General features: G+C 67.8%; 50 protein-coding genes, 3 tRNA genes and 2 pseudogenes (2 of these 55 only partly in view). 18 read left to right on the plus strand and 37 right to left on the minus strand.

What is annotated here, in order from left to right:
- A protein-coding gene (locus ABZ195_RS11280; RefSeq protein WP_355217611.1) for a glutamine synthetase III crosses the window boundary here: on the minus strand, positions 1-155 show its start. The gene continues 2,020 nt to the left of window position 1, outside the view; only the first 155 of its 2,175 coding nucleotides appear in the window; its start codon is at positions 153-155; its stop codon lies beyond the left edge, outside the window.
- Positions 156-346: 191 nt separating this feature from the next.
- Between ABZ195_RS11280 and ABZ195_RS11285 the strand changes: the two genes are divergently transcribed.
- The 4 genes from ABZ195_RS11285 to cynS are packed head-to-tail and all read left to right on the plus strand — an operon-like array spanning position 347 to position 5,103.
- Positions 347-1,429, plus strand: coding sequence for a YncE family protein (locus ABZ195_RS11285; protein ID WP_355217613.1), 1,083 nt, complete (start codon positions 347-349; stop codon positions 1,427-1,429).
- A gap of 9 nt (positions 1,430-1,438) precedes the next feature.
- Complete coding sequence (locus ABZ195_RS11290; protein WP_355217614.1) at positions 1,439-3,793, plus strand: FdhF/YdeP family oxidoreductase; 2,355 nt, start codon at positions 1,439-1,441, stop codon at positions 3,791-3,793.
- Positions 3,786-4,610, plus strand: a complete 825-nt coding sequence (fdhD, locus tag ABZ195_RS11295) for a formate dehydrogenase accessory sulfurtransferase FdhD (RefSeq protein ID WP_355217616.1) — start codon at positions 3,786-3,788, stop codon at positions 4,608-4,610. Before ABZ195_RS11290 ends, fdhD begins: the two co-directional genes overlap by 8 nt.
- A gap of 37 nt (positions 4,611-4,647) precedes the next feature.
- Entirely contained in the window at positions 4,648-5,103 is a 456-nt protein-coding gene (gene cynS, locus ABZ195_RS11300; RefSeq protein ID WP_355217618.1) for a cyanase, read from the plus strand.
- A gap of 64 nt (positions 5,104-5,167) precedes the next feature.
- Here the strand turns inward: cynS and clpX are convergent, their stop codons facing one another.
- The 5 genes from clpX to ABZ195_RS11325 form a co-directional block, all read right to left on the minus strand.
- Positions 5,168-6,448: an ATP-dependent Clp protease ATP-binding subunit ClpX gene (clpX, locus tag ABZ195_RS11305; protein WP_149483153.1), complete on the minus strand. Its 1,281-nt coding sequence runs from the start codon at positions 6,446-6,448 to the stop codon at positions 5,168-5,170.
- A 281-nt stretch (positions 6,449-6,729) separates the two neighbouring features.
- A complete protein-coding gene (clpP2, locus tag ABZ195_RS11310; RefSeq protein ID WP_263999150.1) occupies positions 6,730-7,380 on the minus strand; it encodes an ATP-dependent CLP protease proteolytic subunit ClpP2 in 651 nt (216 codons plus the stop codon).
- A complete protein-coding gene (locus tag ABZ195_RS11315; protein WP_355217880.1) occupies positions 7,377-7,979 on the minus strand; it encodes an ATP-dependent Clp protease proteolytic subunit in 603 nt (200 codons plus the stop codon). The genes clpP2 and ABZ195_RS11315 overlap by 4 nt, the downstream gene beginning before the upstream one ends.
- A 103-nt stretch (positions 7,980-8,082) precedes the next feature.
- On the minus strand, positions 8,083-9,486 hold the full coding sequence (gene tig, locus ABZ195_RS11320; protein ID WP_355217621.1) for a trigger factor: 1,404 nt from the start codon (positions 9,484-9,486) through the stop codon (positions 8,083-8,085).
- A 52-nt stretch (positions 9,487-9,538) separates the two neighbouring features.
- A tRNA-Pro gene (locus ABZ195_RS11325) sits at positions 9,539-9,612 on the minus strand.
- Between the two features lie 98 nt (positions 9,613-9,710).
- Between ABZ195_RS11325 and ABZ195_RS11330 the strand changes: the two genes are divergently transcribed.
- Both ABZ195_RS11330 and ABZ195_RS11335 read left to right on the plus strand, forming a co-directional pair.
- Positions 9,711-9,784 (plus strand) — tRNA-Gly (locus tag ABZ195_RS11330).
- Between the two features lie 290 nt (positions 9,785-10,074).
- Positions 10,075-10,740 (plus strand): SGNH/GDSL hydrolase family protein, encoded by a 666-nt coding sequence (locus ABZ195_RS11335; RefSeq protein ID WP_355217623.1) that lies wholly within the window; start codon positions 10,075-10,077, stop codon positions 10,738-10,740.
- Positions 10,741-12,715: 1,975 nt separating this feature from the next.
- Here ABZ195_RS11335 and ABZ195_RS11340 read toward each other — a convergent pair.
- Positions 12,716-13,909: an acyltransferase gene (locus tag ABZ195_RS11340; protein WP_355217625.1), complete on the minus strand. Its 1,194-nt coding sequence runs from the start codon at positions 13,907-13,909 to the stop codon at positions 12,716-12,718.
- Between the two features lie 467 nt (positions 13,910-14,376).
- Between ABZ195_RS11340 and ABZ195_RS11345 the strand changes: the two are divergent.
- Positions 14,377-15,175: pseudogene (locus ABZ195_RS11345) on the plus strand (IS481 family transposase).
- A 65-nt stretch (positions 15,176-15,240) separates the two neighbouring features.
- On the opposite strand, the gene ABZ195_RS11350 reads toward ABZ195_RS11345, so the two are convergent.
- Together ABZ195_RS11350 and ABZ195_RS11355 are read right to left on the minus strand one after the other, a co-directional pair.
- The gene (locus tag ABZ195_RS11350; RefSeq protein WP_355217627.1) at positions 15,241-15,876 is read right to left on the minus strand and encodes a rhomboid family intramembrane serine protease; all 636 of its coding nucleotides are present in this window, start codon (positions 15,874-15,876) and stop codon (positions 15,241-15,243) included.
- A gap of 77 nt (positions 15,877-15,953) precedes the next feature.
- The gene (locus ABZ195_RS11355; protein ID WP_355217629.1) at positions 15,954-16,832 is read right to left on the minus strand and encodes a glycoside hydrolase family 16 protein; all 879 of its coding nucleotides are present in this window, start codon (positions 16,830-16,832) and stop codon (positions 15,954-15,956) included.
- 891 nt (positions 16,833-17,723) lie between these two features.
- Here ABZ195_RS11355 and ABZ195_RS11360 point away from each other — a divergent pair.
- From ABZ195_RS11360 to ABZ195_RS11370, 3 genes and pseudogenes are all read left to right on the plus strand, one after another.
- Entirely contained in the window at positions 17,724-18,122 is a 399-nt protein-coding gene (locus tag ABZ195_RS11360; protein ID WP_355217631.1) for a heme-binding protein, read from the plus strand.
- 55 nt (positions 18,123-18,177) lie between these two features.
- On the plus strand, positions 18,178-19,029 hold the full coding sequence (locus ABZ195_RS11365) for a DUF1542 domain-containing protein (protein WP_355217633.1): 852 nt from the start codon (positions 18,178-18,180) through the stop codon (positions 19,027-19,029).
- Positions 19,030-19,072: 43 nt separating this feature from the next.
- Positions 19,073-20,288: pseudogene (locus tag ABZ195_RS11370) on the plus strand (HNH endonuclease signature motif containing protein).
- Positions 20,289-20,341: 53 nt separating this feature from the next.
- Here the strand turns inward: ABZ195_RS11370 and ABZ195_RS11375 are convergent.
- From ABZ195_RS11375 to ABZ195_RS11390, 4 genes are read right to left on the minus strand one after another with little or no spacing between them, the layout of a single operon-like run.
- Positions 20,342-22,024, minus strand: coding sequence for a sodium:proton antiporter (locus ABZ195_RS11375; protein ID WP_355217635.1), 1,683 nt, complete (start codon positions 22,022-22,024; stop codon positions 20,342-20,344).
- A 46-nt stretch (positions 22,025-22,070) separates the two neighbouring features.
- Positions 22,071-22,862 carry a zinc finger domain-containing protein gene (locus ABZ195_RS11380; protein ID WP_355217637.1) on the minus strand — a complete coding sequence of 264 codons (792 nt, stop codon included), beginning with the start codon at positions 22,860-22,862 and terminating at the stop codon, positions 22,071-22,073.
- Between the two features lie 3 nt (positions 22,863-22,865).
- Positions 22,866-23,339, minus strand: coding sequence for a ribose-5-phosphate isomerase (locus tag ABZ195_RS11385; protein ID WP_355217639.1), 474 nt, complete (start codon positions 23,337-23,339; stop codon positions 22,866-22,868).
- A 43-nt stretch (positions 23,340-23,382) separates the two neighbouring features.
- A complete protein-coding gene (locus ABZ195_RS11390; RefSeq protein ID WP_355217640.1) occupies positions 23,383-23,922 on the minus strand; it encodes a helix-turn-helix domain-containing protein in 540 nt (179 codons plus the stop codon).
- A 76-nt stretch (positions 23,923-23,998) separates the two neighbouring features.
- Here ABZ195_RS11390 and ABZ195_RS11395 point away from each other — a divergent pair, with 76 nt between their 5' ends.
- On the plus strand, positions 23,999-24,739 hold the full coding sequence (locus ABZ195_RS11395; protein WP_355217642.1) for an SDR family oxidoreductase: 741 nt from the start codon (positions 23,999-24,001) through the stop codon (positions 24,737-24,739).
- On the opposite strand, the gene ABZ195_RS11400 is transcribed toward ABZ195_RS11395, so the two are convergent.
- The 3 genes from ABZ195_RS11400 to ABZ195_RS11410 are packed head-to-tail and all read right to left on the minus strand — an operon-like array spanning position 24,740 to position 27,550.
- A complete protein-coding gene (locus ABZ195_RS11400) occupies positions 24,740-25,699 on the minus strand; it encodes a 2-oxoglutarate and iron-dependent oxygenase domain-containing protein (protein ID WP_355217644.1) in 960 nt (319 codons plus the stop codon). It lies immediately after the preceding gene.
- 19 nt (positions 25,700-25,718) lie between these two features.
- Complete coding sequence (locus tag ABZ195_RS11405) at positions 25,719-26,159, minus strand: nucleoside deaminase (protein WP_355217645.1); 441 nt, start codon at positions 26,157-26,159, stop codon at positions 25,719-25,721.
- Complete coding sequence (locus ABZ195_RS11410) at positions 26,156-27,550, minus strand: cytosine permease (RefSeq protein WP_355217647.1); 1,395 nt, start codon at positions 27,548-27,550, stop codon at positions 26,156-26,158. The genes ABZ195_RS11405 and ABZ195_RS11410 overlap by 4 nt, the downstream gene beginning before the upstream one ends.
- A gap of 95 nt (positions 27,551-27,645) precedes the next feature.
- Between ABZ195_RS11410 and ABZ195_RS11415 the strand changes: the two genes are divergently transcribed.
- Entirely contained in the window at positions 27,646-29,223 is a 1,578-nt protein-coding gene (locus tag ABZ195_RS11415; RefSeq protein ID WP_355217649.1) for a molybdopterin-dependent oxidoreductase, read from the plus strand.
- Positions 29,224-29,235: 12 nt separating this feature from the next.
- On the opposite strand, the gene ABZ195_RS11420 is transcribed toward ABZ195_RS11415, so the two are convergent.
- Complete coding sequence (locus ABZ195_RS11420) at positions 29,236-29,856, minus strand: DsbA family protein (protein WP_355217651.1); 621 nt, start codon at positions 29,854-29,856, stop codon at positions 29,236-29,238.
- Positions 29,857-29,962: 106 nt separating this feature from the next.
- On the opposite strand from ABZ195_RS11420, the gene pepN reads away from it, so the two are divergent.
- The 3 genes from pepN (at position 29,963) to ABZ195_RS11435 (ending at position 33,280) form a co-directional block, all read left to right on the plus strand.
- Entirely contained in the window at positions 29,963-32,521 is a 2,559-nt protein-coding gene (gene pepN, locus ABZ195_RS11425) for an aminopeptidase N (RefSeq protein WP_355217653.1), read from the plus strand.
- A 49-nt stretch (positions 32,522-32,570) separates the two neighbouring features.
- On the plus strand, positions 32,571-32,951 hold the full coding sequence (locus ABZ195_RS11430; protein WP_355217655.1) for an HNH endonuclease signature motif containing protein: 381 nt from the start codon (positions 32,571-32,573) through the stop codon (positions 32,949-32,951).
- A 188-nt stretch (positions 32,952-33,139) separates the two neighbouring features.
- Entirely contained in the window at positions 33,140-33,280 is a 141-nt protein-coding gene (locus tag ABZ195_RS11435) for a hypothetical protein (RefSeq protein ID WP_173008506.1), read from the plus strand.
- A gap of 62 nt (positions 33,281-33,342) precedes the next feature.
- Here the strand turns inward: ABZ195_RS11435 and ABZ195_RS11440 are convergent, their stop codons facing one another.
- From ABZ195_RS11440 to ABZ195_RS11450, 3 genes are read right to left on the minus strand one after another with little or no spacing between them, the layout of a single operon-like run.
- Positions 33,343-33,795, minus strand: coding sequence for a DUF5130 domain-containing protein (locus tag ABZ195_RS11440; protein WP_355217881.1), 453 nt, complete (start codon positions 33,793-33,795; stop codon positions 33,343-33,345).
- Positions 33,796-33,811: 16 nt separating this feature from the next.
- Positions 33,812-34,033 (minus strand): hypothetical protein, encoded by a 222-nt coding sequence (locus ABZ195_RS11445; protein WP_355217657.1) that lies wholly within the window; start codon positions 34,031-34,033, stop codon positions 33,812-33,814.
- Positions 34,034-34,072: 39 nt separating this feature from the next.
- The gene (locus tag ABZ195_RS11450) at positions 34,073-34,717 is read right to left on the minus strand and encodes an HNH endonuclease (protein ID WP_355217659.1); all 645 of its coding nucleotides are present in this window, start codon (positions 34,715-34,717) and stop codon (positions 34,073-34,075) included.
- 143 nt (positions 34,718-34,860) lie between these two features.
- Here ABZ195_RS11450 and ABZ195_RS11455 point away from each other — a divergent pair, with 143 nt between their 5' ends.
- Positions 34,861-35,265, plus strand: a complete 405-nt coding sequence (locus ABZ195_RS11455) for a globin (RefSeq protein WP_355217660.1) — start codon at positions 34,861-34,863, stop codon at positions 35,263-35,265.
- Here ABZ195_RS11455 and ABZ195_RS11460 read toward each other — a convergent pair.
- The 10 genes from ABZ195_RS11460 to ABZ195_RS11505 all read right to left on the minus strand — a co-directional run bounded on the left by ABZ195_RS11460 (position 35,262) and on the right by ABZ195_RS11505 (position 51,838).
- Positions 35,262-35,942 (minus strand): hypothetical protein, encoded by a 681-nt coding sequence (locus ABZ195_RS11460; protein WP_355217661.1) that lies wholly within the window; start codon positions 35,940-35,942, stop codon positions 35,262-35,264. The genes ABZ195_RS11455 and ABZ195_RS11460 overlap by 4 nt on opposite strands.
- A complete protein-coding gene (locus tag ABZ195_RS11465; RefSeq protein ID WP_355217663.1) occupies positions 35,939-36,370 on the minus strand; it encodes a thioesterase family protein in 432 nt (143 codons plus the stop codon). The genes ABZ195_RS11460 and ABZ195_RS11465 overlap by 4 nt, the downstream gene beginning before the upstream one ends.
- Positions 36,367-41,196, minus strand: a complete 4,830-nt coding sequence (locus ABZ195_RS11470; protein ID WP_355217883.1) for an NAD-glutamate dehydrogenase — start codon at positions 41,194-41,196, stop codon at positions 36,367-36,369. Before ABZ195_RS11470 ends, ABZ195_RS11465 begins: the two co-directional genes overlap by 4 nt.
- Before the next feature lie 178 nt (positions 41,197-41,374).
- Positions 41,375-43,084 carry an energy-dependent translational throttle protein EttA gene (gene ettA / locus ABZ195_RS11475; RefSeq protein WP_355217664.1) on the minus strand — a complete coding sequence of 570 codons (1,710 nt, stop codon included), beginning with the start codon at positions 43,082-43,084 and terminating at the stop codon, positions 41,375-41,377.
- A gap of 69 nt (positions 43,085-43,153) precedes the next feature.
- Positions 43,154-43,615 carry a single-stranded DNA-binding protein gene (gene ssb, locus ABZ195_RS11480; protein WP_355217666.1) on the minus strand — a complete coding sequence of 154 codons (462 nt, stop codon included), beginning with the start codon at positions 43,613-43,615 and terminating at the stop codon, positions 43,154-43,156.
- Between the two features lie 144 nt (positions 43,616-43,759).
- Positions 43,760-45,766, minus strand: coding sequence for a cytochrome c oxidase assembly protein (locus tag ABZ195_RS11485; RefSeq protein WP_355217668.1), 2,007 nt, complete (start codon positions 45,764-45,766; stop codon positions 43,760-43,762).
- A gap of 46 nt (positions 45,767-45,812) precedes the next feature.
- Positions 45,813-48,152 carry a glycerol-3-phosphate 1-O-acyltransferase gene (locus ABZ195_RS11490; protein ID WP_355217670.1) on the minus strand — a complete coding sequence of 780 codons (2,340 nt, stop codon included), beginning with the start codon at positions 48,150-48,152 and terminating at the stop codon, positions 45,813-45,815.
- On the minus strand, positions 48,149-49,804 hold the full coding sequence (locus ABZ195_RS11495; RefSeq protein WP_355217672.1) for an HAD-IB family hydrolase/lysophospholipid acyltransferase family protein: 1,656 nt from the start codon (positions 49,802-49,804) through the stop codon (positions 48,149-48,151). The genes ABZ195_RS11490 and ABZ195_RS11495 overlap by 4 nt, the downstream gene beginning before the upstream one ends.
- The gene (locus ABZ195_RS11500; protein WP_355217674.1) at positions 49,801-51,291 is read right to left on the minus strand and encodes a wax ester/triacylglycerol synthase family O-acyltransferase; all 1,491 of its coding nucleotides are present in this window, start codon (positions 51,289-51,291) and stop codon (positions 49,801-49,803) included. The genes ABZ195_RS11495 and ABZ195_RS11500 overlap by 4 nt, the downstream gene beginning before the upstream one ends.
- Positions 51,292-51,403: 112 nt before the next feature.
- Positions 51,404-51,838 (minus strand): group I intron-associated PD-(D/E)XK endonuclease, encoded by a 435-nt coding sequence (locus ABZ195_RS11505; RefSeq protein ID WP_355217675.1) that lies wholly within the window; start codon positions 51,836-51,838, stop codon positions 51,404-51,406.
- Between the two features lie 64 nt (positions 51,839-51,902).
- Between ABZ195_RS11505 and ABZ195_RS11510 the strand changes: the two genes are divergently transcribed.
- Positions 51,903-51,975, plus strand: a tRNA-Arg gene (locus ABZ195_RS11510).
- Between the two features lie 47 nt (positions 51,976-52,022).
- On the opposite strand, the gene ABZ195_RS11515 is transcribed toward ABZ195_RS11510, so the two are convergent.
- From ABZ195_RS11515 to ABZ195_RS11530, 4 genes are all read right to left on the minus strand, one after another.
- Positions 52,023-52,280, minus strand: coding sequence for a DUF3297 family protein (locus tag ABZ195_RS11515; RefSeq protein WP_355217677.1), 258 nt, complete (start codon positions 52,278-52,280; stop codon positions 52,023-52,025).
- Between the two features lie 47 nt (positions 52,281-52,327).
- Positions 52,328-52,741 (minus strand): MerR family transcriptional regulator, encoded by a 414-nt coding sequence (locus tag ABZ195_RS11520; RefSeq protein WP_355217679.1) that lies wholly within the window; start codon positions 52,739-52,741, stop codon positions 52,328-52,330.
- 8 nt (positions 52,742-52,749) lie between these two features.
- Positions 52,750-54,222, minus strand: coding sequence for a SulP family inorganic anion transporter (locus ABZ195_RS11525; RefSeq protein ID WP_355217885.1), 1,473 nt, complete (start codon positions 54,220-54,222; stop codon positions 52,750-52,752).
- Positions 54,223-54,376: 154 nt separating this feature from the next.
- Positions 54,377-54,508 carry a hypothetical protein gene (locus ABZ195_RS11530; RefSeq protein ID WP_355217680.1) on the minus strand — a complete coding sequence of 44 codons (132 nt, stop codon included), beginning with the start codon at positions 54,506-54,508 and terminating at the stop codon, positions 54,377-54,379.
- A 147-nt stretch (positions 54,509-54,655) separates the two neighbouring features.
- Here ABZ195_RS11530 and ABZ195_RS11535 point away from each other — a divergent pair, with 147 nt between their 5' ends.
- Positions 54,656-55,219 (plus strand): hypothetical protein, encoded by a 564-nt coding sequence (locus ABZ195_RS11535; protein ID WP_355217682.1) that lies wholly within the window; start codon positions 54,656-54,658, stop codon positions 55,217-55,219.
- A 7-nt stretch (positions 55,220-55,226) separates the two neighbouring features.
- Here ABZ195_RS11535 and ABZ195_RS11540 read toward each other — a convergent pair whose 3' ends face one another.
- The 3 genes in view from ABZ195_RS11540 to ABZ195_RS11550 are tightly spaced (each overlapping or abutting the next) and all read right to left on the minus strand, a layout consistent with a single transcriptional unit that may run on beyond the window.
- The gene (locus tag ABZ195_RS11540; protein WP_355217683.1) at positions 55,227-56,594 is read right to left on the minus strand and encodes a glycosyltransferase; all 1,368 of its coding nucleotides are present in this window, start codon (positions 56,592-56,594) and stop codon (positions 55,227-55,229) included.
- A complete protein-coding gene (locus ABZ195_RS11545) occupies positions 56,587-57,603 on the minus strand; it encodes a hypothetical protein (protein WP_355217685.1) in 1,017 nt (338 codons plus the stop codon). The genes ABZ195_RS11540 and ABZ195_RS11545 overlap by 8 nt, the downstream gene beginning before the upstream one ends.
- Positions 57,600-57,671: the 3' end of a WcbI family polysaccharide biosynthesis putative acetyltransferase gene (locus ABZ195_RS11550; RefSeq protein ID WP_355217687.1), read on the minus strand. Its footprint extends 879 nt past the window's final position; the window shows 72 of its 951 coding nt (coding positions 880-951); its start codon lies off the right edge, out of view — the gene reads right to left on this strand; it ends in the stop codon at positions 57,600-57,602. Before ABZ195_RS11550 ends, ABZ195_RS11545 begins: the two co-directional genes overlap by 4 nt.

Below are 57,671 nucleotides of genomic sequence, written 5' to 3' on the forward strand. Positions count from 1 at the left end.
GCCGCCTTCGGCAACCGCAACCGCATCTCGGCCAACGTGAAGACGTTGGCGCCCCAGATCTCACCGGGTGCCTCGGTGGGGTCGAAGCTGAACGCAGGAGGCACGTAGGCCTCGACGTTGTTGATCGCCTGCAGACGGACCGCGTTTCCGCTCAATGGAGTTCCTCTTCCCCGCGCACGTCCGCAACCGTTTGCGAACTGACGGCCCACGATAGGAACGCCGTGTTCCGGGATCGTTACGCCGGCGTCACCGACAGAAGACGGCGCCGAGCGTGGGTCTCGTGGCGAAATTCTTACCGATGGCCGCCAGGACGCTCACACTCGGCAACGGAGGGTAGGTGATCGGAATGAAGATGCTCCTCGCGTTGGTCTCGGTGGTCGCGTTGCTTGCCGGCTGCGCGGGCAACCCGCCCCCGCCGCCGGTCGCCGAGACCACCCCGTCGACCACCCCGACCACCACAGGGCTGCTGCCCACCGGCGTGCCGACCGAGGGCACCCGACCGCCAGCCGACGCGCTGCCACCACCCGCTGAGCCCGGTCGCGCGCCCGCCCCCGCCGGCACCCCGCCCGGTCGCGTCGTCCCCGTCGGCGACGCACCCGAGGGAGTCGTCGTCGATGCCGTCACCCGCACGGTCGCCGTCGCCAAGCGCAACCCCTACGAACTCGTGCTGATGAACGCCGACACCGGCGACATCACCAAGCGGGTGCCACTGCCCGGTGCCGTGCGACACCTGCAGCTGGCCAAACCGGGCGGCCCCGTCCTGGTCCCCGTCGAGAGCGCCAACGCCCTGGTCCGCGTCGACCTGCCCGGCGGCAACGCCGAGCCGCAGATCATCACCGGCACCGTGCCGCACGACGCCTCCGAGGCGCCCAACGGGTCGGTGTTCGTCGCCAACGAGCACGGCGGCACGACGACGGTCATCCGTGGTGACGACATCGTCAAGGTCTTCACCGACAGCGTGCAGCCCGCGGGCATGGCACCGGTCGGCAATCTGATGGGCATGCTCGACGTCCGCAAGAACGACCTCACCGTCTACGACGCGGACGCGCTCACGATCGTCGGGTCGACCCCGGCCGGCGCCGGGCCGACGCACCTGGTGGCCGACAAGCACGGCCGCTACGTCGCCGCCGATACGCGGGGCGACGCGGTGCGGGTCTTCAGCACCGAACCAAGGGAGGTGGCCAGCGTGCCGCAGCCCGGGGCGCCGTACGGCATCGCCTATGACCCCACGCGGGATCGGCTGTGGGTCGCGTCCTCGGCCACCAACGAGGTCGTCGGCTACGACATGGCCGCCGACACTCCGCGCGAGGTGGCCCGGCTGGCCACGATTCAAGATCCATACACCCTCGGCGTGGATTCGACGACCGGCCGGCTGTTCATCGCGGGCGTTTCGGGCGGCCTGGTTCAGATCGTCGAACCACCGGCCTAGATTGGAGAGATGGGCATTCGGCGACACATGACGGGTCGTGACGTCAGTCGCGACATCGCGGTCGACTACGACGAGCACGCGGTGGCCACCACCGGGCGGGAGCACGAGGCGGCCGGGGTGAAGGCCGTGATGGTCTCGCTGCAGCGTGGGGTGACGTCGATGGGTCCGCTGCGCACGGCGGCAGCACTGGTTCGGCTCAACCAGCGCAAGGGTTTCGACTGCCCGGGTTGTGCGTGGCCGGAGGAGCACGGCGGCCGCAAGTTCGCCGAGTTCTGCGAGAACGGCGCGAAGGCCGTCGCCGAGGAGGCGACCAAACGCGTCGTCACCCCCGACTTCTTCGCCCGGCACTCGATCGCCGACCTGGCCTCCAAGCCCGAGTACTGGCTCAGCCAGCAGGGCCGATTGACGCATCCGGTGATCTTGCGGGAGGGGGACGACCACTACCGACCGATCAGCTGGGAGCACGCCAATCATGTGATCGCCCAACACCTCAACGCGCTCGACAGCCCCGACGAGGCCGTCTTCTACACCTCCGGGCGAACCAGCAACGAAGCCGCGTTCCTGTACCAACTGCTGGTCCGCAGTTTCGGCACCAACAACCTGCCCGACTGCTCGAACATGTGCCACGAGTCCTCGGGCACGTCGTTGACCGACTCCATCGGCATCGGCAAGGGCTCGGTGACCGTCGAGGACCTCGAGAAGGCCGACGTCATCCTCATCGCCGGGCAGAATCCCGGCACCAACCATCCGCGGATGCTCTCGGTGCTGGAGAAGGCCAAGGAGAACGGCGCCAAGATCATCGCGATCAACCCGCTGCCCGAAGCGGGCCTGATGCGGTTCAAGGATCCGCAGAAGGTGCACGGGGTGGTCGGCCACGGCATCGGCATCGCCGACGAATTCGTGCAGATTCGCCTCGGCGGCGACATGGCGTTGTTCGCCGGGCTGGGCCGTCTGCTGCTGGAGGCCGACACCGCGGCGCCCGGAACGGTGGTCGACCGCGACTTCGTCGCCGAGCACTGCGCGAACTTCGAGGCCTACGAGGCGCAGACCCGCGCGGTGGACCTCGACACCGTGCTGGAGGCGACGGGCGTCGACCGCGCCCAGCTCGAACGCGTGGCCCGGATGCTGATCGACTCCGAGCGGACCGTCGCCTGCTGGGCGATGGGCCTGACCCAGCACCGGCACGCCGTGCCGATGATCTCCGAGCTGACGAACCTGCTGCTGATGCGCGGCATGATGGGCAAGCCCGGCGCCGGGGTCTGCCCCGTCCGCGGGCACTCCAACGTCCAAGGCGACCGCACGATGGGCATTTGGGAGCAGATGCCCGAGACATTCCTCGCCGCGCTCGACGCCCGATTCGACATCGTCAGCCCGCGCACGCACGGCATGGACACCGTCGACGCCATCCGCGCCATGCGCGACGGCCGCGCATCGGTGTTCATGGGCATGGGCGGGAACTTCGCCATGGCCACCCCCGACACCGAGGTGACCGAGGCGGCGCTGCGGAATTGCTCCCTGACGGTGCAGGTCTCGACGAAGCTCAACCGCAGCCACCTGACCACCGGCCGCACGGCACTGATCCTGCCGTCGCTGGGCCGCACCGACAAGGATCTCCAGTCGGGCGCCAAACAACAAGTGTCCGTCGAGGATTCGATGTCGATGGTCCATCTGTCGCGAGGCAGCCTGCAACCGCCGAGCGAGCACGTCCACAGCGAGGTGGCGATCATCTGCCAGTTGGCCCGCGCGGTGTTGGGCGCCGACCACCCGGTGCCGTGGGAGGCGTTGCAGGCCGACTACGACCGCATCCGCGACGCCATCGCCGCCGTCGTCCCCGGCTGCGAGGACTACAACCGCAGGGTCCGTCAGCCCGACGGCTTCCAATTGCCGCATCCGCCACGGGACTCGCGCGAATTTCCCACCACGACCGGCAAGGCCAACTTTGCGGTCAACCCGCTGGAGTGGGTCCCCGTTCCGGAGGGCCGGCTGATTTTGCAGACGCTACGCAGTCACGATCAGTACAACACCACGATCTACGGGCTCGACGACCGTTACCGGGGCGTCAAGGGCGGCCGCCGGGTGGTCTTCGTCAACCCCGCCGACATCACCTCGCTCGGGTTCGCCGACGGCGACCGCGTCGACCTGGTCTCCGAGTTCGTCGGTGCCACCGGGGAAGTCGAGGAGCGACGGGCCGAGGACTTCCTGATCGTCGGATACTCCACGCCGAGCGGCAACGCCGCCGCCTACTACCCCGAGACCAATGCGCTGGTCGCGCTGGACCACGTGGCCGCCCGCTCGAACACGCCGGTGTCCAAGGCCGTCACCATCCGGCTCGAAGCACGAGTTCCGGTCGCCGCCAATGGGTAGGGTCACCGCCCGCCGCCGGGCCAACCACCTGACCGCCGACGGTGCGAGCGCCAGACCCGAGACGCTCGCCGTCGAGGAACCGATGGAGATTCGCGTCAACGGCGCCGCGATCAGCGTGACCATGCGCACGCCGGGGTCCGACGTCGAACTGGCACAAGGTTTCCTGCTGACCGAGGGTGTGATCGGTGGGCGCGCCGACATCCTCGCCGTCCAGTACTGCCGGGGAGCCGGCGAGGACGGCATGAACACCTACAACGTGCTCGACGTGACCTTGGCGCCCGGCGTCGCGACGCCCAGTCTCGACGTGACCCGCAACTTCTACACCACCTCCTCATGCGGGGTATGCGGCAAGGGCTCGATCGACGCCATCCGGCTCATCAGCCGCCACTCCCCCGGCGACGACCCGACCGTGGTGGCGTCGGAGACGTTGGCGGACATGCCGACTCAGCTACGTCACGCCCAGAAGATCTTCGCCACCACCGGCGGACTACACGGCGCCGCCCTGTTCGACGCCGACGGCACCATGCTCGTCGTCCGCGAGGACGTGGGCCGGCACAACGCCGTCGACAAGGTCATCGGGTGGGCCGTGGAGAACGACCGAATCCCGTTGACGGGCACGGTCCTGCTGGTCAGCGGACGCGCGTCGTTCGAGTTGACCCAAAAGGCCGTGATGGCGGGCATTCCCGTCCTCGCCGCGGTGTCGGCGCCGTCCTCGCTCGCCGTCGACCTGGCCGCCCAGGCCGGCCTGACCCTGGTGGCGTTCCTGCGCGGGAGTTCCATGAACGTCTACACCCGCCAGGATCGCGTCAAGCACTGACGAGCGCACCCGTCGCATCTGTGATCCCCTGGCAGTCATGACCAGAGACGAGATCACCCAGCAGATCATCGCAGCGCGCCTCGCCAAGGGGTTGACGTGGCAGCAGCTCGCCGACGCCGTCGACCGCCCATTGATGTGGACGACCGCGGCGCTGCTCGGCCAGCATCCGATTCCTCGCGAGGTCGGCACCGTCCTGGCCGCGCTGCTCGGGCTCGACGACGCGGCGGTACCCGTGCTCGCAGCCGTGCCGATGCGCGGCGGCTTCGAAGCCGCGGTGCCCACCGACCCGACCGTGTACCGGTTCTACGAAGCGCTCTCGGTCTACGGCGGAGCGATCAAGGAGATCATCCACGAGCAGTTCGGCGACGGCATCATGAGCGCCATCAACTTCAGCGTCGAGGTCGAGAAGAAGCCGCATCCCGGCGGAGACCGCGTGGTGGTGACGCTGGACGGGAAGTTCTTGGCCTACGAGTGGAACCAAGCCGTCGAGTAGCCCCCAGACAGCAGTCAGGGTCGTGAATCACGTGGACTCACGACTCTGACTGCTGTCTGGAAGGCTAGGCGCTCTTCTCGCGGCGTTCCGCGCGGGGAGGCTTGCGGGGCACGATCGTCGGTAGGACGTTGTCCTCGACGGTCTCCTTGGTGACGACCACCTTGGCGACGTCGTCGCGGCTGGGAATGTCGTACATCACCGGGAGCAGGACTTCCTCCATGATGGCGCGCAGTCCGCGGGCGCCGGTGCCACGGTGGATCGCCTGGTCGGCGATGGCGTCGAGGGCGTCCGGGGTGAACTCCAACTCCACGCCGTCCATCTCGAACAGCCGGCTGTACTGCTTGACCAGCGCGTTCTTGGGCTGCGAGAGGATGGTGACCAAGGATTCCTTGTCCAGGTTGGTCACCGATGCCACGACCGGCAGCCGGCCGATGAACTCCGGAATCAGGCCGAACTTGATGAGGTCCTCGGGCATGACCTCGGCGAAGTGGTCCTGAGTGTCGATCTCGGCCTTGCTGCGGACCTCGGCACCGAAGCCCAGACCGCGCTTGCCGACGCGGTCGGAGACGATGCGCTCCAGGCCGGCGAACGCACCGGCGACGATGAACAGCACGTTGGTGGTGTCGATCTGGATGAATTCCTGGTGCGGGTGCTTGCGGCCGCCCTGCGGGGGCACCGACGCCTGCGTGCCCTCGAGGATCTTCAGCAACGCCTGCTGCACACCCTCACCGGACACGTCGCGCGTGATGGAGGGGTTCTCGCTCTTGCGGGCGATCTTGTCGACCTCGTCGATGTAGATGATGCCGGTCTCGGCGCGCTTGACGTCGTAGTCGGCGGCCTGGATCAGCTTGAGGAGGATGTTCTCGACGTCCTCACCGACGTAACCGGCCTCGGTCAGGGCGGTGGCGTCTGCGATGGCGAACGGGACGTTGAGCATCTTGGCCAGCGTCTGCGCCAGGTAGGTCTTGCCGCAGCCGGTGGGTCCGAGCATCAGGATGTTGGACTTGGCCAGTTCGACGGGCTCGGCACGCGAATCGCGCGACTTCTCCTGGGCCTGGATGCGCTTGTAGTGGTTGTAGACCGCGACCGCGAGGGTGCGCTTGGCCGTGTCCTGACCGATGACGTAACCCTCGAGGAACTCGCGGATCTCGGCAGGCTTGGGCAGCTCGTCTAGCTTGACGTCGTCGGCGTCGGCGAGTTCTTCTTCGATGATCTCGTTGCACAGATCGATGCACTCGTCGCAGATGTACACCCCTGGGCCCGCGATGAGCTTCTTGACCTGCTTTTGGCTCTTTCCACAGAACGAGCACTTCAGCAAGTCGCCGCCGTCTCCGATGCGCGCCATTGTCCCTGCGGCCCTACTTTCCTGATCGCCGTCGGTATGTCTCGGTGTGCAAGCTCACCTCGGGGTTTCTCCCGACGCTACCCGTATCCTCTGGCGCCGTGCGACCGATAAAGCCGAATAGCGCCATTGGTATTCATCTGTGTCGTGGGAGAACATATCCCCTGCCGTGTCCGAAGGTCGTCCGGAACGCGACTCGTGCTGCTGGCGTGTCGTCACGACCACCGTACGCGCGCCGGCACGGTGCGATCCGGCGAACATCCCAGACCGCACCGCGGCGAGCGTCAGGCTGGCTGCGCGGAGAGCTTGCGGTACTCCAGGACCGTGTCGATGATCCCGTAGTCCTTGGCGTCGGCGGCGGTCAGGATCTTGTCGCGGTCGGTGTCCTTGCGGATGACCGCGGCGTCCTTGCCGGTGTGACGCGCCAGCGTCGTGTCCATCAGAGTGCGCATGCGCTCGATCTCGGCGGCCTGGATCTCCAGGTCGGAGACCTGACCCTGGATCGCTCCACCCACGGCAGGCTGGTGGATCAGGATGCGCGCGTTGGGCAGCGCCATGCGCTTGCCGGGCGTGCCCGCCGCCAGCAGGACCGCCGCGGCCGACGCCGCCTGGCCCAGGCACACCGTCTGGATGTCGGCGCGCACGTACTGCATGGTGTCGTAGATCGCCATCAGCGAGGTGAACGAACCACCGGGCGAATTGATGTACATGGTGATGTCGCGGTCGGGGTCGAGCGACTCCAGCACCAGGAGCTGCGCCATGATGTCGTTCGCCGACGCGTCGTCGACCTGCACCCCGAGGAAGATGATGCGCTCCTCGAAGAGCTTGTTGTACGGGTTGGACTCCTTGACGCCGAAGCTGGAGTGCTCGATGAACGACGGAAGGATGTAGCGCGCCTGAATCGGATTCACGGCACCGCCGTGGGGCTGCGTCATGAGGCACTCCCGTTGAAGTTGGCGTGGGTGATGATGTGGTCGACGAAGCCGTATTCGAGCGCCTCGGGTGCGGTGAACCAGCGGTCGCGGTCGGCGTCGGTCTCGATCCGCTCGAGCGTCTGACCGGTGAACTCGGAGTTGAGCCGGTTCATCTCCTTCTTCGTCAGCGCGAACTGCTCGGCCTGGATGGCGATGTCGGCCGCGCTGCCGCCGATGCCCGCGCTCGGCTGGTGCATCATGATCCGTGCGTGCGGCAGGGCGTAGCGCTTGCCCTTGGTGCCAGCGGCGAGCAGGAACTCGCCCATCGAGGCCGCCAGACCCATGGCATAGGTGGCCACGTCGCACGGTGCGAGGACCATCGTGTCGTAGATCGCCATGCCCGCGGTCACCGATCCGCCGGGCGAATTGATGTAGAGGTTGATGTCCTTGCTGGGGTCCTCAGCGGCGAGCAGCAGAATCTGCGCGCACAGCCGGTTGGCGATGTCGTCGTCGACCTGGGTGCCCAGGAAGATGATTCGCTCGGCCAGCAACCGCTCATAGACGGAGTCGGTGAGGGTGAGCCCCGACGCGCCCGAACGCATGTCAGTCACGGCTGGAATACCTGCTTTCTCGAGTTTGCGTACTCGTTCACTGACACTAACCAAAGGTGCGCCGCGAGGACTCCCCGAAAGGGGGTCGTTCGCTCACAGCGTCACCTCGGGGTCACTTGGACTCGTCGGCCTCGTCGGACTCGACGGCGTCCTCGGCCTCGTCGGCGTCAGCCGCGGCATCGGCCTCCGGCAGCGTCGTCGGCCCGAAGTACTCGGTCGTGTCGACCTCGTTGCCCTCGGAATCGGTGACGGTGGCGCCGTGCACGACGGCGGCGATGGTCAGCCCACGACGCACGTCGGCGAACATGGTGGGCAGCTGGTTGTTCTGCTGCAACACCTGCAGCAGCTGCTGCGGTTCGATTCCGTACTGACGCGACATGAGCACGAGGCGCTCGGTGAGGTCGTTCTGGCCGACCTGGATGTCGAGTTCGTCGGCGATGGCGTCCATCAACAGCTGGGTCTTGACGGCCTTCTCCGCATTGGACCGGTTGTCGGCGTCGAACTCCTCACGGCTGCTGCCCTCGGCCTCGAGCGCCTCGGCGAACTTGGCCTCGTCGTGGTCGAGACCGTGGATCGCGTTGTGCACGGTGTCGTCGACCTGGGCCTGCACGATGGCCTCCGGCAGGGGCACCTCGACCTGCTCGAGCAGGGTCTCGAGCGCCTTGTCGCGAATCTGCTCGGCCTGGCCGATGCGCTTGGCCTGCTTGACCTGGTCGACGAGGCTCTCCTTGAGCTCGTCGATCGTGTCGAATTCGCTTGCCAGCTGGGCGAACTCGTCATCGGGCTCGGGGAGCTCGCGCTCCTTGATGGAGACGACCTTGACGGTGACCTCGGCATCCTCGCCGGCATGGGTGCCCGCGACCAGCTTGGTGGTGAACACCTTGCTCTCCCCGGCCGAGAGACCCTTGATCGCGTCGTCGAGACCCTCGATCAGGTTGCCCGACCCGATCTCGTGGGACAGGCCCTCGGTCTTGGCCTCCTCGACGTCCTCACCGTCGACGGTGGCCGACAGGTCGATGGAGACGAAGTCGCCGTCCTGGGCGGGGCGGTCCACGCCGGTGAGCGTGCCGAAGCGGGCGCGCAGGTTCTGCAGCTCGGTGTCGACCTCGTCGTCGGAGACCTCGATGGCATCGACGGTGAACGCGAGCGCGGACAGGTCCGGCAGCGTGATCTCCGGGCGTACGTCCACCTCGGCGGTGAACGTCAGGTCGCCGCCGTACTCCTTGCTGGTGACCTCGATCTCGGGCTGCCCGAGGGGCTGCACCTCGGCGCTGGTGACGGCCTCGCTGTAGCGGGCCGGCACGGCCTCGCCGACGACCTGGTCCAGCATCGCCTGCTTGTCGATCTTCGACTCCAGCAGCTTCACGGGAACCTTGCCGGGGCGGAACCCGGGCATCCGGATCGTGCGGGCCAGTTCCTTGAACGCCTGGTCGAAGTCGGGCTGCAGTTCCGCGAACGGCACCTCCACGTTGATGCGAACCCTGGTCGGGCTCAACTTCTCGACGGTGCTCTTCACGGCGTTGCTCCTTGCATGTCTGTGTCTTGTTCGACGGGTGTCGACGGTCCGGTCGGGGTGACAGGATTTGAACCTGCGGCCTTCCGCTCCCAAAGCGGATGCGCTACCAAGCTGCGCTACACCCCGTGCTTCCCTGCCGTCGGAATACTACGGGCTGGCCCTGCGACGACATCAATTGGTTTGAATACGTCGACCCCGGTACAGTCTCGAAGCGCAGTGCTCACGCGGGCGTAGCTCAATGGTAGAGCCCTAGTCTTCCAAACTAGCTACGCGGGTTCGATTCCCGTCGCCCGCTCCACACAACCGCGCCGTTAGGGCGGTCTTAGCAGCTCGAGCGCCTTTCGGATCAACGCCGCGCTATCGCGACCCGACCTCGCGCTCGTCCAAGGGGTCTCCGTTGATCCACTTTCAAAATTCGTGGGAGAAACACGTGCGGCGGGGCCCAGGTGGTTCGCCTATCGTCTTGCCTGAGATGGCGACCAAGAAGCGAACGTCGGGTACGGCAACGTCCGAGTGCGAGCGGTCGGACGAACGATGGCCTTGACTCCGTGGCAGATCCGCGGTGAGAGAAGGCGGTGCGCGGTCTGGGTGGCGTTGGCCCTCCTGGCCTTGGCGCCCGCGCCATTCACGGCGTGCTCCTCCGAGTCGGCAGCACCGCCCCCACGGACTGCCGTCTTCATCGGGGACTCCTACACCGCAGGAGACGGAGGCGGTGGACTTCGATGGACGCAACTGGTCGCCGACCGTGAAGGTTGGCAGGAAGTCAACCTCGCGCGTGGTGGGACCGCATTCGAGGCCACGAGCGACGCAAAGGGCTGTGGGCTTGCGTTCTGTCCGAACTACGGCGAGATGATTCCGGAGGCCGTCAAGAGCAATCCCGACGTCGTCGTGATCAGTGGGGGACGGAACGACGCGTCCCAGTACGAAGATGCGCTTTCCGCCCGACGCGAGTTCGCAGCCATCGAGGCGACGTTCGATTCCCTGCGAGGGGCCCTACCAAATGCCGAGATCTACGCCGTATCACCTGTCTGGGACGATGACCCCGCCCCGAACTCCATCGCCTTGATGGGCAGGGATGTGCAGGCGGCCGTGACCAAGGTGGGCGGGACTTACCTGGACATAGGTGAGCCGCTGGCCGGCAGGCCCGATTTGATGTCGAGCGACGGCGTGCACCCCAACGATCAGGGTTATCGGGTGATAGCCATTGCCGTTGGGGCGAAACTAAACCAAACGGGAAAGGACACCGCAGGCTGACGGAGTCTTCTGGGGTAGGGCGTTTCCCTCGCTTCTGCGAGCACCCGAGCCGAGATCGGCGGGGCTTCCGGCAGATCTCGGTCGGTTCCCGGGCTACCGCTGCACAAGTCGTTCGCGACCCGCGCCCACGGGGACCGGCTTTCGGCACCGGGCGCGGCCGTCTGCACGGAGATCACCACCGATTCGCACACCCCGTCGCCCAGCTTGGCGATGCGAACCGACGAGGACGTTCGCGATCGTCATCGATCATTCGCGACGCGCGCGACTCATGGACCGCAGATACTGTGCACATCCAAGTTTTCGCACCTATCTGGACCGGGCGAGCGTGAGTCGCGATGACCGGCGGCACGTCTTTACGCCGACCACCGAATCACTCTTGCTAACCGAGGAACCTCATCGGCTCCTCCAGGAACATCGCAGCGCGTTGCACGGCACAACGGTCAAAGACGTTGTCATGGTACGAGATCGAGATGTTCCGCGTATTTCCGATCCGTGTGTTGTATACCGTGATCCCGTCGGGACCCCCAGGGTCGAGCAGCGCGGTGTGGTCTCGAGCGCCTTGGCCGCGCCAGGGCAGGTCCTCGAACGGGGTTATGCGCCCCATGTCGCTATAGACGAGTCGCGCACGCGGACCCACCGGGCAAACACTCGGCGGTGGCGGATGAGCAGCCCGACCTGGCAGTAGGGTTCCGACCGTCAGCACAGCCATTGATGCCAGGTGAACGGCGGACGAGGTGCATCCCCGCAGACGTGAGACTGCCGATGACAGGGAGTCGGTGACGGAGAGGCAAAGATCAGTCCCTGAGCCGAAGTTTCCGTTTGCGCTTGCGTTCGGTGGCAGGTAGCGGCGACAGTCGAAGGCGACCATCACGTCGTCCCTCATCGGTAGTCCCGCAGCGTGGAGCGCTTGTCGGACGATGTAGAGCCAGACCGCCGCGCTCCCGGCCTTCCCCGTATTCGTACGGCGCCACTGATCTACCGCAGATCGGGCATTGGCGTCCAGGTGCGCGATTGCCACCGCGAACGAGGGCGACCACGCGACCGATTCCGACGATTCTCGGCTTACGCCGTCGCCTACTTCTAGGGCGTGCGCGGCGCGGAGCGCGGTCGCATGCTTACAGGCCCTGCGCGCGCGGGAGGGATGAAGCAAGAAGGTCCTCATCAGGGCGCGAGGTAGCGCAAGCCGGGTGTCGTCGTCGACCACCCATGAGGGTGTCTGGTCTCCGCGGGCGACAGCCAGAATGGCTGATATCAGGTCGACGACGAAGCGGCCGTCTCCCAGCCCGTGGTCCGCGTCGAACGTGAGCTGTCGCGGTGAGATGTGGAACTCCACCGGAGCCCGAGGTCCAGGTCGGCGACGGACGTACTGCAAGATTGCGGCGTACCCGCTGCTTGCGATTTCATTGGGCAACAGTCCCACGGGCGGCATAGTCGCCGGGTCGTACGCCCACATGGGTTTCCCGGCTTGCGGGTTACGCCCCACCCGCGTCTGCGCCCCTGCGGCGACGATCGTCGACAACGCGGACATGAACTCCGCGCGGCTAGGCATGTCTAGGTCGGAGACGATTCCGACGTACCTGTGGCCGGCGATGACCTGATCCGGTCCGGTGGCCCAATGCCTTCGGGACACACTCATTCGCCGACGACCCAACTCGCCCTCGAACAACACAGACTGAACGCTCACGTCACACCCCGTTGGGTCGCCACACCTGCCACCCCGCGCGTTCGCGCGAATTCCTGACCGACGGATCTAGCAATTTCCCCTAGACGAACACTAGTGCCCGGGCGCGGCTTTTGACGGTGTTGCACAAACTGCCCACCAGCAATCTCGCGGCGAGCGTCGAAGCACCACCCGTGCAGGGGCGTTACCCTTGGATACGGCAGCTACCAGCTTGCGGCCTGCGACCTGGGAATGTTTTGCGGCCCGCGGTTCTTGATGGGAAGCCGCCTCGCGCTGACGCTGACGCGAGCACTTTCATCCGGCGCTGGATGGCCGCACGGGTATGTGCTGCTCCTGGCCACGCGCCCAACGTACGACGGGGGCCTCCAAGCGGTAGTGCGACACCGTCGCTAAGACCCCAGTCACCACCACCACACCGGCGGTCGTCCAGCCCCATCGCCATAGCGACGTCATCCCCGCGATCGAGTAGTCATGCACCCAGAGCCTCAGCACCACGTCCATCACGAGGAAGTGCCACAGGTAAATACCAAACGAAATGCGTGCGACGAAGACTACGGGGCGGCGTTCCGTCAGACGCCCTGCCCACACGGACCGCGGCATCCCGATCAACGTCAACGCTATTCCCAGCGGAAATAACGGAAACCCATACGGGATATTTGCGACTCCATAGCCCTCCGCCGACGGAAAGCGAGAGACCATTCCGTACCCGGCGAGCACCAGACCGATCACCACCAAACCGTCGAAGATGATAGATCGACGCTCTGCCAGGAGGGTGTGCACGCCTCCTCCCAGAACTCCAACGGCGAAGATGGCGAAGAGCGCGACCGGGTTGAAGTAGGGCATCCATTCCTTGGCCCCGCCGACATAGCCGAACTCCCACCCGCGTTCCTCGTCGTCTGGCTGCATCTGCGCGACGATTAGCAGTTGCGCAACGACGAGCAGCCCGATCAAGGCTCCCCACAGGCTCAGCCCGAGCCATCCGCGAACTCTCAGGGCGAAGAGCACGGCGAAGCACAGCGGCATCAGGAGATAACACGTCACCTCGAAGCTGATCGCCCAGAGTGGACCGTTGTGCTCGACCGGAAAGAACGTGTACCAATGCCAATCCGATACCAACGCGAGCCCGCTGATGTATCGCAGCCCGAGAAGATCGTAAAACGGGAGACCAAACATCGTGATGCTCAACGCGAAACTCACCGTCAGAGCTAGCCAGTAGGCTGGCAAGATCCGCGCCACGCGACGCCAGGCGAAGACCCCCAGCGAAGGCATGCGCTCCGCCCGCTCGAGCGCACGCCAGAAGGGGCGGGCAAGCAGGAAACCAGACAGGACGAAGAATGCGGCCACTCTGAACCCACCCATCAAGAGCCAGCTGGCCATGTTGTGGGGCAGCACCTCGGGGTCAATCCGTTGGATCGCGTGGTGCGCCAGAACTGTTAGGCAGGCAGCAGCCCTTACGAAGTTCGGCCCCGCGAGGCGGATGTCAGCCATCGGCCCAGCTGCTAGAGCGGGCCCTGCGGAAACGAGCCCGTTCTCGGCGTGATTGCGTGAGTAAGAGACCATCAACGTACGACTCGGATGGGCCAGCTCCCTGGCTTGCGCGGATCTGAACAGCAGCCTCGCAGGATTTGCGCCGGTAATCCTCGACTTCGTCACTGCTCATCGCATCGTCTCCGCAGACATGGCCGGTAGCAACTGCCCTCAACCCCCGAGAACCCCGCCGGCCCTCGGCCGCTAGCGTCCTTCCCGTCCGGACCACCGAGCGCTGGTCGGCACTGGTCGCTCTACGCCAGCGGAACGAAGCTCAGCATCCATGGACCATGGTCAACGCTCCTAGGCTTTCAGACTAGCTGTATTGACCACGGACTTTGGTGACGGCGTGGTGAGGTGACAAGACGAAGACCTCCGAGTGAAGTGCGAGCTGTCTAGGAACGCACCAACTCATCTCGGAGGTCTTCGTGGTTCACCGTAATGCCCCGTTGTCCGAAACCGGTCGTCTGCGGCTGGCGCGCTGCGTCGTCGATGATGGATGGCCGCCTCGCCGCGCGGGTGAACCCTTCCAGGTGTCGGTGACCACCGCCTCACGGTGGGCGTACCGCTATCGCGACGAGGGTGAAGCCGCAATGGCCGATCGCAGCTCACGGCCGCATCACAGCCCCAACCGCACGCCCAGACGCACCGAGCGACGCATCATCGGGGTGCGAGTGACCCGTCGATGGGGACCGGCCAGGATCGCCTACCTGCTGCGGCTCAACGTGTCCACAGTGCACAACGTGCTGCGCCGTTATGGCGTCGCCAAGCTGCGCTGGCTCGACCGTGCCACCGGCCGCGTCGTCCGCCGCATGGAATCGGCTGCCTGCGGCGATCTGGTGCACGTCGACGTCAGGAAGCTCGGCAAGATCGCCGCGTTCTGGTTGCGCGCCAACGCGTGGTTCACCGAATGCGGCTTCACGGTGCGAAAGGTGTTGACTGACAACGGATCCTGCCACCGTTCTCACGCCTTCCTCGACGCACTCGGTGACGTCCAACACCGCCGCACGAGGCCGGACCGGCCGCAGAACCAACGGCAAGGTGGAGCGCTTTCACCGCACCCTGGCCGAGGAATGGGCCTACGCCCGGCTCTACACCCGCGACGCCGAACGCTGCCAGGAATACACCCCCTGGCTGCACACCTACAATCATCACCGCGGCCACACCGCACTCGGCGGTCAACCACCCGGCACCTGCGTACCTAACCTCTCAGGTCAGTACAGCTAGCTCGCGGGTTCGATTTCAGTCGCTAGCTCCATGGACACGCCCCTTGGGGCGGTGGTTCGCAAAACTCAGCTGATTCCGATCTGAAGATCGGACGTGCGCCACAAGGCCAGGGTCGCGAATAGCAACAGCACGCCGAGCGACACGCCTGCGGCGACCAAGATGCGGTTGTTTCCGGGAGTGTGTGCGTATGCCCAGCACAAGGTCGCTCCGGTGACCAAGCCTGCGACGTTCTCGCGCCAAGTCACGAATTGCGAACCAATAAGCGGCGCGATGAAAGTGAAGGCAAGGTTCACTGTAATGAGCCCCAGTACCCATCGGATGTCGACGTCGAGCCTGCGGACCAGCACGAACACTGCCCCGAAAAGCCCGAATATGGCGCCTGAGCCCCCCGCCGTCGCTGTGTCGAGCGGCGCCAGAAGGTAGGCAAGGGTCGATCCACCAAGGGCGCTCAGAACATAGAGCCCGATGAAGCGGACGCGTCCAAGGCACCGTTCCACCTGGGGTCCGACGACGTACAGCGCGCACGAATTGAACACCAAGTATGTGAAGCCGTAATGCAGGAACGCGGACGTCACGAGTCGAGACGGTTCACCGTGGTAGGCGATCGCCGGGATCCACAAGACGAGTTGGCGCTGCAGGTCCGCTGACGTGGATTGCAAAACGAACACCACCAGAGTGACGCCGATGAGCACGTAAGTCACCAGGGGAAAACTCCCGGACCGGATCCTTGTGTCGGTTCGCGCACCCGTCATCTTGGCGCCCTCGCGCCTATGGCTGCTTACCAAATTCGTATCCAGTCGACAAGCATGTCTGCCGGAAAAATTGAACCGCTGGGATCCCCGCCGCCGGCCCCGGCGACGGCGAGGTTCAGCATTGGCGACAGCCTAAACCCAGGGTCATTGAACGGCCAATCATCGAGCGAGTCGGCGGACACCGCAAAATAAGGTTCAGCGCCATCGGCGTAGTCGCGCCAAAAGAACACGCCGTCTTCGTTCCACGTCACGCGCCAGATATGCCACTCGCTGTCGACTTCGAACGGCTGAGTCGCGAATGACGTCCCGTCCAATCGAGCGTGGACGGTGCTTCCCGAAGGCCAAATCCCGTTGCCGTACCACTCGACCAGGTCGACTTCGCCCCCTTGGACGGGATCGTCGTTCAATAACCACCACGCTGGCCAACACCCCGGCATTAGGCACTCGAACTTCACCCTTGCCTCCCAGGTGAGACCGATGCCACCAGCCCATTTGCCGGCCAGTTTCCCGCCGAAGTAATGACCGTTCTCCGCGGTCGCACGGATGACGAGGTTTGAATTCCCGTCGAGAAAGATGTTCCTGCGGTCGTCGCGGTATTGACCCATATTCTCGGGCCGGTCCCAAAACTTCGGCTCCTTGATGACTTCGCGAGCGGTCGCGATGACCCATTTTGCGGGATCGGGTCCCGATCCCGCGGCGCCATCGAACTCGTCGTGAAACAGGAACGGCGAGTCGACGTCGACCGGCGCAGTCGAGGGCACCGCGACCGGTCCGGCGGGAAGCGGCCTCGTCGACGTGCGGAAGTAACTTGCGAACTTCGGCCACTCCACGGGCAACGGGACTGTAGCGGCAAGCGCGCCGAGCCCAGACACCAGCAAAAGGTTCCGGCGGCTTAGGTCAGCCATGCGCGGCCTGCGCAATCACACGCTCAGCAACCAATGACGAACGAGCACAAATCCCCCTGTTATGGCCGTTCACTGGACTCTCCCCCAGTCTAGCGAAATAGTAGAGTCGGGCTGACGCGACCGCAACCGTTTCGGGCAAACGCCAGTAGGCGTACGCGCCGGGCATGGCTGACCGACACCCTTCGTTGCCGGGAGATTGGATGACGTGAACAAAATGGACGCCGTTGCATCGAAACGGATCGCGACGGAGCCAGATCCGTGTTGTTCCACATCGACACTGTTTACAGACCCGTTAGCAATCACGGCCGCGGGCGGACCCTGAACGAGTACGCGAAATCTCTTTCCCGACTTTGTTACCCTGAAGGGGTCGAAACTGAGGATCCGGGAGCTTCTCGTTCGCTTCCGCTCGGCCCAATGGGACCGTGAAGAAGTACAAGATCAAGACTCAGGTGACACTGCATTACAAGACCTCCAAAGCTAATAATCAAGCGCGGTCGATCGTCCCTCCCAGACACGCTGACGCGTGCCGATCAGCGGTGGGGCCATGATCGCGACGCCGCTGCACGAGAGTTTCCACCGGTCACCCTGGACAGGGCCGTCGAAGCGCCCTACACCGCGACGGTTGCGGAGGAGACGGCGAACGCTCTCTAGCAGAGAAACCCCGCGCCCGACCCAGCGCCTCGCGAAAAGGAGACGGCCACCATCCCGTCGATCGCGCGACACATGCCACCGCAACGACGTGCGGCCGTCATCGAGCCGAAGACACCTTCAGGGCCAATGCCGTGAGGGCCAGCAATAAGGTGCAGCCGGCGTCCGCCGCCGATGCACCCGCCGGTAACCCAAAGTTAGCGGCGAACCCACCGGCGCCGACGAGTAGGTCAGACTGTCGCAGTGATCCTCGACTTGGCTGCCAGCCACCGCATCGTCGATGCGGCGCACGCCGAGGCGGCGCGACGGTCGATCCTGGTGTCGGCCGCGGTCGTGGACGCGGGTGGCCACCTCGTCGCGTTCGGCCGCATGGACGGCGCCGAGATCGCCGGCCCGTTGTTGGCGGTCGACAAGGCCTACACCGCCGTCGCCAACAGCATTTCCACTGCCGAACTCGCGGTGCTCGCCGCGCCGGGTGGTGAATTGTTCGGCCTGCACGCCAACGGCGGCGGGCGCTTCGTCATCTTCGGGGGCGGCGTCCCGATCGTCGTCGACGGCCGCGTCGTCGGAGGCGTAGGCGTCAGCGGAGCCAGCGCGGAGGACGACGCCGCCTGCGCCGAGGCCGGGCTGCGCGCATTCTGAGAACGCCCTCATCCGACCCGGTCCGGCAGCCCTTCCTGTCGGTAGGCTGAACGCCATGAACAGCTTCTTGTTGCTGCTGGTTGTGGTTCTCGTCGCCGTCATCGCCTTCGGGGTCATCGCTTCGTCCAAGGCGTCCGGCAAGCGCAATGCCGCGTCCCTCGACGATGCGAAGGCCGATGCGCGGCGCGCCATAGATCGCCTCGGCGGCCAGGTGCTCAACCTCTCCGGAACCGACGACGCCTCCAAGCAGGCGCTGGCCGACGCGTCCGAACGCTTCACCGCGGCGGGCTCGCAGATCGACCAGGCCACCACCGCCAAGCAGGCGCAGCTGGCAAAGCAGACTGCGATGGAGGGGCTGTACTACGTCCGAGCGGCCCGCGTGGCCATGAACATGGATCCCGGTCCCGAACTCGAGACTCTGGCCGGGCAGAACTCTGCGGGCACCGTGACGGAGGCGCGCCGCATCGAATACGACGGCCGCGACATCGAGGCGTCGCCCACGCCCACCGAGCGCACCCCGAACTACTACCCCGGTGGTCGCGTCGCCGGTCGACCCGTGCCCGCCGGTTGGTATTCCGAACCGTGGTGGAAGCCGGCCCTGGTGGCCGGCGCCTGGGGTGTCGGATCGGCCCTGTTGTTCAGCTCGCTGTTCTCCGGCATGGGCGGTGTCGGCTATGACGCTCAGGGCTTCGAGAACGGATACGGCGACGGCTACCAGGACGGCCTGGACCAGGGCCAGCTCGACGGCGGAGGCGATCAGTCGGGGCAGGACTTCGGCGGCGGCGACTCCGGCGGCGGCTGGGGCGGCGACTCTGGCGGTGGCTGGGGCGGCGACTCCGGCGGCGGCTGGGGCGGCGACTTCGGCGGCGGGGACTTCGGCGGCGGCGGGGACTTCGGAGGGTTCTAGCTCGACACCCTGACGTGTCGGACCCCTGTACTGTGATGGGTTCATGTCCACGACCGCAACGCCTTTGGTGACTGAGCTCAGTCCCCAGGACCGGTTGGAGGTGTTGTTCGAGGAGTTGGCGGAGCTGACCGGACAGCGCAACGCCATCGACGGGCGCATCGTGGACATCGTCGCCGACATCGACGGCAACAGACTGTGGGGCAACACCGGCTGCACGTCGATCTCCGCACTGGTGGCCTGGCGCACCGGCATGTCCCCGCACAACGCGCAGACCATCACCACCATCGCCGAACGCGCACCGGACTTCCCGTCGTGCGTCGAGGCCCTGCGCGAAGGCCGACTCTCCCTCGATCAGGTCGGGGTGATCGCCGAACGCGCCGGCGACGGATCCGACGCGCACTACGCCCACTTGGCATCGGTCGCGACGGTCACCCAGTTGCGGACCGCCATCGCACTGGAACCCCGTCCCGACCCGAAGGCGAAATACCAACCGGACCGCTCGATCACCCGGACCGAGACCGCCACCCACACCACCTGGCGGATCCGCCTACCCAAGGTGGAGGCCGCCAAGCTCGACGCCGGGCATCGCCTCACACCGCGACGCGTTGATCAACGACTGGAAGGCCGCCCGCGAGGACGGCGGCGACGACGACACCGGGTCGGAGCTCGCAGCGCCGTTCCCGACCACCGTGGACGCGTTCATGAGCGTGGTGGAGGCCAGGTGGGACGCTGAAGCGACCCGTCGCCCGCACGGGCAGCACACCACAGTGGTGATACACCTCGACCTCGAGAACCACTCAGCCGAACTGCATCTTGGGCCTGTCCTCTCCGACGCCGACCGCCGCTACCTGCTCTGCGACGCCACCTGCGAAGTGTGGCTGGAACGCCAGGGGACGCCGATCGGGGCGGGACGGGCCACCCGCACCATCAGCCGCCGACTCCGCCGGGTGCTCGAGCACCGCGACCGCTGCTGCGTGGTCCCCGGATGCGGGGCCACCCGCGGACTGCACGCCCACCACATCACCCATTGGGAGGACGGTGGCCCCACCGATCCGGACAACCTGGTGCTGCTGTGCCCCTTTCACCACCGGCTGCATCACCGCGGGGGCATCACCATCGCCGGCACCGCCACCCACCTCGTCGTCACCGACGCCGACGGGGCAGTCCTGACCGCGGCGTCCCTGGCCCGACCACCCACCCAGCCACCACCGGACGTGCCACCGTGCACCGGCCCACTCGGCGAACGCGCCAACTGGTGATGGTACGACCCCTACGACCCCAACGACCCCCGCCGGTCACCCTCGAGCACGAACTAGAAGCGGCTCTCCAGGCGCGCCGACACCCCGGCCTCCTGAAGGTCGAGCCGTTCGAGCATCGCGCGCGCCGCTTCGTCCTCGATGCGTCCCTCGTCGCGTTCGGCAATCAGCGCGGCGCGTTGCGTTCGAAGCACCTGCAGATAGAGCTCGCCGAACACCTCGGCGCGCAGGGTGTGGGTCGCGGGGTCGGGCAGCTCGTCGGCATCCTGCGAGTGCCGGGCAATCGTGCTGACGATCTCGGCGAGCACTCGCGGATCGAGTCCCTCGGGCGGGTTCTCCCGGAACTCGCCGAGAACCTCCTCGGCCGCCTCGTGCACCACGCGCTCGGCGATGAGCGTCTGTTCGCGCTCGTAGTCGGACGTCTCCGCCGAAAGCTTCAGCCGACTGATCAGCAGCGGCAACGTGCTGCCCTGGATCAGCAGGGTGCCGACGCTGACGACGAACGCAATGGCCTGGATGGTGGCACGCTCCGGGAACGGCTCCCCCGCGGCCGTCGTCACCGGGATGGCCGCCGCCGCGGCCAAGGTGACCACGCCACGCATCCCGGTCCACGACACCACCACGCTCTCTTGCCAACTCAGCGACCGACGGTCGATCACCGAACGCCACTTGCCCGGCGGCTTCGCACGACGGCGTGTCCCGAGGGCGCCGCGGCCGCCGGCGGGAGCGGGCACGCTGAGCCGGCTCTCGACGTGGCTCGACAGCTTGCTCCGGCCGAACATGACCAGCACCGACAACGGCCGGATCGCCATCACGATGACGAGCACGATCAGCGAGGCGATGGCCACCTCGCCCAGTGCCTCGTGCGCCTCGCGAAGGTCTTCGAGCACGAACCTCAAATGCAGTCCGATGTAGGCGAACACGAAGGCCTCGAGCAGCACGTCGACCGAGTTCCAGACGTAGCGTTCCTGCAGTCGGGTCTGATATCCGGCCCCGAGGGTTCCGTTGCCGACCACGAACCCGGCGACGACGACGGCCAGCACACCCGAGGCGTGCAACTCCTCGGCGGCGATGAACGCCGCGAACGGCACCACCAAGCCTTGGACCGTCTCCAAGCCCGGATTGGCCAGACGTTTGCGGATCCACAGCGTCACCAACCCGAGGGCGGCACCGACGACCGGTCCCAGCACCGCGCTGTAGCCGAAGAGCAGGAACGGGTTCTCGATGAAGGTGTGACTGCCCGCCACCTGGGCGACCGCGATGGTGAACAACGTCAACGCGGCGGCGTCGTTGATGAGGCTCTCGCCGGTGAGGATCGCCATTACCTTCTTCGGCAAGCCCAGCTTGCGGCCCACGGCAACCGCGGTGACGGCATCGGGCGGCGCGACGATCGCGCCGAGGATCAACGCCGTGCCAAACGTCAACGGCACCACCACGAGCCAGGCCGACACCGCCGCCACGGTGAACGCCGTCACCACGACCAGACCGACACCCAGACCGAGGATCGGCCGGATGTTGCGCAGGAACGTGGGGAACGAGAACGTCAGCGACGCGGAGTACAGCAGCGGCGGGAGCACCACCGTCAGCAAGATGTGCGAATCGAGTTCGGGCGCCTCGAAACCCGGGACGAACGACGCCGCGATGCCGATGACGACGATGATCAGCGCGGGCTCGAGCCCCCTGCGGTGGGCGATGGCGGTGACGACGATCGCGCCGACGACGACGAGGATGAGTTCCACCCGCCAATTGTCCCGTCAAACCGCCCGGGGTGCGCGGGTCGCGGAGCTACACCTGGCAGGTGGGGCACCAGAACAGGTTGCGCGCCTCCATGACCTCGGTGCGGATCGGCGTGCCGCACACCCGGCACGGCTGCCCCGTTCTGCGGTAGACGTAGCTGCGGGGCCGACCGCGCATGCCGGGCTCGCCCTTGTCGTCCTCGCGGCGCACGGTGACGATCTTGCCGCGGGTCACCCCGACCTTCATGAGGGCGACGAGGTCGGTCCACGCCGCGTCGAACTCGGCCTCGGTCATCTTGGTGCCGGGCCGGTGGGGCTCGATGCGGTGACGGAAGAGCAACTCGCTGCGGTAGACGTTGCCCACCCCGGCGATGACCTTCTGGTCCATCAGCAGCGCACCGATAGCCCTGCGCGACTTGCTGATTCGCGTCCAGGCTCGAGATGCGTCGGCATTGCGGCGCAGCGGGTCGGGGCCCAGCCGGTCGACGATGTCGTCGACCTCACCCTGGTGGATCACCTCGCAGACCGTGGGGCCGCGCAGGTCGGTGCCGTACTCCGTGCCGACCATCCGCATCCGCACCTGCCCGACCGGATCCGGCATCGGCACGGGGCGTTCGGTGAACTTGCCGTAGAGCCCGAGGTGGACGTGCACGACGGCGCCGCCCTCGTAGTGGTGGAAGAGATGCTTGCCCCACGCGTCAGCAGTGCGCAACACGCGCCCGCTGACCGCTTCGGCGGCGTCGGCGAAGCGGCCCTGCGGACTGGTCACGATCACGGGCTCGCGGCCGAAGCGCTTCTGGTGCAGGCGCGCCAGCCGATGGAGCGTGTGCCCCTCGGGCATGAGCTAGGCGCCCGGCACGGGTGGTGCGACGTGGGTCTCCTCGTACTCCGAGAGGATGTCGATGCGGCGTTGGTGGCGCGGCGCCTCGGACCACGCGGTGGTGAGGAAGGCGTCGACGAACGTCAACGCGTCCGCGACGGTGTGCATCCGGCCGCCGATGCTCATCACCTGGGCGTTGTTGTGCTGACGGGCCAGCGAGGCCGTCTCGACGCTCCACGCCAGGGCGCACCGGATGCCGGGGACCTTGTTCGCCGCCATCTGTTCTCCGTTGCCGGAACCGCCGATGACGATGCCGAGGCCGTCGGGGTCGGCGAGGGTCTTCTCGGCGGCCGCGATGCAGAACGCCGGGTAGTCGTCCTCGGCGTCGTAGGCGAAGGCACCGCAGTCGACCGGCTCGTGGCCGTGGGACTCGAGGTGCTCGACGATGGCCTGCTTGAGTTCGTATCCGGCGTGGTCAGAGCCGAGGTAGACGCGCATAAGCCGAAACCTTAACCGGCCCGTCCGTGTCGTCGCATCGCGCCTACCTGACTCTCAACCCGTCCAGCAGCACGGTCAGCAGGCGCGGGGTCCGCTCGTTCCATTCGTCGGCCTCGACGTGAGCCAGGAACCACGACAGCAGGATGACGTCGCGCGCGTCGACGTCGCTGCGAAGTACGCCACGTTCGCGGCCGGCGTCGAGCAGAGCGGTCAGCGCCTCGCCGAGCTTGCCGGTCGTCTGGGCCGAGATGTCCTGCCACACCAGCGCTTCCACGGCCGCGATCACACCCATCTTGACCTGGGCGTAGGCCGCGAGTTGGGCGAACCAGTGCTCGAGCGCCACGTCGGGCTCGTGATCGGCCAGCAGCGTGTGGGCGAGCGCGACCAGGTCGTCGATCTCGTGGTCGTAGAGGGCACGGATCAGCTCGTCACGGGTGGCGAAGTGGCGGTAGAGCGTCCCCTGCCCCACGCCGGCTCGACGTGCGACGGCGCTGAGTTTGAGCTCGCCGGGCCCGGCGACGAGTTCGCGGGCCGCCTCGATGATCGCCGCACGGTTGCGCGCCGCGTCGCTGCGTTCCGCCATCATCCCCCTTGCAAACGGACGAACTGTCCGTTTCAATGAAGCGGATACATCGTCCGCTTACCGGGGGAGGCTAACAATGGGCGCACTCGACGACAAGGTGGTCGCCATCACCGGCGCCAGCAGCGGGATCGGAGCCGCGACCGCGCGGCGGCTCGCTCGGGCCGGCGCCGCGGTGGTGCTCGGCGCCCGCCGCACCGAGCGGCTCGACGCCCTCGCGGCAGAGATCCGCGCCGCCGGGGGCCGAGCGATCGGCGTCGCCGTGGACGTCACCCGTGCCGAGGACCTGCACGAGCTGATCGCGACCGCGGTCTCCAGCTACGGCCGGCTCGACGTAGTGGTCGCCAGCGCCGGCATCGGGCCCATCTCCCCGATGAACGCGCGTCGCCGCACCGACTGGGACGCGATGATCGACGTCAACCTTCGCGGAGTCCTGCACGGCATCGACGCCGCCCTCCCGGTCTTCGAGCAGCAGGGCCGCGGTCACTTCGTCACCATCGTCTCCACCGCCGGTCTGAAGATCGTGCCGACGATGGCGGTGTACGCCGCGACCAAGAACGCCGTCCGCACCGTTCTGGAGGGGCTGCGTCAGGAGTCGACCGACGGAACGTTGAAGACCACGGCGATCTCGCCAGGCTACGTGCGAACCGAATTCGGTGACTCGGTCACCGATCCCACCATCCGTGCCGAGATCGGCCGCACCATGGCCGATTTCGCGCTCGACCCGGACGCCGTCGCCAGGGCCGTCGAGTTCGTCGTCGACCAACCGTGGGAGGTCGAGGTCGGCGAACTGTCGATCCGGCCCACCAGGCAGGGATGACTAGCCGACGGTGATGGCGTCGAGCCGTTCCTTGATGAAGTCCGCCGAGGTGACGGGCGCCAACCCCGAGACCCGGCCCATCGGCGGAGCCAACGGCGTGACCAGCGCGTCGTGATTGGCCTCGTAGAAGTAGATCAGCGAGACCAGGTCCTCCTCCGGCGCCTCGGGCTGCGGTGGCAGCACGCGATGCCGACCCGACGGCCAACGCCGACCGCTCCAGTACTCCAGCAGGTCGCCGATGTTGACCGTCAACGCGGCGGGGTCATACGGTGCGTCCTCCCACCCCTGCGCCTCCGAATACACCTGCAGCCCACCGGCTCCCGGCTCACGATCCAGCACGGTGACGGTGCCGAAGTCGGTGTGCGGGCCGATGCGGAACTGGCCGGGCTCGGGCTCCCCCACGACGCTCACCGGCGGGTAGTGGTTGATGTTCATCGTCCACGTCGGCCGATCCGACAGCCGAGCCCAGGGATTGGCGGGTAAGCCCAGCGCGTGGGCGAACAAGGCCAGCAGATCGTCGGAGAGTCGACGCAGCGCCGCGGTGTACTCGGTCACCAGCGCCTGCCAGCCGGGCGCCTCGTCGGGCCACACGTTGGGCGCAAACCAGATTCGGTCGACGTCCGGGTCACCGGTGGCCGTCTCGGCGCCTAGGCTGAAGCTCTCCTTCAAGTCGGGCGGTGTCTCGGTGCCCTCGGCGTAGCCGTTGGCCTCGGCGCCCGGGCCGATCCACCCGTGCCCGCCCACCGGCACGCTGTAGCGCTGCTTGACCTCGAGCGGCTGGGCGAAGAACCCTCGACTGGCCTTGCGCACCGCGGCCGCCAGATCGGGGTCGACGCCGTGCCCGGTGACCAGGATGAACCCCGCCTGCTGCAGGCTCGCGTCGACCTCCGCGGCGACCACGTCGGCCTCCGCACCGCCGGCGCGCCAGCGCGAGATGTCAACGGTGGCAACGACACTCACTTCTTCTCACCCATTCCCGTCATTCGCCGATGTCCTCCAGCCACAACTCCGGCCGCGCCGCGATGAAGTCGGTCATCATCCGAACGCACCGCTCGTCCTCGAGGACGGTCACCTCGACACCGTTCTCGGCGAGCCAGTCGTGGCCGCCGCTGAACGTCTTGGCCTCCCCGACGATGACCGCGCCGATGTTGAACTGCCGCACCAACCCACTGCAATACCAGCACGGCGAGAGCGTGGTGACCATGATCGTCGACCGGTAGTTGCGTTGGCGGCCCGCCGCCCGAAACGCGTCGGTCTCACCGTGCACCGACGGGTCGTCGTCCTGAACCCGCCGGTTGTGGCCGCTTCCGAGCAGCACGCCGTCGCGACTGAACAGCGCAGCTCCGATGGGAATGCCGCCCTCCGACAATCCCTTTCGGGCCTCCTCGACGGCGACGTCGAGCATGTCCTGCGGTGTCACGGCGTCACGCGCTCCGCGGCGATCTTGGAACGGCACACCATCAGATAGGCGCCGCCGGCGATCAGGAAGCCGACGAAGAACGTGACGTCACCCAGCTGGGGCACCGCCCGGGCGACGAACCCGGTGAACTTCACCTGGTTGGAGAACAGTAGAACCGACACGACGATGCCGACCGCGAACGACGCCAGCCCCGGCCAGTTGGCGTAGGACCGGTCGTACAGGTAGCCGGCGATCCTCTGGTCGCGGCGCAGGTACTGGTCGGCGAAGACCACCCCGAGCCACGGCCCGATCCAGTAGGCGATGATCAGGAGGAACGCCTCGTAGCTTTGCGCGGCGTCCGGCAGCGCCCACAACGCCACCAGGAAGCCCGCCACGCCGAAGAACACCGTGACCAAGGCTCGGGCGACGTGGGCCGGCAGCTTGATCCCGATCGTCACGAATGCCATTGCGCCGGAGTAGATGTTGATGGAGTTGGCCGCGATGGCCCCGATGGCGATGGCCAACAGCGTCGCCTTGGCGATCGGTGAGGACAGCTCGCCGGTGAAGGCCTCGGTGGGGTTCGACGACAGCGCGGGGCCGATCGTCACCGACGCGGCACCCACTACCTCGAGCGCCACGCAGGACAGGAACAGGCCCGCCGAGGCGAACAGTCCCGTGTGGGCGCGTGACACCGTCGAGGGCAGGTAGCGCGTGTAGTCCGCGGCATACGGCGTCCAGCCGGCCGCGTAGCCGAACGCGGTACCGACGGTGAGCAGGAACCCGCCGAGCCCGCCCACTCCGTCGGGCAGCGCCGCCGCGTCGAAGTGGGACTTGGTGAGGATGGCCACCGACGCAATCGCGAAGATGACGGCCAGTACCGGGAACGACCAGCGCTCGAAGGCCTGGACGAGGTTGTGTCCGAAGAACGCGAAGGCGGTCTGGATCACGACGATGATGACCAGCCCGAGCCAGGCGTCGATACCGAACAACGCCGCGAGGGCGTAGGCGCCGCTGACGCTGTTGGTGGCGAACCACCCGACACCGGCGGTGACCGACATCAGGACGGACGGCACCGCGTTGCCCTTGAAACCGAACGCCAATCGGCCGAGCACCATCTGCGGCACGCCGTGCAGGGGACCGCGCGCGGAGAGGAAGTAGTGCGCGAGCGCGCCGAGGCCGGTGCCGACGACGATGCCCGCGACCGCCTGCCAGAAGCTCATGCCGTAGACGGCCACGGCGAGCACGCCGACGAAGATCGTGGCGAACTCGAGGTTCGGCGAGGTCCAGGTCCAGAACAGCTGGCTCGGCTTGCCATGGCGGTCCGCCTCGGCGATGAATTCGTTGCCGCCGGGCTCGACCGCGGCGAGCTTGTTGCGGTACGAACCGTCGGTGGTGGGCTCGGCCGTCGTCATGAATGCACCGTCATGGGTACACCGTCGCTCCACGTGCCCGTTGCCGCAACTCGACGTGGGGTCGTCCGGACACCTACCGGCAACGAATCACTCCCATGACTTCACCGACGACGTCCCCGCCGACGACGCGCCTGCCCGCCGTCCGCGCCGCGATCACCGGAGTGATCGCCGTCGTCGCCGCACTCGGAGCGGGCCACCTCGTCGCGGGACTGCTGCTGACGCCGTCGGCGTCGCCCTTCTTCGCGGTTGGCAATTCCGCGGTCGACCGGACCCCGGCAGCGGTGAAGGACTTCGCCATCCGGAACTTCGGGACCAACGACAAGACCGCCTTGCTGATCGGGATGGCGGTGGTGCTGGTGCTCGTCGGCGCGCTCGCGGGGCTGGCCTCGCGGCGCAGCGCGGTCCCGGGACTGACCGTCGTGATCGCGCTCGGTGCCGTCGGCGCGCTCGCCGTCGGTGAGCAGTCGACTCAACCCCTGGGATATCTGGCGCCCGCCGCCGCGCTGATCGCCGGGGGCGGCGTGTTCTGGTGGTTGCACGGCCGGGCACGACCGGCGAACACCGACGCAGGACTTCCGGATCCGAAGGGGCGACGACGCTTCCTGCTGGGCTCGCTCGTCGCGGCGGTCGGCGCCGTCGTCGCAGGTGTCGGCGGTGTCTCGCTGGCGCGCCGGGTCGACGTCGCTGCCTCCCGCCAGCGGGTCGGAACACTCGTGCCGACGACACCCGCGCCGCCGATCCCCGCCGGTGCCGCGTTCCCCGAACTCGGCACCCCGACGTTCCTGACGCCGCCGGCCGACTTCTACCGGATCGACGTCAACCTCGAGGTCCCGCAATTACGCGCCGAGGACGCGACGCTGCGCATCACCGGGCTGGTCGACGAGCCGATGGAGTTCACCTTCGACGACATTCGCGCCATGCCGCTGGTCGAACAGACGATCACGATGACGTGCGTGTCCAACGAGGTGGGCGGGCCCTACGTCTCCACCGCGAACTTCATCGGGGTGCCCCTGATGGATCTGCTCGACCGGGCGGGCATCCAGAGCGGCGCCGAGCAGGTGGTCGGCCATTCCGTCGACGGCTTCACCCTGGGCACCCCGTTGGACATGCTGCGCGCGACCGGCAAGCAGGCGATGCTGGTGATCGGGGCCAATCGAGAGGCACTGCTGCCCGAGCACGGCTTCCCGATGCGCACCGTCGTCCCCGGTCTGTACGGCTACGTGTCGGCGACGAAGTGGCTCACCGAGCTCGAACTCGCCACCTACGACGTCATTCCGTACTGGGTCGAGCGCGGTTGGGACGGCCGGCCGCCCGGCGTCGTACCCATCAAGATCTCCTCCCGCATCGACGCGCCCAAGGCGTTCGCGCAAGTGTCCGGACCCGTCACCGTGGCCGGCACGGCATGGGCCCAGGGGCGCGGCATCAGCCGCGTCGAACTGCGATTCGACGACGGCCCGTGGCAGCCCGCGGAACTGTCCACCGAGGTCAACCTCAACACCTGGCGGATGTTCAAGCTGACGACGACCCTGGCTCCGGGCCAGCACACCGTCACCAGCCGAGCGTTCGACGGCGCCGGCGCGATGCAGGTTCAGGAGCGCCTGCGGCTGCTGAACCCCGGCCCGGTGCCCGACGGCTCGACCGGTTGGCAGTCGATGATCTTCACCGTCGCCTGAGGCGACGGCGGCTCAGTCGAACTCGGGCGACTCGTGCCGGGTGCGCTTGAGCTCGAAGAAGTGCGGATACCCGGCGAAGATCACCGACGCGTCCCACAGCTTTCCGGCCTCTTCGCCGCGCGGGATGCGCGAGAGCACCGGTCCGAAGAACGCGACCCCGTTGACGTGGATGGTGGGCGTGCCGACGTCGTCGCCGACCGCGTCCATGCCTTCGTGGTGGCTCTTGCGCAGCGCCTCGTCGAACTTGTCGCTGGTGGCCGCCTCGGCCAACTCGGCCGGAAGACCGACCTCGTCGAGGGATTCGGCGATGACCCGTTCGAAGTCCGGGTCGGTCTCGCGGTAGCCCTGGTCGTGGATCCTCGTACCCATCGCCGTGTACAGCGGGCTGAGGATCTCGTTGCCCTTGGCCTGCTCGGCGGCGATCGCCACGCGTACCGGACCCCAGGCCTTCTTCATCATCTCGCGGTACTCGTCGGGAAGATCGCGTCCCTCGTTGAGTACGGCGAGGCTCATCACGTGGAACTTCACGTCGATGTCGCGAACCTTCTGCACCTCGAGGATCCATCGAGAGGTGATCCAGCACCACGGGCACAGCGGGTCGAACCAGAAACCGGCAACATCCTTGTTGGCCATCGTCAAATCCTCTCGTCGGTCACACGCCTCGGGTGGGCAGAATTCCGTTCAGCACAACCCAGCATGCCCTGACCGTGTTCCCGGACTACGTCTAGGCTTGGCCGACGTGGCACTTCCCAACCTCACTCGCGACCAGGCGGCCGAGCGCGCAGCGCTCGTCGCAGTAGACGACTACCGGATCGCACTCGATCTGACCGAGGGCGGTGAGCGGACCTTCCGGTCCCAGACCACCGTGACGTTCGACGCCACCCCCGGCGCGGACACCGTCATCGACCTCGCCGCCGAGACCGTCCGCCGCGCGACGCTCAACGGCGTGGACGTCGACGTGTCGGGCTACGACGAGTCCACCGGCATCCCGCTGGTCGGCCTGGCCGAGCACAACGTCGTCGTGGTCGACGCCGACTGCCGCTACTCGAACACCGGCGAGGGTCTGCACCGTTTCGTGGACCCGGTCGACGACGAGGTGTACCTGTACTCGCAGTTCGAGACCGCCGACGCCAAGCGCATGTTCGCCTGCTTCGACCAGCCGGATCTGAAGGCCACCTTCGACGTCTCGGTCACCGCACCCGAGCACTGGCAGGTCATCTCCAACGGCGCCACGGTGTCGGTAGACAACGGAGTGCACACCTTCGCGACCACCCCGCGAATGAGCACCTACCTCGTCGCCCTGATCGCCGGTCCGTACGCCCGCTGGGACGACGTCTACTCCGACGAGCACGGCGAGATTCCGCTCGGCATCTTCTGCCGCGGTTCCCTGGCCGAGTACATGGACGCCGAGCGGCTGTTCACCGAGACCAAGCAGGGTTTCGGCTTCTATCACCAGAACTTCGGCGTGCCCTACGCATTCGGCAAGTACGACCAGCTGTTCGTCCCGGAGTTCAACGCCGGGGCCATGGAGAACGCCGGCGCGGTGACGTTCCTGGAAGACTACGTCTTTCGGTCCAAGGTGACGCGCTACAGCTATGAACGCCGCGCCGAGACGGTGCTGCACGAGATGGCGCACATGTGGTTCGGCGACCTGGTCACCATGCAGTGGTGGGACGACCTGTGGCTCAACGAGTCGTTCGCGACCTTCGCCTCGGTGCTGTGCCAAAGCGAGGCAACCGAATACACGGCCGCCTGGACCACCTTCGCCAACGTCGAGAAGTCGTGGGCCTACCGCCAGGACCAGTTGCCGTCGACGCACCCCGTCGCCGCCGACATCCCGGACCTGCACGCCGTGGAGGTCAACTTCGACGGCATCACCTACGCCAAGGGCGCCAGCGTCCTCAAACAACTCGTCGCCTACGTGGGCCTCGAGGCATTCCTGGCGGGCCTGCGCGACTACTTCCGCGACCACGCCTTCGCCAACGCGACCTTCGGCGATCTGCTTGGGGCACTGGAGAAGTCGTCCGGACGCGACCTGTCGCACTGGGGCCGCCAGTGGCTCAAGACCACCGGCCTGAACACGCTGCGGGCCGACTTCGACGTCGACGGCGACGGCGCGTTCACCCGCTTCGCGATCGACCAGAGCGGCGCAGCCCCCGGAGCGGGCGAGACCCGCGTGCACCGCCTGGCCGTCGGCATCTACGACGACGACGGGTCGGGCAAGTTGGTGCGCACCCACCGCGAGGAACTCGACGTCGAGGGCTCGAGCACCGACGTGCCCGCCCTGCGGGGCGTGTCGCGGGGCCAGCTGATCCTGGTCAACGACGACGACCTGACCTACTGCTCGCTGCGCCTGGATCCCGTGTCGCTGCAAACGGTGCTGACCCGCATCGCCGACATCGCCGACTCGCTGCCCCGCACCCTGGCGTGGTCGGCGGCCTGGGAGATGACGCGCGAGGCCGAACTGAAGGCCCGCGACTTCGTGGAGCTGGTCAAGGCCGGCGTGCACGCCGAGACCGAGGTCGGCGTCGCTCAGCGTCTCCTGCTGCAGGCGCAGACCGCCCTCAACGCCTACGCCGACCCGGACTGGGCGTGCTCGCAGGGCTGGCCCGCGTTCGCCGACCGTCTCCTGGAACTGGCCCGCGCGGCCGAGGCCGGCTCGGACTTCCAACTGGCCTACGTCAACGCGCTGTGCACTTCGGCGCTCTCGCTGCGGCACACGGCGGTCTTGGCGGCGCTGCTCGACACCGACCCCGCCGAGTTGGAGCTGCCGGGCCTGACCGTCGATGCCGACCTGCGGTGGCGCATCGTCACCGCGCTCGCGGCCGGTGGCGACGTCGACGAGAACGGCGTCGACACGCCGTTCATCGACGCCGAGGCGCAGCGCGACCGAACCGCCGCGGGCCGGCGCAACGCGGCGGCGGCATCGGCCGCCCGCCCACAGGCCGCGGTCAAGGAGGCGGCGTGGCAGCAGGTCATCGAGGACGACACGCTGGCCAACATCACCACGAGGGCGATCGTCACCGGGTTCGTGCAGCCCGGGCAGGCTGCGCTGCTGAAGCCGTTCGGCGAGAAGTACTTCGACGCGATCCTCGGCGTGTGGGAGCGCCGCTCCAGCGAGGTTGCCCAGACGGTCGTCATCGGCCTGTACCCGTCGTCGGACGTCAGCCAGGAGGGCCTGGACGCGGCGGACCGGTTCCTGGCCGGTGACGTGCCACCGGCGCTGCGCCGGTTGGTGATCGAGGGTCGCGCCGGCGTCGAGCGGGCACTCAAGGCGCGCGCGTTCGACGTGTCCTGACCGGGTCTGCCTCACCGATCTTCGGCGGTGGGTGCCCTACGCTCGCGCCATGGCCGCCACCAACAGTCGCCGTGCGCGCGCTGCCCGCAGGCGCAAGCGGCGGATGGACGGTGCGCAGAACGACCTGACCACCGAGGAGTGGACGGCGATCAGGGCGCTGTGGGGTGGGTGCGCCTACTGCGGGGCTGGTGACCGGCCGCTGCAGCGCGACTGCGTCATGGCCATCTCCCGCGGCGGGCGCTACACGTTGGACAACGTGGTGCCCGCCTGCGCGGCGTGCAACGCCAGCAAGTGCAACGACGAGGTGACCGCCTGGCTGCGCCGCAAACGGCTCGACGAACGCGCCTTCCTCGAACGGTACGTCGGGATCAGGGCTGAACTACTCAAGGCCGCAGCAAACAGCCTTTCGCCCGACGACGCGCCGAGCTAGGGCCGACACCCTCGGGCGAACGCATGGCCCACCAGCGTTCTGGTGAGCGCAACATCACACGTCAGAGCTTGATTTACGTGGATGTAACAAGGGACTATTGGGGAGTCTGCCAGCGGGACGACCCCCGTGTTGGCGACGCAACAGCAACCCCAGCCCTGTGATCCAGGGCACAATGAAGGAGTACCACCATGCCGTTCCCCCGCCTGCGCGCCGATCTGACGCGCACGATGAACCGTCGTCGCCTCTACGCCCGCATCAACGCGCTGCCCGATTCGACGGTGCGCGAGGAGCTGCTGGCCATCGCCCAGCGCCACGACGAGAACAACTGATCCAACGACGTCAAAGCCGGTGACCATGGAGGTCACCGGCTTCTTCGTCTCGAAAGGGGTGTCTAGCGGGGCGAGACGCCGGCGCTGAGCACGCGCACCGCGCTGATCAGCCCGTCGACGAGGTTGCCCTCCCGGAACGACGCGGCAGCCGCCGAGACGCCGAGCGGAGCAGCCTCCTCGATGCCGCGGCCCTTCACCTCGGACCCGTAGACCACTTCGATGGCCTTCTGGTTCGGGGACACGGCCAGCAGCACCGCATTGTTCGGCGTGGGTACCTTGGCCAGGATCTCGCGCGCCGTGGCCGCGGTGTCGTCGCCGAGGCCGCCCACGTAGACGGCGAAGCGAGCCTTGGCCGCCCGCGATCCGTACTTCAGGGCGTCGTCGAGCACGACGAGATCCTTGACGGGGAACGGGTAGTGCACCGACAGCTCTCCGGGCTCGGTGACACCCGAGACGCGTCCGCTGGCGGTGTAGACGTAGCCGTAGGGCAGCGCCTCCGAGCTGGTCTTGGCCAACTCGGTCGAATGATCGCTACCACTTGCCACTTGCGCCACCTCCCACCGTCAGATGCGATCCGTGTCCGTGATCGGCCGGTTCGTCGGCTGCCCAGAGGATCGGATCGTGGGTCCACTCGTCGGTCAACTGATACGTCGCTGGGTGCGGACCCTTGCGCCGGAAGATCACGGCGGCAAGAACCAGGGCCAGAAGGATCGGGACCCCGCCGAGCAGCGAGTGCGTAAGTGCTGTGCTCACATCGCAAACCGTATCTCAATACCCGCCGAGGGTGACCACTCAGGCCGCTCCCTCGCCCAGGTATCGCACCCACGCCGGATCGAGCTCCTTGATCGAGGACAACAGGCGCCAGTGCTGCCCCTTGGGCGGAAGAGGTGTCGAACGCAGCGCCCAACCCAGCTCGGAGAGCAACCGGTCGGCCTTGCGGTGGTTGCACCCCGCGCACGCCGCCACGCAGTTCTCCCACGAGTGCGCACCACCGCGACTGCGCGGAACCACGTGGTCGACGGTGTCGGCCTTGGAGCCGCAGTACGCGCACCGGAACCGATCACGGTGCATGAGAGCCGCCCTGGTCATCGGTACGCGGGCCCGGTACGGAACCCGGACGAAGGAACGCAGTCGAATCACCGAGGGCACCGTGATCGCCCGGGTCGCGGAGTGGATGACCGGGCCACCGGGGTCGGCGTGGACCACGTCGGCCTTGCCACACAACAGCATGACCACCGCACGCCGGGCGGGCAGCGCCGCCAGCGGCTCATAGGTGGAATTGAGCAGGAGCACCCTGCGACGGCCCCAGACACCGCCTTCGGCGCCGGGAGGACGGTCCTCGACTCCGGGAAGGGGCAGGGTCTGCGCAGCAAGCACCGATACGCCAGGTGAACTCGCCGCGGTCAGATGTCCGCGGCTCTTCCTTCGCTGCGACATGGATCCTCCGAGTGATAGTGCACCACGGATCGCCGCCAATCGCACGGCAATTTGGGCGGTGTTCGCAGGTCACTCCGATGAACATCCGGTGACGGCGACCGTCACGCCCCCGGCCGCTCCACCCCCGGACGGGGGAAGGGACAATGGCGGACGTGACGGAACAACCCACGTCGTTCTACGACGAAGTCGGCGGAGCCGAGACGTTCCAGACCATCGTGTCGACGTTCTACCAACTCGTCCGCGACGACGAGATCCTGCGTCCGCTGTACCCCGAGGACGACCTCGACGGGGCCGAGGAGCGGCTGCGCATGTTCCTCGAGCAGTACTGGGGCGGCCCGCGGACGTACTCGGACCTACGGGGGCATCCTCGGCTGCGCATGCGGCACGCACCGTTCAAGGTCGGCCCCATCGAACGTGACGCCTGGCTGCGCTGCATGCACACCGCAATCGCCGACGTGGACTCGACGACCCTCGACGACGCGCATCGTCAGGTGCTGCTGAACTACCTCGAGATGGCCGCCCAGTCGATGGTCAACTCGCCGTTCTAGCGCAGCACCACGGCCCGATCACCGCGGCGACGGTAGACGGTGCCGAACCGGGCGTCGACGCGCAACCACGTCGGCAGGACACGCACCCGCACCACTTCGTCGGCGGCCACCGACTCGGGGGCGAATTGGTCGGTGGTCGCCGCCTGCGGCAGGAAACCCATTGCCGTCAAGGCGAATACGCATCGCATCGGCACGCCGACGGTGACGTCACCGGAGCTGACCTGGACCACTTCCTGATCCAGCAGCGAGGCCGGCGGGCCGTGGGCGCTGCCGTATTCCTTGGCCAGGGTGACGCCACGCTGGGCGAGGTCGAGCACCGCGCGGGCAGGCACGTCGTCGAGGTGGACGAACCCGGTCTCCGGAGGCAGCATCCCGCGCCAGGCGGAGTCCATCGCGAAACCGGGGTCCACGAAACCCGACCGGTCCATCGACGGCAGGGCCAACGCGAGCGCGTCCGCACCGACGGAGAGGTCGGTGGGCGCGACGCGGCCGCCAACCACGCGGCTGGCCAGCACGTCGAAACCCGTTGCGAGCCATGCCACCACCTGGTGGTCACCGCGCTGGCGCAGCCGGACGACGCTGGCGTCGTCGAGTCGCACGGCGCGGTCGACGAACGTGGCCAGGTCCTCCCGGTGGGCGGCGTCGTCGAGCCAGAGTCCGCGTTCGCCGGCGCTCACCGCAGGTAACGCTGCAGATAGTCGCGGTGATGCGGAGCGAGCCGCACCAGACGCTGCTCCGCGATGTGGAACGCGGCCAGTTGCGACTCACCGATCACCGCCGGCTTGGAGTCCGGGTCGGCCAACGCCGACCGCACCTCGTAGCCGAGCGTGAAGTCGACCGCACGCAGCCGGTTGACCCAGATCGTCACCTGCAGAGGCGAATCCGCGAGCCGCAGCTGTCCCTTGTAGACCACGCGCACCTCGGCGATCAACAACCCGATGGTGTCGAAGTCGTCCGCGAACGGCTCGGTGAGGAACGGGACGCGCGCCTCCTCGAGGATCGTCACCATCGTGCCGTGGTTCACGTGTTGATACATGTCGATGTCGGACCACCGCACCGGCACCGGCGTCGTGAAGCGGGGCTTGGGTTCTGGCTGGTCGGTCACCCGGTGGTTCCCGTTCCGCTGGTCCTGGTCATGCTGCGGATCTGGCGGGCGGCCACCGACAGCGTGGCCAGGTCCTCGTCCCCGTCGGAGTAGATCTCGCCGAGCGTACGACGGGCGCGGGCCACCCGGGAACTGTTGGACAGCTCCCACTCCTCGATCTTCTGCTCGCCGGTCTCGTCGGGCTCGCCGACGGCCAGCACGTCGAAGCACAGTGCCCGAAGCGATCCGTAGATGTCGTCCCGAATCGCCAAGCGCGCCAAGGAATGCCAGCGATCGTCACGGGCCAGCCGCGACACGGCGGTGAGCAGCCCGTCGGCGCTGAGGTGGTCCATCATCGCGAAGTAGGTGTCGGCCACCTCGGCGGCGTCGCGCTCGACGATGTCGGAGATGTCGATGATGTCGAGCAAGCTGTACTGGTAGAGCCCCGTCGCCACCATCATCGCGAGATCTTCGTCGATGCCCTCGGCCACGAACTCCCCGGAGTCCTTGGCCACGATGGCCTTGTCCAGACCGCGCAGCCACTCCGACATCCGCGGAGTCAGCGCGGCCACCTTCTCGGCGAACCTGTTCACCTCCGCGCCGACGGCCAGCGGCTGGGGGCGGTTGTTCAGCAACCACCGACCGGCCCTGTCGATCAGACGCCGCAGGTCCAGGGTCATCCGGTCGGTGACCGCCACCGGCGCGCCCGCGGCCCCCGCGGCCCTGATCTGGCGCCACACGTCCCCGACCTTGAAGATCTCGTCGGTCGCGACGTAGGCCCGGACCGCGTCGACCGGTCCCACGCCGACATCCTCGGCGACCCGGTAGGCGTAGCTGATGCCCGCGGTGTCGACGAGGTCGTTGACGAGCATCGTCGTGACGATCTCCCGGCGCAGCTGGTGGGTGCGGATCTCTGGGCCGAAGCGGTCCCGCAGTTGATGCGGGAAGTACTCGGGCAGCCGGGCGGCGAAGACCTCCTGATCGGGCAGCTCGCTGCCGAGCACTTCGTCCTTGAGCGCCAGCTTCACGTATGCCATCAGCGTGGACAGCTCCGGGGACGTGAGCCCCAGCCCCGCCTCGACCCGGCGGCGGACCTCCTTGTCAGTGGGCAGCGCCTCCAACTCGCGGTTGAGGCCCCGCTCGGCGAGAGCCTTGATCTGGCGGGCGTGGACGGTGAGCAGACCGGGCGCGTTGGCCCGGCTGGTACCCATCAGGTCGTTCTGAGCGGCGTTGTCCTGCAACACCAACTCCCCGACCTCGTCGGTCATCGACATCAGCAGCGGGGTGCGCTCCTCGGCGCTGACCTGCCCACCGGTGACCAGCGAGTCGACGAGGATCTTGATGTTGACCTCGTGGTCGGAGCAGTCGACGCCGGCGGAGTTGTCGAGCGCGTCGGTGTTGACGTGCCCGCCGTTGAGTTCGAACTCGATGCGACCGCGCTGGGTCACGCCGAGGTTGCCGCCCTCGCCGATCACCTTGGCGCGCATTTGATTGGCGTTCACGCGCACCGCGTCGTTGGCGCGGTCGCCGACGTCGGCGTCGGATTCGGACTCGGCCTTGACGTAGGTGCCGATGCCGCCGTTCCAGAACAGGTCGACCGGGGCCTGCAGGATCGCCTTCATCAGCGCGGGCGGCGTCATCTCCTCGACGTCGTCGTCCAGACCCAACGCGGCACGGACCTGCTCGCTGATCGGGATCGACTTGTGCTCGCGGCTGTACACGCCGCCGCCGTCGCTGACGAGGCTGCGGTCGTAGTCGTCCCAACTGGAGCGCGGCAGCGCGAACATCCGCTCGCGCTCGGACCACGATGCCGCCGCGTCGGGGTTGGGGTCGAGGAAGACGTGGCGGTGGTCGAACGCGGCGACGAGTCGAATGTGCTTGGACAGCAACATGCCGTTGCCGAACACGTCACCGCTCATGTCGCCGACCCCGACGACCGTGAAGTCCTGGGTCTGGGTGTCGACGCCCATCTCGCGGAAGTGCCGCTTCACCGATTCCCACGCGCCCTTGGCGGTGATGCCCATCGCCTTGTGGTCGTAACCGACCGAACCGCCGGAGGCGAAGGCATCGCCGAGCCAGAACCCGTAGGACTTGGCGACGTCGTTGGCGATGTCGGAGAACGTGGCGGTGCCCTTGTCCGCGGCGACGACGAGGTAGGCGTCGTCACCGTCGCGGCGCACGACGTTCGCGGGCGTGGTGACCGCACCCGTCGCGGTGTCGACGTTGTCGGTGACGTCGAGCAGGCCGGAGATGAACAGCCGGTAGCAGGCCACGCCCTCGTTGCGGTAGGCGTCGCGGTCGGCGGCGTCGTCACCGGTGGGGGCCGGCGGGCTCTTCACCACGAAGCCGCCCTTCGCGCCGACCGGCACGATGACGGCGTTCTTGACCGCCTGCGCCTTGACCAGACCGAGGATCTCGGTGCGGAAGTCCTCGCGGCGGTCCGACCACCGCAGACCACCGCGGGCGACGTTGCCGAATCGCAGGTGCACGCCCTCGACCCGAGGCGAGTAGACGAAGATCTCGTATCGCGGTCGCGGCAGGGGCAATTCGTCGATCAGGCCGGGATTGAGCTTGATCGACAACACATCCTGGCTGCGCGCCGAGTCGGGGCTCGTGACGAAGTAGTTGGTGCGCAGCGTCGCCTGGATCATCGAGGCGAATGCCCGCAACACCCGGTCGGTGTCGAGGCTGACCAACGCGTCGATGCCGACGGCGACCGCGTTCGCCGCCGCCGAGGCGTCGCGCTTCTTCTCCCCCGACTCGGACTGCGCGTCGTCGGGGTCGAAGAGCGCCTCGAACAACTCGACCAACGCTCGGGCAGTCGCCGGGTTGTCGCCGACGACCGTCTCGATGTGGGACTGACTGTAGGGAAAACCCGCCTGCCGCAAGTACTTTGCATACGCCCGCAGCACCGTGACCTGCTGCCAGGTGAGGCCGGCCCGCATGACCAGTTCGTTGAAGCGGTCGATCTCGACTCGGCCGTACCAGATCGCGGTGACGGTGTCGGCGAACCGCATGGCGGTCGCCTCGCGTTCGACGGGGTCGTCTTGTTCGCGGATCGACTTCTGCGGCAAGATCTTGAACTGGTAGATCCACACCGGCATGCCGTCGGGGCGGTTGACGTAGAACGGGCGTTCCTCGAGGACGACGACGCCCATGCACTGCAGCATCGGCAGTAGCACGCTCAGCGACGCCGAGCGACCCGCGAGATACCACGTCAGGTTGGCGGGCTGCCCCTCCCCGCCGTCGGCGAAGACGAGTTTGACCGAATCATCGTGCAGCTCTTCGATGATCGCGATGTCGCCGATGGCGTCGTGCGGAGTGAACGCCTGCCGGTAGACCTCGGGGAAGGCAGAGGAGTAGTGCTCGGCTGCGGCGCGGGAGATCGCTCCGGTGGGAACCGCACCCATCAACCGGTCACCCCAGGTGCGGGCAGCCTCGGTCAGCAGGTTCTGAATCCTGGTCTCGGCGTCGAGCGAGACGTCGACGTCCTCGGGCTTGCTGCCGTCGGGCAGCCGAACGGTGAAGTGCACGACGGCCCAGGGTGATTCGCTGACCCGCGCGGTGTACTCGAGGCTCTCGCCACCGAGCTCGCGGACCAGGATGTCCTGCATCTCCAGACGCACGACGGTCGTGTACCGGTCACGCGGCAGGTACACCAGGCAGGACACGAAGTGCGAGAGCTGGTCGGTGCGCAGGAACAGCAGCGCCCGGCGGCGTGAGCCGAGGTCGACCACGGCGTTGGCCATGTCGAGGAGCTGCTGGGCTCCCATCGAGAACAGCTCCGAGCGCGGAATGGTCTGGATGATGTCCAGGGTCAGCGGACCCGGGTGGCTGTTGTCACCGTGCGAGAGCGCCAGTGCCTCGCGGACGCGACGCGAGATCAACGGTATCTCCAGCACGTTCGCGTTGGAGGCGGCGACGGTGAACAACCCGACGAACCGGTGCTCGATCGCGGCGGTCTGACCGGGCAGGGTCTCGCGGACCACCACGATGTGGGGATGTGCACCGTAGCGCAGATAGCTCGGCATGGTGGCCTGGGCGAGCACCAGCAGGTCGTCCTGCTCGGTCAACTGCGGCAACACGTCGGTCCGCAGCCGCAGCACGCCGAGCCGGCTGGCGGGGTCGACGGTGGCCCCGCCGTCCTCGACCGAGCAGCGCTGATAGCCCAGCAGCACGAAGTGTCCGTCGGCGAGCCATCGCAGCAGCGCCGCCACGTCGCGGCGGTCATAGGACGGGAAGTGACCCTCGCGGTCGGAGTCCAGCTGGCTGGCGAGCACGACCAACGCGGCGTCCAGGGCCGACTCGTCGAGGGCCACCTGCCGGGCGTCGCCGAGCACGCTGGGCAGCAGCGAGGCCGCCTCGGCGACGGCCTTGTCGTCGGCCGTCGGCGCGAGCTGGACGTGGATCCACGCCTCGTCCACGCCGTCGCGCGGCGCGTCGGGCGCGTTGACGGGATGGACGTCCAGCAGTCCTCCGGCGGGATCGCGCCGGACGCGGAACACAGGGTTCATGATCGCGGTGTACGCGACGCCGAGGCGGTGCAGGAGCACCGCCACGGTGTCGGTCAGCATCGGGGTCTGATCGGTGACGATCTGGATGGCCGGGCCGATTCCGTCGGGATCGTCGGCGGCGTGCACGGCGACCTTCGTGTCACCGGTGGCGCGCTGCTGCCCGACCGCGCGGTGGGCGGCCAGCAACGCCGGGGACACGGTGCGACGCGAGACGTCGACGGGCATCGTCAGCGCGGCGTCGGTGGCGGGTGCGTCACCGTGAGGGCCCTGGTGAGTGGCGAGGTAGGCCTTGGCGACGTCATCGGCGTCGACCTCCCGACTCCGCTCGACCATCGCGGTCTCGTCGCTGCGCTGCCGTCCTGGAACCCCAGGATTCACCGTCGTCATACCGATCGCTCCTACCTCACGCGCGCGTGCCGTCCGCCGTTGGATGAGATCGCCGAAGCGGCTCAGTGGCCCGCGGAAGTGACACTAGTGGCCCCCGGTGTCGCCGCGGCTCAACCGCGACAGATCAGTCGCGGGTGAGCCTGCGGTGCGTGACCCGGTGCGGGCGAGCCGCATCCGCGCCCAACCGCGCCAGCTTGTTCTCCTCGTAGCCGCCGAAGTTGCCCTCGAACCAGAACCACTTGGCCTCGTTGGCGTTCTCGCTTCCCGAGTCGCTGCGCTCCTGGCCGCCGGCGTCGCCCTCCCACGCCAGGATGTGCGTGCAGGTGCGGTCGAGGAACCAGCGGTCGTGGGAGATGACCACGGCGCACCCGGGGAACTGCTGCAGGGCGTTCTCCAAGGAGCTGAGGGTCTCGATGTCGAGGTCGTTGGTCGGCTCGTCGAGCAGGATCAGATTGCCGCCCTCCTTGAGGGTCAGCGCGAGGTTGAGGCGGTTGCGCTCACCACCGGAGAGCACACCGGCGGGCTTCTGCTGATCCGGTCCCTTGAAGCCGAACGCCGAGACGTACGCGCGCGACGGCACTTCGTTCTGACCGACCTCGATGAAGTCGAGCCCGTCGGAGACGACCTCCCAGACGTTCTTCTTCGGGTCGATGCCGCCGCGGTTCTGGTCGACGTAGCTGAGCTTGACGGTCTCGCCGACCTTGACGACGCCGCTGTCGGGCTCCTCGAGACCGACGATCGTCTTGAACAACGTGGTCTTGCCGACGCCGTTGGGGCCGATGACGCCGACGATGCCGTTGCGGGGCAGCGTGAAGGACAGGTCCTTGATGAGGATGCGTCCGTCGAAGCCCTTGTCGAGGTGGTTCACCTCCACGACGATGTTGCCCAGGCGTGGGCCCGTCGGGATCTGGATCTCCTCGAAGTCGAGCTTGCGGGTCTTCTCCGCCTCGGCCGCCATCTCCTCGTACCGGCTCAGGCGCGCCTTGTTCTTGGCTTGGCGGGCCTTGGCGCCGGAGCGCACCCACGCGAGCTCCTCGACCAACCGCTTCTGCAGCTTCTGGTCCTTGCGGCCCTGTACGGCGAGCCGCTCGGCCTTCTTCTCCAGATAGGTCGAGTAGTTGCCCTCGTACGGGTAGGCGCGGCCGCGGTCCAGCTCGAGGATCCACTCGGCGACGTTGTCGAGGAAGTAGCGGTCGTGGGTGACGGCGAGGATGGCGCCCTTGTAGTCGGCGAGGTGCCGCTCCAGCCACAGCACGCTCTCGGCGTCGAGGTGGTTGGTGGGCTCGTCGAGCAGCAGCAGGTCGGGCTCGGACAACAGCAGCTTGCAGAGCGCGACGCGACGCTTCTCACCGCCGGAGAGGTGGGTGACCGGCTCGTCGGGCGGCGGGCAGCGCAGCGCGTCCATCGCTTGTTCGAGCTTGGAGTCCAGATCCCACGCGTCGGCCGCGTCGAGCTCCTCCTGCAGCTTGCCCATCTCCTCCATGAGCTCGTCGGTGTAGTCGGTCGCCATCAGCTCGGCGACCTCGGTGTACCTGGCGAGCTTCGCCTTGATCGGGACGCCCTCCTCGACGTTCTCCCGAACGGTCTTCGACTCGTCGAGTTGCGGCTCCTGCATCAGGATGCCGACCGTGGCGCCGGTGGCGAGGAACGCGTCACCGTTGTTCGCCTTGTCCAAGCCGGCCATGATCTTCAGGACGCTCGACTTGCCGGCGCCGTTGGGACCGACCACGCCGATCTTGGCTCCGGGGAGGAAGTTCAGCGTGACGTCGTCCAGGATGACCTTGTCACCGTGCGCCTTGCGGACCTTCTTCATCGTGTAGATGAACTCAGCCATGCTTTGGGGAGTGCCTTTCCGGTCTGCGGGTGTCGCTCGACCCACCATCCTAGGCGCGACGGTTCGGGGCTACGCCGTCAGTGGCAGGCCCCGCTCCTCGACTTCTCCGTCGACGGTGTCGGACGGGTCGCCCTCGGAGTTCGCCTCGGCGTCGGGTTCGACGTCGTCCTCGGTGCGCTTGCGTTGCTCGATGCGCACCGTGGCGCGCGTCAGGTCAGGGCCGACCGCGGTGGCGCGTACCTCGACCGACGAACGCCGGTTGCCCTCCTTGTCGTCGTACTCGCTGGTGTAGACGGTGCCCACCACGACGACCGGGTCACCCTTGATCAGCACGCCGCTGACGCCGTCGACCACCCGCCCCCAGCAGTTCACGTTGACGAACAGGGAGTTGCCCGTCTCCCAGGTGCCTTCCGGCGTGCGCCGGCGGGAGTTGCTCGCGACGCGGAACTTGAACACCTGCTGATCGCCGACGCGGCGGAGGATCGGGTCGGTGACGATGGTCCCCACCATGTGGAACGGGGTCTCGAACATTTGCGCTTCCCTTCATCGGTTCTATCCGGCAGCGCCAGTCGCGCTGCCCGACACCACTGAACGTCCGGGGGCCGACGCGGAGCGGGCATCGACCGCCTCCGACGGCAGGCCCTGTGGATGAACCGGTGGTTGTGGACGAAGGGGTCAGCGCTCCTCGAGCTTGGCCAGCTTGGCCAGCATGTTGTTGTACGCGGCGAGGTCGGCGTCGTCGTCGCGGTCGGCGGCACGGTCCAGCCGTATGGCCGTGCGCTGATCGCTGCGGCGCCACTGCACCAGCAGGGCGATCAGCACTAGGACCAGCGGGACCTCGCCCGCCGACCACGCGATTCCGCCGCCGAGGCGTTGATCCGCCAGCAGGTCGGTGTGCCACGGCAGCTGTAGCGACTTGTAGAAGTCACCTGCCAGGACGGCCTTCGTGCCCATGAGCACCACGCCGAAGAACGCGTGCAGCGGCAGCGACGCGAACACCACGGCCAGCTTGGCGATCGGCGGGATGGGCCGCGGCGTGGGATCCACCCCGATCACCACCCAGTAGAAGAGGTAACCGGTCACCAGGAAGTGCAGGTTCATCGCGACGTGTGCGGCGTGGCTGGTGACCGCCACGTCGAAGATGCCGCCGAAGTACAGGCCGTAGAAGCCGGACACGAAGATCACCGTGGCGACGATGGGATTGGTCAGGAACCGCGACACCCGGCTGTGCAACGCCGCCAGCAGCCACTCCCGCGGACCAGGTGCGCCGCCGGCACCCGCCACGGGCAACGCTCGTAGCGCCAGGGTGACGGGAGCGCCGAGCACCAGCAGCACCGGCACCAGCATCGACAACAACATGTGGGCGGCCATGTGCATGCTGAACATCGCGGGCATGTAGCGGCCGATGCCCGACGACGACGCGAACAGCAGCACCGCGCACCCGCACAGCCAGGCGACGATGCGCCCGGTGGGCCAGGCGTCGCCGCGCTTGCGCAGCCGCCACACCCCGGCCAGGTACAGCCCGGCGAACACCAGGGCGGCGGTGCCGAGGATCAGGTCGAAGCGCCAGTCGAACAGGATCCGCGCCACGGTCGGGGGCCCGGCGAGGTCGTAGCCGATCTCCACTGCGGTGACCGACGGGTTGAAGATCGCCGGCGGGGGTGGTGGGGTGCGGCCCAGCGCGACGGCGATGCCGAACGTCAGACCGAACACCCCGGCCTCGATCAGCGAGAGCCGGATCAGCGCGCCCCGCCCGTCGGGATTGGCCTGCAGTGCCGCCACGCCCCGGCGCCGCTGCAGCCAGCCCAGGACGCCGAGCACGATCAGGGCGGTGGCCTTGCCGATCAGCAACCAGCCGTAGGTGGTGCTGACGAGGTCCTCGACGCGGACGCGCACCAGGGCGTTGACCACTCCGGAGACGGCCATCGCGACGAAGCAGCACAGCGCGACCACCGAGAATCGCCGTGCGGCGAGATCGGCGTGCTCACCGCCGCGGAGCGCGTGCACCAGCAGGGCCAGCAGACCGCCGGCCCACAGCGCGCCGGCCATCAGGTGGATGAACAGGCTGTTGGTGCCGAGGTCGTGCGACCCGCCCGCCGACGAGTGCCCCGTCAGCGCCAGCGGCAGCAGCGTCACCAACGACCCCGCGCACAGCAGCGGGGTCCAGGACCAGCGCAGCACCGGGATCGCGAGCACCGTGACGATCGCCGCGAGCAACGCCGTCCAACGCCAGGCGCCCGCAACGTCGATCAGGCTCGCCACCGACCAGATCGCGCTCGGGTCGAGGCGGCTGGTCAGCGGTTGGCCGGTGACGTCGGAGACGGTCAGCGGCACCAGCAGCGCCGCGCACACGGTCCAGACCCCCGACGCGACGACGCCCGTCCGCAACGCCCGGTATCCGGATGCGTCGAGCACGCCGGTGCGCTGCGGTGGCACCAGGAACGCGGCCAGCAGGAACGACCCCGTGGCGACGACGGCGGCGATCTCACCCGCGGCCCTGACGAAGGGCAGCCCGTAGTTGGTGACGGGCCCGGGATCGGGCAGGCCGGTCGCGGTCAGCGCGTCGGCCAACGACAGCGCGGCGAGGCCGGCGGCGGTCGCGCCGGCCAGTAGCCCGACGCCGAACAGGATCGGCCACACCGCGCTGGTGCGGGTCTCGGCCCGCGCCTCCGTGGTGGTCATGCCAACAGCGTATGGCGCGTCGCCGAAGTGGCTCCACCCGCTGCGGTCAGCCGCGGTCGGCGCGCATCACCAATTCCCGGACGAAGAACTGCTCCCGGGAGAATTCCTCGACCTTGCCCATGTCGCCGAGGATGCCGCGTAGCTCGGCCAGGAACGCCGACCGGCGCTCCTCGAGGTCGGCCGCGGGCTCGAGCAGGTTCTGGTCTGAGATCACCTGACGCGCCGTGGCGAACAGCAGCGCCGACACCGACTCGTTGCTGCGGACCCGGTGCTGAGCGATGTATTGCCCGCCGACACCAAGGGCCAGCGTGGTGAGATCCTTCTCTCCGATGTCGGGCGGGGTTCCCCTCAGGACGTCGGCGACGATCTCGTAGGCCTCGACGAACGGGCGCAGGATCGCCCCGGCGACCAGCGGTCGCTTGGCCCGCAGGATGGCGTCGGTCTCCTCGCCGCCGGCCGCGACGTGCCGTTCCCAAGCCTCGTGCCACGACATCTCCTCGGCGATATTGGCACGGAAGTTCGCCGAGTCGGCGAAGTAGAACTCGAACTTCAGCAGATCGCGCAACCGCATCGCCTGCGACCAGAACGCCTCGAGGCGATCCCCCTCGGCGCGAGCCGAGTAGGCCAACGCCAATTCGACGATGGCCGTCTCGAGGAACGCGTGGCTGAGCGTGTTGCGGTAGAAGGCGGCCTCGTGTTCGTCCTCCGCCGCGATGCGCCACACCGGCTCCCGGCCTCCGTCGATACGCGTCACCGGATGCCCGCCGGACAGTGCCTCGACCGCCGCCCGGATGCCCTCGTCGGTCCGAAGCCGCAGCGCGCTGTTGGTCATCGGCGTCTTCTTGCGCTCGAGGTAGTCCAGCGAGTCACGCAGGGTGTGGTGCAGCTGTCCGAGGGTCAGTGCGACTCCGTTGGTGGCGAGCAGCACCGCCGACACCAGGCCGGTCGCGTTGATGGGGGTGACGCGCAGGATGCGCCACGCCACCTCGAAGGCCATCTTCTGCATGGCCAGCCTCTTGGCGGCCTCGTCCTCCGCGATGTCTCCGTGCGGTTCGCCCAGGTACTCCCGCATCGACACGGCCTCGGGGAAACGGACGTAGATCTTGCCGTAGTTGCGGTCGCCCTGAGCCTTGATGAAGTTGTAGAGCCAGGACAGGCTCTCGGGCGTCTTCTCCCCCCCGCGGGCGTAGGCGGCGTACTCGGCGGTCTCGTGGAGCTGGTCGAAGCTGATCGACACGGGCTGCAGCAGAATGTCGTCACTGCGGCCGGCGAGGTAGGCGTCGGCCACGTAGGCCAGCAGACCGAGCTTGGGGGGCAACATCTTTCCGGTCCGCGATCGGGTGCCCTCGATCGACCAGTTGAGGTTGAATCGCTTCTCGACGATGTAGCCGACGAACTCCTTGAGCACGTACTTGTAGGTGGGGTCGTCGAGCTTGCGCCGGATGAAGATGACCCCCGATCGGCGCATCAGCGGTCCCATGGCGCCGAATGAGAGGTTGATGCCGGCGAAGGTGAACACCGGCGGCAGCCGGTTCTCCTGCATGGCCACGGGCACGATCGCCCCGTCGAGGTAGGACCGGTGCGAGAAGAGCAACACCGCGGGATGGTTCTCCAACGCCGACCGCATCGCCTCGATCTCGTAGCGGTCGTAGTCGATGTTCGGGTCGAAGCCCCGGCTGAAGATCGCCCGGCCGAGGGTGGGGATGAGGTCGACGGAGAATCTGCTCCACCCCGTCGAGAGCTCGTCGAGCATCTCCCCCGCCGATTCCAGCGTCGCGCCGGGGATCTTGGCCAGGCCCTCGCGAAAGCGCGCCGAGGCCAACATCTCCGGCTTGATCAGCCGTGGCGACTTGTACTCCGGGCCGAGCAGCCGCAGCTCGACCCGACCGATCGCCAGCGCCGCGCGGCGTATGACGAAGTGGGCGAAGTCCCGCGGGTTCTCCGCGACGGTGGTGTCATTCCAGTGCTGGCGCAGCTCGGAGACCTTGGCGGGTTCACCGGCCACCACACGAGCGCGGGCGGGATCCTTGCGAAGGATGCCGCGCTGCAACAACTTCGGTGGACGGTAGGTGTCGCGGCCGCTGATCAGCGCGACGACCTTCGAACGGGTGGGCAGACCGCCGGGAATCCAGAACACCCGCACCGGGAACACCGACCGGGCCTCGTCGACGTCGAGCAGTTCGACGAGACGGGCCAGCGTGGCCGGGGGCGGCTCACCATCGGTGGGCAGTTGCAGTACCTCGATGCGGGCCTCCGGGTGGGCCTTGCGTTGCTCGGCCAGCCAGTCGTCGAGCATCTCCACCTCGGCTGGTGAATCCACCGCCGCGAGCACCAGCGCGTCGTCGGTCGGGGTGAAGCTGTGCAGCGCGTCGGCGGTTACCTTCACGGTCGACCCTTCTTCGCCGGCGCCTTCTTCGCGGGGATCTTCTTCGCGGCAGGCGTATTGGCCGCAGCCTTCTTGGCCGGAGTCTTCTTGGCGGGCGCCTTCTTCGCCGGAGCCTTCTTGGCGGGCGCCTTCTTGGCGGGCACGCGTTCGTAGAGCGGTGCGCTGGGCAGCACGTCCGCCGGCCAGTCCTTGAGGGTGTCGAGGTAGAGCTGGCGGACCTCGGCGATGCGCTCGGTCAGATTCTCGGTGGTCCAGTCGTCGACGGGGATCGGCGGGAATACCGCGACGTCGACCGCACCGGCGTTGAAGGTGCTGGAGTTGCGCTCGGCGATGATCTCGGCGTTGCGGATGACGATCGGCACCAGCGGTACGCCGGCCGCCATCGCGATCCGGAACGGACCCTTCTTGAACTCTCCCACCTCGGTGGTGTCCAAGCGGGTGCCCTCGGGCGCGATGAGCACCGAAATGCCCTTGCGCGCAAGGTCTTCGATCTTCTGCAAACTCTCCACCGCGGCCTTCGGGTCGTCGCGGTCGATGAACGCGGCGTCGAGCACCCGGCCGACCGTGCCCATCAGCGGGTCCTTCTCGAGCTCCTTCTTGCCGACGGAGGTGAAGTTGTCGCTGATCAGCCGGCCCGCGATGAACGGGTCGGCCTGGTTGCGGTGATTGAACAGGAACACCGCGGGGCGCTTGGCCGTCAGGTTCTCCTCACCGAGGACGTTCAGGTCGATGCCGATGGAGGTCATCAGCAGCCGTGTCCACGCGGCGGTGAAGAAGTTGACCCCCGTGCGACGGTTGCGCGTGAGCAGGCCGAGGCCGAGGCCACCGGCGGCGGCGGGCAGCAGCGAGGCGATGCCGGCCACCGTGCGCAGCTGGGCCACCGGACTGCTGCCGCTGCGGCTGGTGAACTTCAGGATCGGCCAGCCCCGCTTGACGGCCACCGCCTGCAGCTTGCCCGCGGGATTGGTCGGTCGCGGATTGCCGACCAGATACATCAGCGCGACGTCCTCGTCACCGTCGGCGTAGAAGTAGCTCTTGGACAGGTCGACGTCGTTGCGGGCCGAGAAGGCTTGCACCGCACGGGCCTTGCCCGGGCCCCAGATGATCGGCGCGCGCACCTCGCCGGTGATCAGCCCGTCGTCGTCGGTCTCGAACTGGTTGCTCAACACGTTGTCGATGCCGAGGAACCTGGCCACCGGTTCCACCTGGACGGTCAGTGCCGACGAGCTGAGCACGACGGTGTGGCCGCGGGCCTGGTGGGCGCGCACCAGCGCGCGCATCTCCGGATAGATGCGGCCCTGGACGTGTTGGACGAAGAGTCGCTCGCCGAGTTCGTCGAGGTCGCTGATGGAGTTGCCGTGCAACATCCGTGCGCCCTTGCCGATCAGATCCTCGAACTCCGAGCGGCCCAGCTGATGGTTCAGCCCGGCCTGCACCATGCCGATGAATTCGCCGACGCTCATCTGACCGCGTCGCAGCCGGTCCTGGGTCATCATCACCCCGGTGAATCCGGCCACCAGCGTTCCGTCGAGGTCGAAGAACGCGCCGACCTCGGGCCCCTCCGGGCTGGCCTCGATCTCGGCGACCGAGCCGGGCAGCCGAAGGATCACGTTGTCGCCCTTGCGTTCGGGCTGTCCGTTCTGCGAACTCATTGCGGTGCACTCCCATTGGCCGAGGTGGTCACGGTCGTCGTCGACGGCGGGTCGATGGCGAAAGAAGCGGGCGTCGCGCGGCCCTCGCCCCCGAGGGCCAGCACCTCGTCGAAGCCGGCCAGCAGGCATCTGGCCCAGAGCGCCTCGTCGGCGACGGCGGCGCGGTCATAGCGGGTGGTGATCGTGCAGTAGCCCGCGCGTGACACCAGGACCACCATCATGGCGACCCCGGGCAGCGGCCCAATGCCGTAGTGCCGCAGGATCTTCGCTCCCGCGATGAAGGTGTCACCCGGATAGATGGGCACGTTGCTGGCCTGCACGTCGGAGTTGACCACCGACCCGGCCACGGATTCGAGGATGGCGTCGGGCAGCAGGCTGATCAGCGGCGCCATCGCCCCGACCATGTCGATCGCCCGCTCTTGGCGCTTGCGCATCATTTGGGCCCGCACCTTGGCGATGCGCTTGGCCGGATCGGCGACGCCGACCGGCGCGGCGAGATTGACTCCGGCGAAGCGGTTTCCGCCAGCGGGGTCGTCGTCGGACCGCAGGTTGACCGGTACCGCCATGGGCAGCGTGGAGACGGGGATGCCCTTGGCTTCGTGGTAGAGCCGCAGCGCCCCGCACAACCCGGCCAGGTACGCGTCGTTGATGGAGCCGCCGGCCGCCTTCGACGCTTTGTGCAGATCGCCGAATGCGATGTCGATCGCCTCGGTGCGCGAGGACATGCTGCGCCGCCGCAGCAGTGGTGACGGGTCGGCGACCGGACCCATCACCCGCGCGCTGGATCTGGCGTAGGTGACGACGCCGCCGACCGAGGACACCGGGTCGCGGACCACCCGGCCCACCAACGACGCCGCTCCCCCGATGGCGCCGAGGATGCCGCCGGTGATCGATCCGGGCAGCTTGGCGATGCCCTCGCGCATGAGGTCGGTGGGCGAGAGATCCTCGGGGATCGGCAGGGGCGCAACCTTCGCCGGTGGCGGATCGCGTTCGACGTCGTAGATGTTGGCGAACATCTCGATCGCGCCGACGCCGTCGGTGACGGCGTGGCTCAGGTGCAGCATCGTCGCGGCCGTGCCGTCGGCGAGGCCCTCGACCAGAGTGGCGGTCCACAGGGGTCGCGAGATGTCCATCGGCGACTGCAGGGCGACCTCGGCGAGATCCATCACCTCGCGCAGGGTGCCCGGCGCAGGCACGCGGACGCGGCGCACGTGGAAGTCGAGGTTGAAGTCGGGGTCGACGACCCACCGCGCCGGCGCGGTCGGCAGGGTGGGCATCACGACTTTTTGACGAAGGCGCAACACCTTTCGGGAGGCGTTCTCGAAACGGTCGCGGAAGCGCTCCCAGTCCGGTGCGGCGTCGAGCAGCTCGACGCCCATCAAACCCGACCGGGTGCGTGGGTTGGCCTCACCGCGGTGCAACAACTGGTCGACCGCGCTCAGCTCCTCGGGCAGTCCGCCCACGGCGTCGTCCGGCCTGTCGCTCATCGTTCGTCGATCTCCTGCCGTCGTCACCCCGAGTGCGTGGTCCACGCTAGTCCGCCGCCCCATGAAGCGGGTCGCAATACCGGTGTTGTGCGGCGGTTGCCAGATCCGACGCTTAGCGGCCGACCACGGGCTGGCCGGGCAAATCGAGATAGGAATCCGCACACAGCACACCCGCCTGTTGCCCGTTCCGGCTCGGGACGATTCGAAGGGTGACCGATGTGCCATGGGCACCGGGGCGGAGGTAGTAGCACCGATCCGTCTCGGGGCAGTAGACGGACACGACGTCGACGACGTCCTTGTCCATCGGCCTCGTGTGACTACCGTGCCGATCGGCCCAGGTCGAACGGAAGTGAACCTTGACGGCTCCGGCTCGAGCGGAACGGTATTTCACCTGAAGTCGGTGGAATTTGCCACGGTCATAAGCCACCAGATCGAACGGCGCGTGCTCCGTGACTGGAAAGAGGACGATGAACCCCTTGCCTGCCAGATCGGCATGCACCTTGGCGACACCGAGGTCGCCTTTGTCCTTCGTGAAGTGCGCCCCCATGCCTCTGATCGTAGGGATTCGCGTATCAGTCGAGTCGCGCCAATTCCGCTAAGGTATGTGCGCTGCCTCCGTAGCTCAGTGGATAGAGCAACCGCCTTCTAAGCGGTTGGTCGCAGGTTCGATCCCTGCCGGGGGCGCTGGTCCGACGTCGTCGACGCGTCGGCGGTTCGGGTACCGGCTTTCGCTACGTCGCCGAGCGAAAGTAGGGCTCGACCGTGCCGCTGAGCTTGACGACCATTGGATTCCCGCGGCGGTCCTTGGCCGTGGGCACCTCGACCCGCACCCAGCCCTCGGCGACGTCGTACTCGTGAACGTTGGTCTTCTCAGCGCCGTTGAAGCGAATTCCCACGTCGCGCAGAAGCGCCTCTTCGTCGTAGAACTCGCTGCGCGGGTCGATCGAGAGGTGGTTCGGTGGAACGTCTTGGATGTGATCCTCGCACATGGTGGCTTTCGTTGACTGGCTGGTGCTCGGATTCGACGCCTGAGAACTTACGCGACGCCGCCGGACTCGTCGGCCACGCCGTCCGCCAGGCCGGCGAGCAATCCGCGGAGCTCGTCGGCATAGGCGAGATGCTTGCGCAGCTTGGCGGCACTTTGCTCGGCGGCGGTGCGGCACTCCCGCAAGTAATCGGCCGCCAGGCGTCGGCGGTCTTCGGAGGCGTCGGCCTCGGCGAGCACGTCGACGGCATCGAGCAGGTCTCTCATTTGCGCCAGGCTGAATCCCAGGGGCTTCATCCGGCGGATCACCAGGAGCCGTTCGACGTCGGCCTCGGTGTAGAGCCGGAACCCGCCCGCCGAACGCGCCGACGGCGTGACGAGACCGACCTCGTCGTAGTGACGAAGCGTGACGATCGACAACTCCGTCGCGGTGGCCACCTGGCCGATCTGCATCTGCATCCCCATCTCGGTGCCTAGTGACCAGAGCCCAGGTTTCCAGAGAGCCGGCCGTACCGGTCGGCGGAGTCCTCGTCGAGACCGACGATCTCGACGCTCTTTCCCTTCGCCCGGTACTTCGTGGTGACCGCGTCCAGGGCGGCGACGGTGGAGGCGTCCCAGACGTGCGAGTCGGACACGTCGACGACGACGTTGACCGGATCGCCGGCGTAGTCGAACTGGTAGACGAGGTCGTTGCTGGAGGCGAAGAACAGCTCCCCGGTCACCCGGTAGACCACCGTGTCGCCGAGTCCGTCCGCGCCATCGACCTTCTCGACGCTGACGAGATGCGCGACGCGCCGTGCGAAGAGCACCATCGCGGTCAGCGCGCCGACGATGACGCCGTAGGCGAGATTGCTGGTCACGACCGTCACGGCCACCGTCGCCACCATCACCAGCGTCTCGCTGCGGGGCATTCGGCGCAGGGTCGACGGCGCGATGCTGTGCCAGTCCATCGTGCCGACCGACACCATGATCATCACGGCGACCAACGCCGCCATGGGGATCAGACCGACGACGTCGCCCAACCCGACCACCAGTCCGAGCAGGAACAGTCCCGCGAGGAACGTGGAGATGCGGGTGCGCGCGCCGGACACCTTCACGTTGATCATCGTCTGGCCGATCATCGCGCAACCACCCATGCCGCCGAACAGACCCGTGACGACGTTGGCGACGCCCTGGCCCCAGCTCTCCCGGGTCTTGTCGCTGTGGGTGTCGGTGATGTCGTCGACGAGCTTGGCCGTCAGCAGCGATTCCAGCAACCCCACCAGGGCGATGGCCAAGGCATAGGGCGCCACGATCGCGAGGGTGTCCCACGTCCACGGCACGTGCGGCACGACGAGCGTCGGCAGGCTCGTGGGGAGTTCGCCCTCGTCGCCCACGTTGGGGATGTGGACCGAGAACGCGAGTGCGGCCGCGGTCAGCACGACGATCGCGATCAGCGGCGCGGGTATCACGGTGGTCCACCGCGGCAACACCACCATGATCAGCAGTCCCGCCGCGACGAACGGGTATACCAGCGCCGGTACTCCGATGAGGTAGGGCAGCTGCGACAGGAAGATCAGGATGGCCAAGGCGTTGACGAAGCCCACCATCACGCTGCGCGGGACGAACCGCATCAGTCGCGCGACGCCGCCCGCGGCCAGCAGCACCTGCAACATTCCGCCGAGTAGGACCGCCACGATGAGGTAGTCGAGGCCGTGCTGGCGGACGAGGGGGGCGATGACCAGGGCCACCGAACCGGTCGCCGCGGAGATCATCGCCGGCCGCCCGCCGGTGACCGCGATCGTCACGGCCATGGTGAAGGACGCGAACAGACCGACCCGCGGGTCGACGCCGGCGATGATCGAGAACGAGATGGCCTCGGGTATCAACGCCAGCGCCACCACCAAACCGGCGAGCACTTCGGTGCGCAGTCGCCGGGGCGAGCGCAGGGCGGTCAGGACCGACACGCTGCGGTCGGCGGAGGTCGTCGTGGCGACGTGATCGGGCGGAGGTGGCGGAGGCGTCACGGATTCCGTTTCTGGGCGAGGTGAATCGGTCGCACCAGACTCTACTCTCACCTCAGGTAAGAGTTGGCCTCGCGGCCCCCCGCCTCAGGCGGACCTAGGACGCGGGCCCGTTCTGCGGCGGCGGGCCCGGCGCCGTGCCGCCGTCCTCGGGCAGCAGTTCCGCCGACCCGTCGTCCTCGGACGCGTCGAGGTGTTCTTCGTGCCGGCCGCGATCGGGTTCGGTCATCGTCATCCCCTACTTCTGGGCTTTTCATCCGTCGTCCAGCACGTACCCGGGGGCGAGGTGACGAAACCGCAAGGGCACGAGACGTTTCAGACCCCCCGGCGACCGAGCATGCAGCGAGGGAAGCCATTCCAATCAGAGGAAAACCACATGTCATCACGCAACACCGTCGTCCGCTCACTTCACGACCTCGGCGCCGCCGCATGGTTCGGCGGCTCGCTCATGGGCGCGGTGGGTGTCAACGGTGCCGCCGCAGCCGTCGAGGATCCTCGGGAGCGGGCGAAGATCGCCGCAGTCGGACGGGCGAAGTGGGCGCCGGTGAACTTCGTCGCCATGGGAGCGCACCTCATCGGAGGCGCAGCGATCCTCAATGCGAACAAGGGCCGCGCCAAGAATCAGGAGGGCGTCACCGCGAACACCGTCACGAAGCTGATCCTCACCGGCGCTGCCGTGGGAGCCACCGTCTACAGCGGTGCCCTCGGCGCGAAGACCGCTCAGGGAGACGGACATTCGGTAGCCGGGGCCACCGAGCCCACGGCTTCGACCCCGGACGACGTCGCCGCGGCACAGCGGCAGCTCAAGTACCTGCAGTGGGTGCTGCCGGTGTTGACGGGCGCGATCATCGTCCTCGGCTCCCAGCAGGGCGAGCAGCAGCGATCCTCACAGGTGATCGCCGGTCTGGGGTCCAAGCTGTTGAGCCGCGTGGGCGACTGACCACGGGTCACCACGCCAGCGACGTGTCCCGCGAGCCCTCCCGAAGCCCGAGCTCGGTGGCGTCGAGGCGGCGCGTCTCGTAGAGCTGGCCGGCGGCCTCAGGTGACAACGACGGGCGCGGTCCGGCCGTCCAGCGTCGAGCACGGTTGACGGCCCACGACGAGCGGCAAGCGACCCCGACGTCGCCGTGCTCGACGAGGACCTCGCCGACACCGGGTGCGGCGCACGCCTCGAGCATCAGATCCACCGCCGACGCCGGGAGCACCGCGCGGCCCCGGGTGAACAGCACCACGCGGCACCGCGCGCCCACGCCCGCCGGAACGGCGCCGGTGCCGATTCGCGGGTCGTCGTCGCGCAGCTCGCCGCGCAGGCGGACCGCGTCGGCACCCTGGAGCCAGATGCCCACGTCGAGGTGCAGGAAGCTGGCCATGGTGGCAACCAGCGAGCCCACCGTGTGGCCGGTGACGTCGACGACGACGGCGACGGCGGGAATCTCGTATCGCAAGCCGTGCCGGCGAGCGTCGGGGTCGGGGACCAACCGCGCCACCGCGAGGGATTCGTGATTCTTGGCCGCGGTCCGCTCGGCGACGTCGCGGCCCGCCCAGTCGGGGCCCGAATGCCACGCGCCGGCCAACGGCTCGTGGTGCAGCACCGCTCCACTGCTCACCGCTCGGTGGGCGAGCTCCCAGTCCTCTCCGCCGTAGCGGGTGAAGGATTCGTCGAATCCGCCGATGTCGGTGAACAATTCGCGGCTGCAGCACATCACCGAGCTGATGACGTAGCGGTAGGAGCGGTGGTCGAGGTCCAGCAGCCGTCGCGTCCGGTCGTAGGCCTCGCTGAGCCATTGCGGCTCCTCGAGCACCTCGGGCGCGGGCCCACCCGAATGCCACGCCCGCCACCGATCTGGCGTCCACCCGTCGAGCGCGGCGTGCCTGCGGCGGCCGACGACCAACGCGTCGGGCAGCACCGACGGCAACCGGACGATGCGGCGCACGTAGTCCGGATCGGGATGGGTGTCGGCATCCAGGAAGCAGAGCACCTCGGCGGAGGTCGCACGCGCTCCCAGGTTGCGCGCCGCCGCGGCCCGAAAACCGTTGCGGCGCTGGCTGACCACCGAGACGTTCAGCGTCGACTCCGGCCGGGGCGCCTCGGCCGACCCGTCGTCGGCGACCACCACCTCGAGCAGCTCGAGCGGGTAGGTCTGCTGCTCGAGTGCCGCCAGCGTCACCGCGAGGGCATCGTGCTGCTCGTAGAACGGGATGACCACCGCGACGCGCACCGGCCGGCCCGGGTGCCCGTCGAGCAGGTCCCAGCGGTTGCCAGGCACCGCGAGACGGCCGTCGGACAACGGAATTGGTGCCTGAAGGTCAGACATCGTGCCACCGGGACAGGGCCTGCGCGTAGAGCGCCGCGGTGACACGGGACGGCGATCCGCTGCCCGCGCCGGCAGCGATCCACGTCGAGTCGAGGTCCTCCAGCGCCCGTCGCAGCGAGGTCCGCAAGCCGTCGGCGGTGTCGGGGTACGGCACCAGGGTGCCGGGGTGCCGCTCGGCGTGTTCGAGCGTGTAGCGGTTGACGGGAACCAGCGGGCGTCGGCCCGCGGCGATCCACGTGTTGATCGATCCCGACGCCGACACGTGCCGGTGGTGGGCCACGGGCACCGTGACGCCGCGAAGCACGTCGTCGAGCCCGTCGTCGGCCACGTAGCCGGTGACCGAGAACGGCCGGCCGGTGCGCGCGGCGGTCGCGGCCAGGCTCTGCACCACGTCGTCGTGCCCCGCCGACGGTTCGCCGACGGCGACGAAACCCACCGACGTCGGCAGGTTGGCCATCGCGGCGAGCACCTCGTCGTGCCCCTTGCCGGGATAGAGGAAGCCGAACACCCCGATGCTGCGGTCCTCGACCACCGGACGCGGCGCGAGGTCGCCGAGGTCGAGTGGGAGCGGGATGACCACGACGGCCGCGGGGTCGGCGATGCCGGACTCGGCGAGCAGTGAGCGTTCGTGATCGCTGTTGACCACCACGCCGTCGACCGCCGCGCAGACCTCGCGGTAGGCCTGCACGCGCTGCGGATAGTTGCCACCGTCGGACGGTTGCGGCACGTCGTGCAGCGTCACCGTCACGCGCGAGCACGCGCTCGTCGCCTGCCGGGCGAGCTCCGCCACCCGGTGCGCGGCGTCGAGCGGAGTGGCACCGAACAGCCGGTCGGTGAAGTTGAGATGCGCTCCACCGCAGCGCCGGTCGGCGTCGTCGAGGTCTTGAAAGTGCGGCAACCGGAGGACGTCGACTGGGCCGCCGACGTCACGAAGCGAGGCCGCCAGGTTTGCCGCGAACGTCACCACCCCGTGACGCGAGGGCCCGACCACCAGGTGGGTGGCCGTCACCGGACCGGGGCCGTCCCCAGGGCCAGCAGGTCCAGAGTGTGGGCGTGGCGCGCGATCGCCAGCTCGAC

Source organism: Mycobacterium sp. NPDC006124 (assembly GCF_040614235.1).
Lineage (GTDB): Bacteria > Actinomycetota > Actinomycetes > Mycobacteriales > Mycobacteriaceae > Mycobacterium.

Bases quoted from the DNA above. Each gene is read 5' to 3' on its own strand.
- ABZ195_RS11285 (WP_355217613.1), top strand. From the start codon at position 347: ATGAAGATGCTCCTCGCGTTGGTCTCGGTGGTCGCGTTGCTTGCCGGC.
- ABZ195_RS11290 (WP_355217614.1), top strand. From the start codon at position 1,439: ATGGGCATTCGGCGACACATGACGGGTCGTGACGTCAGTCGCGACATC.
- fdhD (WP_355217616.1), top strand. From the start codon at position 3,786: ATGGGTAGGGTCACCGCCCGCCGCCGGGCCAACCACCTGACCGCCGAC.
- cynS (WP_355217618.1), top strand. From the start codon at position 4,648: ATGACCAGAGACGAGATCACCCAGCAGATCATCGCAGCGCGCCTCGCC.
- clpX (WP_149483153.1), bottom strand. From the start codon at position 6,448: ATGGCGCGCATCGGAGACGGCGGCGACTTGCTGAAGTGCTCGTTCTGT.
- clpP2 (WP_263999150.1), bottom strand. From the start codon at position 7,380: ATGACGCAGCCCCACGGCGGTGCCGTGAATCCGATTCAGGCGCGCTAC.
- ABZ195_RS11340 (WP_355217625.1), bottom strand. From the start codon at position 13,909: ATGGCTGACATCCGCCTCGCGGGGCCGAACTTCGTAAGGGCTGCTGCC.
- ABZ195_RS11355 (WP_355217629.1), bottom strand. From the start codon at position 16,832: ATGGCTGACCTAAGCCGCCGGAACCTTTTGCTGGTGTCTGGGCTCGGC.
- ABZ195_RS11365 (WP_355217633.1), top strand. From the start codon at position 18,178: ATGAACAGCTTCTTGTTGCTGCTGGTTGTGGTTCTCGTCGCCGTCATC.
- ABZ195_RS11380 (WP_355217637.1), bottom strand. From the start codon at position 22,862: ATGCCCGAGGGGCACACGCTCCATCGGCTGGCGCGCCTGCACCAGAAG.
- ABZ195_RS11385 (WP_355217639.1), bottom strand. From the start codon at position 23,339: ATGCGCGTCTACCTCGGCTCTGACCACGCCGGATACGAACTCAAGCAG.
- ABZ195_RS11390 (WP_355217640.1), bottom strand. From the start codon at position 23,922: ATGGCGGAACGCAGCGACGCGGCGCGCAACCGTGCGGCGATCATCGAG.
- ABZ195_RS11395 (WP_355217642.1), top strand. From the start codon at position 23,999: ATGGGCGCACTCGACGACAAGGTGGTCGCCATCACCGGCGCCAGCAGC.
- ABZ195_RS11410 (WP_355217647.1), bottom strand. From the start codon at position 27,550: ATGACGACGGCCGAGCCCACCACCGACGGTTCGTACCGCAACAAGCTC.
- ABZ195_RS11415 (WP_355217649.1), top strand. From the start codon at position 27,646: ATGACTTCACCGACGACGTCCCCGCCGACGACGCGCCTGCCCGCCGTC.
- ABZ195_RS11420 (WP_355217651.1), bottom strand. From the start codon at position 29,856: ATGGCCAACAAGGATGTTGCCGGTTTCTGGTTCGACCCGCTGTGCCCG.
- ABZ195_RS11430 (WP_355217655.1), top strand. From the start codon at position 32,571: ATGGCCGCCACCAACAGTCGCCGTGCGCGCGCTGCCCGCAGGCGCAAG.
- ABZ195_RS11435 (WP_173008506.1), top strand. From the start codon at position 33,140: ATGCCGTTCCCCCGCCTGCGCGCCGATCTGACGCGCACGATGAACCGT.
- ABZ195_RS11450 (WP_355217659.1), bottom strand. From the start codon at position 34,717: ATGTCGCAGCGAAGGAAGAGCCGCGGACATCTGACCGCGGCGAGTTCA.
- ABZ195_RS11455 (WP_355217660.1), top strand. From the start codon at position 34,861: ATGGCGGACGTGACGGAACAACCCACGTCGTTCTACGACGAAGTCGGC.
- ABZ195_RS11470 (WP_355217883.1), bottom strand. From the start codon at position 41,196: ATGGTCGAGCGGAGTCGGGAGGTCGACGCCGATGACGTCGCCAAGGCC.
- ettA (WP_355217664.1), bottom strand. From the start codon at position 43,084: ATGGCTGAGTTCATCTACACGATGAAGAAGGTCCGCAAGGCGCACGGT.
- ssb (WP_355217666.1), bottom strand. From the start codon at position 43,615: ATGTTCGAGACCCCGTTCCACATGGTGGGGACCATCGTCACCGACCCG.
- ABZ195_RS11485 (WP_355217668.1), bottom strand. From the start codon at position 45,766: ATGACCACCACGGAGGCGCGGGCCGAGACCCGCACCAGCGCGGTGTGG.
- ABZ195_RS11495 (WP_355217672.1), bottom strand. From the start codon at position 49,804: ATGAGTTCGCAGAACGGACAGCCCGAACGCAAGGGCGACAACGTGATC.
- ABZ195_RS11500 (WP_355217674.1), bottom strand. From the start codon at position 51,291: ATGAGCGACAGGCCGGACGACGCCGTGGGCGGACTGCCCGAGGAGCTG.
- ABZ195_RS11505 (WP_355217675.1), bottom strand. From the start codon at position 51,838: ATGGGGGCGCACTTCACGAAGGACAAAGGCGACCTCGGTGTCGCCAAG.
- ABZ195_RS11515 (WP_355217677.1), bottom strand. From the start codon at position 52,280: ATGTGCGAGGATCACATCCAAGACGTTCCACCGAACCACCTCTCGATC.
- ABZ195_RS11520 (WP_355217679.1), bottom strand. From the start codon at position 52,741: ATGGGGATGCAGATGCAGATCGGCCAGGTGGCCACCGCGACGGAGTTG.
- ABZ195_RS11530 (WP_355217680.1), bottom strand. From the start codon at position 54,508: ATGACCGAACCCGATCGCGGCCGGCACGAAGAACACCTCGACGCGTCC.
- ABZ195_RS11535 (WP_355217682.1), top strand. From the start codon at position 54,656: ATGTCATCACGCAACACCGTCGTCCGCTCACTTCACGACCTCGGCGCC.
- ABZ195_RS11540 (WP_355217683.1), bottom strand. From the start codon at position 56,594: ATGTCTGACCTTCAGGCACCAATTCCGTTGTCCGACGGCCGTCTCGCG.